General features: G+C 62.1%; 53 protein-coding genes and 1 riboswitch (1 of these 54 running past the window's edge). Of the genes, 26 read left to right on the top strand and 27 right to left on the bottom strand.

Features of this window, described 5'->3' with window-relative positions:
- The first annotated feature begins 210 nt into the window (after positions 1-210).
- Positions 211-813, top strand: coding sequence for an NAD(P)H:quinone oxidoreductase (gene wrbA / locus CTATCC11996_RS18440; protein WP_003079046.1), 603 nt, complete (start codon positions 211-213; stop codon positions 811-813).
- Positions 814-868: 55 nt separating this feature from the next.
- On the opposite strand, the gene tsaD is transcribed toward wrbA, so the two are convergent.
- The 7 genes from tsaD to CTATCC11996_RS18405 all read right to left on the bottom strand — a co-directional run bounded on the left by tsaD (position 869) and on the right by CTATCC11996_RS18405 (position 7444).
- On the bottom strand, positions 869-1909 hold the full coding sequence (tsaD, locus tag CTATCC11996_RS18435) for a tRNA (adenosine(37)-N6)-threonylcarbamoyltransferase complex transferase subunit TsaD (protein ID WP_003079042.1): 1041 nt from the start codon (positions 1907-1909) through the stop codon (positions 869-871).
- 86 nt (positions 1910-1995) lie between these two features.
- Positions 1996-2451: a CBS domain-containing protein gene (locus CTATCC11996_RS18430; protein ID WP_003079039.1), complete on the bottom strand. Its 456-nt coding sequence runs from the start codon at positions 2449-2451 to the stop codon at positions 1996-1998.
- 154 nt (positions 2452-2605) lie between these two features.
- Entirely contained in the window at positions 2606-3313 is a 708-nt protein-coding gene (locus CTATCC11996_RS18425; RefSeq protein ID WP_003079036.1) for a DUF937 domain-containing protein, read from the bottom strand.
- 166 nt (positions 3314-3479) lie between these two features.
- Complete coding sequence (locus tag CTATCC11996_RS18420; RefSeq protein WP_003079033.1) at positions 3480-4526, bottom strand: porin; 1047 nt, start codon at positions 4524-4526, stop codon at positions 3480-3482.
- A gap of 133 nt (positions 4527-4659) precedes the next feature.
- The gene (locus CTATCC11996_RS18415; protein WP_003079029.1) at positions 4660-5628 is read right to left on the bottom strand and encodes a Bug family tripartite tricarboxylate transporter substrate binding protein; all 969 of its coding nucleotides are present in this window, start codon (positions 5626-5628) and stop codon (positions 4660-4662) included.
- 50 nt (positions 5629-5678) lie between these two features.
- Positions 5679-6398 carry a hypothetical protein gene (locus tag CTATCC11996_RS18410; RefSeq protein WP_003079026.1) on the bottom strand — a complete coding sequence of 240 codons (720 nt, stop codon included), beginning with the start codon at positions 6396-6398 and terminating at the stop codon, positions 5679-5681.
- Positions 6395-7444 (bottom strand): zinc-dependent alcohol dehydrogenase, encoded by a 1050-nt coding sequence (locus CTATCC11996_RS18405; protein ID WP_236597800.1) that lies wholly within the window; start codon positions 7442-7444, stop codon positions 6395-6397. Before CTATCC11996_RS18405 ends, CTATCC11996_RS18410 begins: the two co-directional genes overlap by 4 nt.
- Positions 7445-7575: 131 nt before the next feature.
- Between CTATCC11996_RS18405 and CTATCC11996_RS18400 the strand changes: the two genes are divergently transcribed.
- The 3 genes from CTATCC11996_RS18400 to cobA are packed head-to-tail and all read left to right on the top strand — an operon-like array spanning position 7576 to position 10427.
- Positions 7576-8523, top strand: coding sequence for a LysR substrate-binding domain-containing protein (locus tag CTATCC11996_RS18400; protein ID WP_003079021.1), 948 nt, complete (start codon positions 7576-7578; stop codon positions 8521-8523).
- 58 nt (positions 8524-8581) lie between these two features.
- On the top strand, positions 8582-9616 hold the full coding sequence (ybiB, locus tag CTATCC11996_RS18395; RefSeq protein ID WP_003079016.1) for a DNA-binding protein YbiB: 1035 nt from the start codon (positions 8582-8584) through the stop codon (positions 9614-9616).
- Between the two features lie 10 nt (positions 9617-9626).
- On the top strand, positions 9627-10427 hold the full coding sequence (gene cobA, locus CTATCC11996_RS18390) for a uroporphyrinogen-III C-methyltransferase (RefSeq protein WP_003079013.1): 801 nt from the start codon (positions 9627-9629) through the stop codon (positions 10425-10427).
- Between the two features lie 50 nt (positions 10428-10477).
- Here cobA and CTATCC11996_RS18385 read toward each other — a convergent pair whose 3' ends face one another.
- On the bottom strand, positions 10478-10957 hold the full coding sequence (locus CTATCC11996_RS18385) for an acyl-CoA thioesterase (protein ID WP_003069412.1): 480 nt from the start codon (positions 10955-10957) through the stop codon (positions 10478-10480).
- A 125-nt stretch (positions 10958-11082) separates the two neighbouring features.
- Here CTATCC11996_RS18385 and CTATCC11996_RS18380 point away from each other — a divergent pair, with 125 nt between their 5' ends.
- Entirely contained in the window at positions 11083-11685 is a 603-nt protein-coding gene (locus tag CTATCC11996_RS18380) for an SMI1/KNR4 family protein (RefSeq protein ID WP_003079010.1), read from the top strand.
- 50 nt (positions 11686-11735) lie between these two features.
- A complete protein-coding gene (locus CTATCC11996_RS18375; RefSeq protein WP_034349579.1) occupies positions 11736-13010 on the top strand; it encodes a BaiN/RdsA family NAD(P)/FAD-dependent oxidoreductase in 1275 nt (424 codons plus the stop codon).
- Between the two features lie 86 nt (positions 13011-13096).
- Here the strand turns inward: CTATCC11996_RS18375 and CTATCC11996_RS18370 are convergent, their stop codons facing one another.
- Positions 13097-14146: a BMP family protein gene (locus tag CTATCC11996_RS18370; RefSeq protein WP_003079003.1), complete on the bottom strand. Its 1050-nt coding sequence runs from the start codon at positions 14144-14146 to the stop codon at positions 13097-13099.
- Positions 14147-14645: 499 nt separating this feature from the next.
- On the opposite strand from CTATCC11996_RS18370, the gene rpsU reads away from it, so the two are divergent.
- Both rpsU and CTATCC11996_RS18360 read left to right on the top strand, forming a co-directional pair.
- On the top strand, positions 14646-14858 hold the full coding sequence (gene rpsU / locus CTATCC11996_RS18365; RefSeq protein ID WP_003052999.1) for a 30S ribosomal protein S21: 213 nt from the start codon (positions 14646-14648) through the stop codon (positions 14856-14858).
- A gap of 182 nt (positions 14859-15040) precedes the next feature.
- Positions 15041-15487: a GatB/YqeY domain-containing protein gene (locus CTATCC11996_RS18360; RefSeq protein WP_003079000.1), complete on the top strand. Its 447-nt coding sequence runs from the start codon at positions 15041-15043 to the stop codon at positions 15485-15487.
- 107 nt (positions 15488-15594) lie between these two features.
- On the opposite strand, the gene CTATCC11996_RS18355 is transcribed toward CTATCC11996_RS18360, so the two are convergent.
- Entirely contained in the window at positions 15595-16530 is a 936-nt protein-coding gene (locus CTATCC11996_RS18355; protein ID WP_003078997.1) for a LysR substrate-binding domain-containing protein, read from the bottom strand.
- 129 nt (positions 16531-16659) lie between these two features.
- On the opposite strand from CTATCC11996_RS18355, the gene CTATCC11996_RS18350 reads away from it, so the two are divergent.
- Positions 16660-17748 carry a tartrate dehydrogenase gene (locus CTATCC11996_RS18350; protein ID WP_003078994.1) on the top strand — a complete coding sequence of 363 codons (1089 nt, stop codon included), beginning with the start codon at positions 16660-16662 and terminating at the stop codon, positions 17746-17748.
- Between the two features lie 117 nt (positions 17749-17865).
- Here the strand turns inward: CTATCC11996_RS18350 and CTATCC11996_RS18345 are convergent, their stop codons facing one another.
- On the bottom strand, positions 17866-18333 hold the full coding sequence (locus CTATCC11996_RS18345) for a DUF1801 domain-containing protein (protein ID WP_003078992.1): 468 nt from the start codon (positions 18331-18333) through the stop codon (positions 17866-17868).
- A gap of 149 nt (positions 18334-18482) precedes the next feature.
- Positions 18483-19418: a LysR substrate-binding domain-containing protein gene (locus CTATCC11996_RS18340; RefSeq protein WP_003078988.1), complete on the bottom strand. Its 936-nt coding sequence runs from the start codon at positions 19416-19418 to the stop codon at positions 18483-18485.
- 111 nt (positions 19419-19529) lie between these two features.
- Between CTATCC11996_RS18340 and CTATCC11996_RS18335 the strand changes: the two genes are divergently transcribed.
- From CTATCC11996_RS18335 to CTATCC11996_RS18320, 4 genes are all read left to right on the top strand, one after another.
- On the top strand, positions 19530-20513 hold the full coding sequence (locus CTATCC11996_RS18335; protein WP_003078984.1) for a Bug family tripartite tricarboxylate transporter substrate binding protein: 984 nt from the start codon (positions 19530-19532) through the stop codon (positions 20511-20513).
- 69 nt (positions 20514-20582) lie between these two features.
- Positions 20583-22112 carry a UxaA family hydrolase gene (locus CTATCC11996_RS18330; RefSeq protein ID WP_003078980.1) on the top strand — a complete coding sequence of 510 codons (1530 nt, stop codon included), beginning with the start codon at positions 20583-20585 and terminating at the stop codon, positions 22110-22112.
- A 62-nt stretch (positions 22113-22174) separates the two neighbouring features.
- A complete protein-coding gene (locus tag CTATCC11996_RS18325) occupies positions 22175-23656 on the top strand; it encodes an NAD-dependent succinate-semialdehyde dehydrogenase (protein WP_003078977.1) in 1482 nt (493 codons plus the stop codon).
- A gap of 201 nt (positions 23657-23857) precedes the next feature.
- On the top strand, positions 23858-24661 hold the full coding sequence (locus CTATCC11996_RS18320) for an aldolase/citrate lyase family protein (protein WP_003078975.1): 804 nt from the start codon (positions 23858-23860) through the stop codon (positions 24659-24661).
- A 170-nt stretch (positions 24662-24831) separates the two neighbouring features.
- On the opposite strand, the gene CTATCC11996_RS18315 is transcribed toward CTATCC11996_RS18320, so the two are convergent.
- From CTATCC11996_RS18315 to CTATCC11996_RS18305, 3 genes are all read right to left on the bottom strand, one after another.
- Positions 24832-27438, bottom strand: a complete 2607-nt coding sequence (locus CTATCC11996_RS18315; protein ID WP_003078971.1) for a sensor domain-containing protein — start codon at positions 27436-27438, stop codon at positions 24832-24834.
- A 259-nt stretch (positions 27439-27697) separates the two neighbouring features.
- Positions 27698-28582: an O-acetylserine/cysteine exporter gene (locus tag CTATCC11996_RS18310; RefSeq protein ID WP_003078968.1), complete on the bottom strand. Its 885-nt coding sequence runs from the start codon at positions 28580-28582 to the stop codon at positions 27698-27700.
- A gap of 142 nt (positions 28583-28724) precedes the next feature.
- On the bottom strand, positions 28725-29279 hold the full coding sequence (locus tag CTATCC11996_RS18305; RefSeq protein ID WP_003078965.1) for a hypothetical protein: 555 nt from the start codon (positions 29277-29279) through the stop codon (positions 28725-28727).
- Between the two features lie 94 nt (positions 29280-29373).
- Here CTATCC11996_RS18305 and CTATCC11996_RS18300 point away from each other — a divergent pair, with 94 nt between their 5' ends.
- Positions 29374-29727: a hypothetical protein gene (locus CTATCC11996_RS18300; protein WP_003078963.1), complete on the top strand. Its 354-nt coding sequence runs from the start codon at positions 29374-29376 to the stop codon at positions 29725-29727.
- A gap of 58 nt (positions 29728-29785) precedes the next feature.
- On the opposite strand, the gene pmbA is transcribed toward CTATCC11996_RS18300, so the two are convergent.
- On the bottom strand, positions 29786-31207 hold the full coding sequence (pmbA, locus tag CTATCC11996_RS18295) for a metalloprotease PmbA (protein ID WP_003078961.1): 1422 nt from the start codon (positions 31205-31207) through the stop codon (positions 29786-29788).
- A gap of 65 nt (positions 31208-31272) precedes the next feature.
- On the opposite strand from pmbA, the gene yjgA reads away from it, so the two are divergent.
- The 7 genes from yjgA to CTATCC11996_RS18260 all read left to right on the top strand — a co-directional run bounded on the left by yjgA (position 31273) and on the right by CTATCC11996_RS18260 (position 39522).
- Positions 31273-31956, top strand: coding sequence for a ribosome biogenesis factor YjgA (gene yjgA, locus CTATCC11996_RS18290; protein WP_003078958.1), 684 nt, complete (start codon positions 31273-31275; stop codon positions 31954-31956).
- Complete coding sequence (gene mog / locus CTATCC11996_RS18285) at positions 31949-32560, top strand: molybdopterin adenylyltransferase (RefSeq protein WP_003078954.1); 612 nt, start codon at positions 31949-31951, stop codon at positions 32558-32560. The genes yjgA and mog overlap by 8 nt, the downstream gene beginning before the upstream one ends.
- A gap of 362 nt (positions 32561-32922) precedes the next feature.
- Entirely contained in the window at positions 32923-34131 is a 1209-nt protein-coding gene (locus CTATCC11996_RS18280; RefSeq protein WP_003069356.1) for an ABC transporter substrate-binding protein, read from the top strand.
- A 549-nt stretch (positions 34132-34680) separates the two neighbouring features.
- The gene (locus tag CTATCC11996_RS18275; protein ID WP_003078950.1) at positions 34681-37509 is read left to right on the top strand and encodes an ImpA family metalloprotease; all 2829 of its coding nucleotides are present in this window, start codon (positions 34681-34683) and stop codon (positions 37507-37509) included.
- Positions 37510-37704: 195 nt separating this feature from the next.
- A complete protein-coding gene (locus tag CTATCC11996_RS18270) occupies positions 37705-38271 on the top strand; it encodes a hypothetical protein (protein WP_003078949.1) in 567 nt (188 codons plus the stop codon).
- Between the two features lie 15 nt (positions 38272-38286).
- Positions 38287-39000, top strand: a complete 714-nt coding sequence (locus CTATCC11996_RS18265; protein ID WP_003078947.1) for a DKNYY domain-containing protein — start codon at positions 38287-38289, stop codon at positions 38998-39000.
- A gap of 72 nt (positions 39001-39072) precedes the next feature.
- Complete coding sequence (locus tag CTATCC11996_RS18260; RefSeq protein WP_003078945.1) at positions 39073-39522, top strand: DUF7832 domain-containing protein; 450 nt, start codon at positions 39073-39075, stop codon at positions 39520-39522.
- Between the two features lie 121 nt (positions 39523-39643).
- Here CTATCC11996_RS18260 and thiC read toward each other — a convergent pair whose 3' ends face one another.
- Together thiC and CTATCC11996_RS18250 are read right to left on the bottom strand one after the other, a co-directional pair.
- The gene (gene thiC, locus CTATCC11996_RS18255; RefSeq protein ID WP_034349574.1) at positions 39644-41578 is read right to left on the bottom strand and encodes a phosphomethylpyrimidine synthase ThiC; all 1935 of its coding nucleotides are present in this window, start codon (positions 41576-41578) and stop codon (positions 39644-39646) included.
- 259 nt (positions 41579-41837) lie between these two features.
- Positions 41838-41955, bottom strand: a riboswitch (TPP riboswitch).
- A gap of 81 nt (positions 41956-42036) precedes the next feature.
- On the bottom strand, positions 42037-42696 hold the full coding sequence (locus CTATCC11996_RS18250; RefSeq protein ID WP_003078941.1) for a nitroreductase: 660 nt from the start codon (positions 42694-42696) through the stop codon (positions 42037-42039).
- Positions 42697-42880: 184 nt separating this feature from the next.
- Here CTATCC11996_RS18250 and CTATCC11996_RS18245 point away from each other — a divergent pair, with 184 nt between their 5' ends.
- Positions 42881-44101 carry an ABC transporter substrate-binding protein gene (locus tag CTATCC11996_RS18245; protein ID WP_034349605.1) on the top strand — a complete coding sequence of 407 codons (1221 nt, stop codon included), beginning with the start codon at positions 42881-42883 and terminating at the stop codon, positions 44099-44101.
- A 134-nt stretch (positions 44102-44235) separates the two neighbouring features.
- On the opposite strand, the gene CTATCC11996_RS18240 is transcribed toward CTATCC11996_RS18245, so the two are convergent.
- From CTATCC11996_RS18240 to CTATCC11996_RS18230, 3 genes are all read right to left on the bottom strand, one after another.
- Entirely contained in the window at positions 44236-44895 is a 660-nt protein-coding gene (locus CTATCC11996_RS18240) for a nitroreductase (RefSeq protein WP_003078938.1), read from the bottom strand.
- A gap of 165 nt (positions 44896-45060) precedes the next feature.
- A complete protein-coding gene (gene cysE, locus CTATCC11996_RS18235) occupies positions 45061-45897 on the bottom strand; it encodes a serine O-acetyltransferase (protein ID WP_003078936.1) in 837 nt (278 codons plus the stop codon).
- A gap of 36 nt (positions 45898-45933) precedes the next feature.
- Positions 45934-46734 carry an RNA methyltransferase gene (locus CTATCC11996_RS18230; RefSeq protein ID WP_003078934.1) on the bottom strand — a complete coding sequence of 267 codons (801 nt, stop codon included), beginning with the start codon at positions 46732-46734 and terminating at the stop codon, positions 45934-45936.
- A 257-nt stretch (positions 46735-46991) separates the two neighbouring features.
- On the opposite strand from CTATCC11996_RS18230, the gene CTATCC11996_RS18225 reads away from it, so the two are divergent.
- The 4 genes from CTATCC11996_RS18225 to CTATCC11996_RS18205 all read left to right on the top strand — a co-directional run bounded on the left by CTATCC11996_RS18225 (position 46992) and on the right by CTATCC11996_RS18205 (position 50347).
- Positions 46992-47912 (top strand): inositol monophosphatase family protein, encoded by a 921-nt coding sequence (locus CTATCC11996_RS18225; RefSeq protein ID WP_003078933.1) that lies wholly within the window; start codon positions 46992-46994, stop codon positions 47910-47912.
- A 206-nt stretch (positions 47913-48118) separates the two neighbouring features.
- Positions 48119-49192, top strand: coding sequence for a sterol desaturase family protein (locus CTATCC11996_RS18220; protein WP_003078930.1), 1074 nt, complete (start codon positions 48119-48121; stop codon positions 49190-49192).
- Between the two features lie 417 nt (positions 49193-49609).
- Positions 49610-49852 (top strand): hypothetical protein, encoded by a 243-nt coding sequence (locus CTATCC11996_RS18215; RefSeq protein WP_236597798.1) that lies wholly within the window; start codon positions 49610-49612, stop codon positions 49850-49852.
- 240 nt (positions 49853-50092) lie between these two features.
- Complete coding sequence (locus CTATCC11996_RS18205; RefSeq protein ID WP_003078927.1) at positions 50093-50347, top strand: hypothetical protein; 255 nt, start codon at positions 50093-50095, stop codon at positions 50345-50347.
- 70 nt (positions 50348-50417) lie between these two features.
- On the opposite strand, the gene CTATCC11996_RS18200 is transcribed toward CTATCC11996_RS18205, so the two are convergent.
- From CTATCC11996_RS18200 to CTATCC11996_RS18175, 6 genes are all read right to left on the bottom strand, one after another.
- The gene (locus CTATCC11996_RS18200; protein WP_003078925.1) at positions 50418-52406 is read right to left on the bottom strand and encodes an acyltransferase family protein; all 1989 of its coding nucleotides are present in this window, start codon (positions 52404-52406) and stop codon (positions 50418-50420) included.
- A 130-nt stretch (positions 52407-52536) separates the two neighbouring features.
- Positions 52537-52962: a hypothetical protein gene (locus CTATCC11996_RS18195; RefSeq protein WP_236597797.1), complete on the bottom strand. Its 426-nt coding sequence runs from the start codon at positions 52960-52962 to the stop codon at positions 52537-52539.
- Positions 52963-52982: 20 nt separating this feature from the next.
- Positions 52983-53453 carry a lysozyme gene (locus tag CTATCC11996_RS18190; protein WP_003078922.1) on the bottom strand — a complete coding sequence of 157 codons (471 nt, stop codon included), beginning with the start codon at positions 53451-53453 and terminating at the stop codon, positions 52983-52985.
- Positions 53453-53746 carry a hypothetical protein gene (locus tag CTATCC11996_RS18185; protein ID WP_003078919.1) on the bottom strand — a complete coding sequence of 98 codons (294 nt, stop codon included), beginning with the start codon at positions 53744-53746 and terminating at the stop codon, positions 53453-53455. Before CTATCC11996_RS18185 ends, CTATCC11996_RS18190 begins: the two co-directional genes overlap by 1 nt.
- Positions 53747-53811: 65 nt before the next feature.
- Positions 53812-55509, bottom strand: coding sequence for a glycosyl hydrolase family 28-related protein (locus CTATCC11996_RS18180; protein WP_003078917.1), 1698 nt, complete (start codon positions 55507-55509; stop codon positions 53812-53814).
- 82 nt (positions 55510-55591) lie between these two features.
- Positions 55592-56315 carry the final stretch of a host specificity factor TipJ family phage tail protein gene (locus tag CTATCC11996_RS18175; protein ID WP_080569896.1) on the bottom strand. Its footprint extends 1961 nt past the window's final position, so the window shows 724 of its 2685 coding nt (coding positions 1962-2685); its start codon lies beyond the right edge, outside the window; its stop codon occupies positions 55592-55594.

Genomic DNA, 56315 nt, shown 5'->3' with positions numbered 1-56315 from the left:
GCAGCTCCTCCTCAATCATCAGTACTGTTGACGAAAGGCTCTTGTTTAATGCACCTTTTTGGTGCATTCGGATCTACGGGTTTGATTGGCTTGTTGACCTACAGCCATGCGCTCCAAACTTGTGGCCGCAGACGCTGTGCTCTGCCCAACAATGCTCCGCATGCCGCTAGACGGCATTCCTCCCTGGTCCCATTTTCAAGGCTGCTCAAAATGGCAAAAGTGCTGGTTCTCTACTACTCCATGTACGGTCATATCGAAACCATGGCGCAGGCCGTGGCCGAAGGCGCCCGCAGCGTCAGCGGTGCCGAGGTCACCGTCAAGCGCGTGCCCGAAACCATGCCCGAGGATGTCTTCAAGAACGCCGGCGGCAAGGCCAATCAGACCGCCGAGGTCGCCAGCCCAGCCGAACTGGCCGACTACGATGCCATCCTGTTTGGCGTGCCCACGCGCTTTGGCAATATGCCGGGCCAGATGCGCAGCTTTCTCGACCAGACCGGCGGTCTCTGGGTCAAGGGGGCCCTGATCAACAAGATCGGCAGCGTCTTCACCTCGACCGGCACCGGCGGCGGCCAGGAAATGACGGCCACGACCACCTGGGCGACACTGGCTCATCACGGCATGATCATCGTGCCGCTGGGCTATCCGCTGCCAGAACAGACCAATCTGAGCGCGGTCAAGGGCGGCAACTCGCCTTATGGTGCTTCGACGATTGCGGGTGCCGATGGTTCGCGCCAGCCTCATCCCGACGAGCTGAGCATTGCCCGCTACCAGGGCCAGAACGTGGCGAAACTCGCCGTAAAGCTGGCCGGATAAGCGCAGACAGCCATGAAAAAAGCAGCCACCCGGGCTGCTTTTTTGCTGTACGAACTCACCTGAGCGAATCCAGCGGCCAGCGCGGCTTCACATCAAACGCATATTCATGCAGCGCCTGTTCGCGTCCCGCCTGTATGCGCATGGCGGCAGCCATGGCAATCATGGCGCCGTTGTCGGTGCACAGATGCAGCTCGGGGTAGTGCACGCGGATCTTGTGCTTGGCGCAGGCTTCATTGAGCTGCTCGCGCAGCTGCTTGTTGGCCCCCACACCTCCCGCCACCACCACGCGCTTCATGCCGGTCTGCTTGAGTGCGGCCATGGTTTTCTTGACCAGCACATCCACAATCGCGGCTTGGGTGCTGGCGGCCAGATCGGCCTTGCGCGCTTCGAGCTCGTCACCCAGCTTCTTGGCCTGGGTCAGCACAGCCGTCTTGAGGCCGGCAAACGAGAAGTCCAGATCGCCCGAATGCAGCAGGGGACGAGGCAGCTTGAAGGCCTGAGGATCGCCGCCCTCCGCCAGCTTCGAGAGCACGGGACCGCCCGGATAGGGCAAGCCCATGAGCTTGGCCGATTTGTCGAAAGCCTCGCCCGCCGCATCATCGATGGTTTCACCGAGGATTTCGTATTCGCCCACGCCGTCCACACGCATGAGCTGGGTGTGCCCCCCCGAGACCAGCAGGGCCACGAACGGGAACTCCGGCGGGTCGGCACTCAGGAAGGGCGAGAGCAGATGGCCTTCGAGGTGGTGCACACCCAGCACGGGCTTGTCCAGCGCGGCTGCCATGGCACAGGCTGCACCGGAGCCGACCAGCAAAGCCCCGGCAAGACCCGGTCCGCGCGTAAAGGCAATCACATCGACGTTTTCGAGCTGCTCCCCGGATTCGGCCAGCACCTTCTCGGTCAGCGGCAGCACACGGCGAATATGGTCACGGCTGGCCAGCTCGGGCACCACACCGCCATAGGCGCGGTGCATTTCAATCTGGCTGTGCAGCGCATGACTCAGCAAGGTGGGCACACCTTGGCCGTCCGGCGTGCGCACCAGGGCCACACCGGTTTCATCACAAGAGGATTCGATTCCCAAGATCAGCAAACTCATGGCCGCAAGTGTAGGACTTGCGCCCTCCAGATGCAGAAAAGGCGGACATTAGCCCTGCCCGCCTTCGCTATTCAATTCATAGCAACCTACGGCTGATTCACATTGGGTGTCCCGGAAATATAGTGCTCCAGCTGATGAATCGTGAACTGCTGGGCCGAGATGATTTCCTTGACGATGTCGCCAATCGAAATCAGCCCCTGCAGTTCGCGGGTCTCGCTGATCACGGGCAGATGGCGCATGCGATTGCTCGTCATCAGCGACATGCACTCCTCGCTGGTCTGGCGCGGCAGCACGCAATGCACCTTGCGCGTCATGACCTCGTCCACGCGCGTGCTGGCCGAGCTTCGGCCCTGCAGCGCGATCTTGCGCGCGTAGTCGCGCTCGGTCACGATACCGGCGATCTCGCCACCTTCGAGCACCAGCAGCGCGCCAATGCTCTTTTCCGCCATGAGCTGCAGCGCAGCCAGCATGGTGTCGGAGGGAGAAACGCTGTAGATAGTGCTGTTGCCCTTGGCGCGCAGAATTTCGGCGACGGTCGTCATCTGGTTCTCCTTTCTGGATCGGCCTGTCATGCAAAACGCATGACGACATGACCAGTGTGAGAATCCTGCTGCATTGCGGCAATCAGGCTATGCCCGTATACAAAAACAAAAAAGGCAGCCAAAGCTGCCTTGATACTGTCACCCAATCCCGGGCTCAGCGCCGACCGCCCAGCAGACCCGCGCCCAGCTTGAACAGATCTCCGGCATCAAGCTTGCCGTCGCCATTCTGATCGAGCAGGCTGCCGAGGATGCCGCCCGCCATGCCGCCTTGCGACTGGATCTGGCCGCGCTCCTGATCCAGAGCATTGCCCAGGTCGCCAGCCCCCATGCCCTGCGCCTGGACCCGATTGGCCAGGAAGGACATCACCAGCGGAGCCAGCAGGGCCAGCAACTGACCTGCATTGCCACCCAGGCCCGTGGCCTGACCCAGCCGGGACTCGGCCTGCTGCTGCTGACCGCCAAAGATATTGCCCAGGATGGCGCCCGCATCCAGCTGCGAGTTGCCGGCACCGGAGCCGCCTCCCAGCACCGAGCCCAGAATGCTGCCCAGCCCACCCAGGCCGCCAGCCGTACCGCCGCCGCCCGCTCCGCCGAGCAGGCCACCGAGCCCGCCCAGCAAACCGCCCATATCCATCGCGCCATTGGCACTGCTGTGATCGCGCTGCAGCGCACCGAACAGATCGGCAGCTCCCTGAGGCTGGGCCGTGTTCTGGCCCAGCGCACCAAACAGCATGGGCAGCGCCACGCCCACGGCCTGCTCGGCCTGCACGGAGTCAATGCCCAATTGCTGGGCCAGGCCCTGCATGGGAGCGCCCTGCAGCTGGCCCATGAGTTCGTCGGTCAAAGATGCGTTAGCGGTCATTTCAACACTCCTCAAAAAACAGCGCACATGGTACGCGCGCCCCGTGTCCCGAAATGTGATCAATGTTCATCCACTGCACAAGCCCCTCCCGGGCTATAGACCATTGAGGCGGCCTGCGCCCTGGACAGGGCCTCCTGCAGGCCGCAGCGTCCGGTGACGGCTTGGCTCAGAAAGAGTGCGAGATGCCGACCAGCAGCGAGCGCGGCTTGCTGCCCTTGGGAACCGAAGGCCCGGCATTGCTGGCGCTATTGATGGTGAAAGCTGCATCCGCCTCATTGCGGATCGCGGAGACGCCTGCATACAGCTTGGTGCGCCTGGACAGCGCATGGTCGTAGCGCACGCTCAAGGCGCGGGCATCGCTGTTTGCACGCGCACGCCCCTGGAACTGCCCATAGGACAGCAGGACCTGCCCTGCCGCGCTGACCGGTATGGTCATGCTGGCTTCAAAGAAACGCCCGCGCTTGCTGGCGGCATCCGGCAGATCATCTTCGCGGGTGGACAGCAGCAAGGCCGCTCGCGCCAGCTTGAAGTCATAGGAGCCGCCCAGCAAGCGATAGCGGTCGGTGTTCTGGGCTGTGGTGCGACGCTCCCACAGCGAGGCCCCCAGGCTCCAGGGGCCGCGCGTGTAATCCAGCGAGCCGCCGAACTGGCGCCCGACATTGGTGCCGGCGTTCTCCCCGAACGAGTACATGCCTCGCACCACCAGCCCCGCCATGGAGGCCGACTGAAAGCGCAGCGAGTTGTCAGCGCGCAGCACCGTGCCGTCACGGAAATAGTTGGCGGCATTGCCCCAGATCAGGCCCGTCAGGGCATAGGAAGCCAGCGAGGTATGAAACGTGGTGTAGTGGCGGCCCACCGTCAGCTGACCCCAGTCGCCGCCCATGCCGACAAAGATCTGTCGACCAAAGGCGAGCCCGCCCTGACCGCGCTCGCCGGTATCGGCATTCAGTCCGGCCTCCATCACGTACAGCGCACGCAGGCCGCCGCCCAGATCCTCGGAGCCTCGAACGCCCCAGCGCGAACCCGCCAGGACACCGCTTTCTGCGCGCAGGGTGCGGCCCGCGCCGGTGGACACCGACTCGGCGGCCATATCCACCACGCCGTACAGCGTGACCTGGGATGTGGCGGGCGCAGCGGTCTGGGCCAGGGCCAGCGAACATGTGGAGATGAAGGCAGCGGCCACGGCCAAGCCTCCCGATTGCAAGGATGTCATGAAGTCTCTCTTTTTAATAATGGATGGGGCTCGCAGCAGAGTCCTGCCGCTGTCGAGCCGCTTACAGCGGCATCCGCCGCAGTTGCGGGGATGCCGTGTGGGAGTCCGGCGCCTCAGATGGCGCCGGCCGCGCTCATTCGAGGCGGATGTTCTTTTGCGTGATCAGGCTGCCGTAGATGCGTGCATCGTTTTCGATGCGCCTGGCCAGCGAGGCGGCGCTGGTGTCGTCGATACGCCAGCCCTGGGCCAGCAGCTTGCTGCGGATATCGGGAACATGAAGAATCTTCTCAAGGGCCGCAGCCAGCTTGGCGCGATGCTCGGCGGGCATGGAAGCCGGTGCCATGACCGCATTCCAGACTTCGATGTCCACATTGCCAGCGCCGATCTCGGGCATGGCCGGGACGCCGGGCGCCAGCGGGCTGCGCTTGCTGGAACTCACGGCCAGGGCGGCCAGCTTGCCGGACTGGACCAGCGGCATGACGGTGGAGGCCGGCAGCAAGGCCATCTGCACCTGATCGCCCATCAAGGCGTTGACCACAGCCGGGCCGCCGTTATAGGGCACATGCTGCAGATTCAGGCCCATGGCTTCCTTGATCAGTTCCACGCCCAGATGGCCGCCGGACCCCGTGCCCACCGAGCCGTAGTTGCCCTGGGTCCCGGTCTTGAGCGCCTTGAAATAGGCGCCCGCATTCGCGGCCATGGACTTGGGAGCCACCAGCACCAGAGGGGCCGAACCGATCATGGCCAGCGGCGCCAGATCCTTGATCGGATCGTAGGGCAGCTTGCTGTAGAGAAACTTGGAGCTGGTCAGCGGGCCGTTGCCGATCACGCCTATGGTGTGGCCATCGCCGGCCTTGGCCACGGCGTCAGCACCGATATTGCCGCTGGCGCCCCCTTTGTTCTCCACCACCACGGGCTGCCCCAGGGCCTTGGTCAGGGGCTCGGCCAGCAATCGGGCCTGCACATCGGGCGAAGAGCCGCTGGCATAGCCGACGATCAGACGTATGGGGCGGGTGGGCCAGTCAGCCTTGCCCTGGGCCTGAGCCGCCAAGGGCAGGCAGGCAGCGGCGCACAGCAGCAGGGCAGCCCGGCGCACGGGCATCGATTTTCTTGTCATCTTTATGTCTCCAGAATCTCAGTCTCAGTCTCGGATCAACAATCGGCGTATCCAGCCATCAGTTCCATCAAGGGCGGCAGGCGTCCGCTGGCGGGCAGGGCCAGCTGCGAACGGCACACCCGGGTTTGCAGGCCAAAAGCCTGCTGTGCAGGCGTTTCGAGGTGATGCGCCTGCATTCGGTCGGCCCACCATTGGGTGCCTTGGGCGCATGCCGGTCCGTCCAGATGCTCGGCCAGCATGACCACCGTGACTTCCCCCTGGGCCTGCTCGGTAACGCGCTCCCCGCCAACGGGGTAGTGCAAGGAACGCACGACCGGCACCACACCCGCCGTGACCCTCAGCAGACGCCCCTCCTGCACCGCCCGCTCTGCCCAGCGGGCTGCCTGCGCGGCCCAGGCCTGCACATCGGTGGTGACCGCCTTGAGCGTCGTCAACGCCGCACCGCTGGATGCTCCTGCCTGCACCTGCAATATGCAGGGCCTTCGCATGAAGGCACTCAGGCGCGGCCTCATGCGTGCCGACCAGGGCGTGGGATTGGCGATCACATCCGCGTACTCGGCCGAGTCCAGGGCCGCCAAAGACTCCAGGCCGTAGAGCGTGAAGTATCCGCAGGCGCCGACATAGCGATGGCCGTAGACAAAACCCGGCAAACCCACGCGCTCGGGAACATGCTCGAGGGCATGCCAAGCCTCGTATTCTGCGCGAGCCTCGGGCCGGTCTATGTCGTTCCACAAGGCCAGAAAGGCGGTGCTCATGATGCAGAACCCGCGCCAGGCTGAATCAGCACCTTGCTCGCCAGCCGCGCCCGCGCCATGTCAAACCCCTGCCCGGCCTGCGCAAGCGGCACGCGATGGGTGATCATGAGGCGCAGTTGATCCTGATGGGTCTGCATGAATGCAACGACCTCCAGCCAGCAGTGCTCGGGCGCGCGATAAGAGCCGCGCAGCTGCTGGTGACGTCGCACCAGGGCCGTCAGGTCCAGTGGCACGGGCGCGGAATGAATGCCGGCAATCACCAGCACACCGTGGGTCTTGAGTGCACGCAGGGCTGGCGCCAGCACGGCCACCGCCCCGGTGGCTTCGATCACCACATCAAAGAGAGCCTCCTGCGTATACACGGCAAGGGCTTGGTCGATGTCCTGCCCCTCGAAGTCCAGCAAATCCTCGAACCCCATGGAGCGCAGGACCTCCAGCCGCGCGGCATCGCCATGGCCGGCAACCACCACCTGGGCCGCCCCTGCGGCACGCGCAAACAGCGCAATACCCTGGCCGATATTGCCGGGCCCCAGGATCAGCACGCGATCGCCGGGCTGGACATTGCCCGTGCGCACGGCTTCGAAGCTCACCGACAGCGGCTCGGCCAATGCGGCAACCTCGGGGTCCACGCCATGCGGAATCGCCACGCAATTGCGCAGGGGCACGGCCACATACTCGGCAAAGCCGCCATGGCGCATGACACCGATGCCGCGGCGGGTGGTGCAGGCATCGAAGTCGCCGGCACTGCAACAGGGGCATCTGCCGCAGGTGACCGAAGGCCGCACGGCCACCAACTGGCCCAGGGGCAGATGCTCGGCACCCTCGCCTCTGGCCACAATCTCGCCGCTGAACTCGTGACCCACGGTCACCGGCAGCGCGGCCTGCAAAAAGTGATAGCTCGCCGTCCAGGCATCGATATGCAGATCCGTGCCACAGACACCGGAGGAATGAACCCGCAGCAGCACCTCGCCTGCGGCAGGCGACGGCATGTCGACCTCGTTGAGCTTCAGTCCCTTGGCGGACTCGGTTTTTTGCAAGGCTTGCATGAGACAGGCAATGCATGCATGGACATGCATCTCAAAACGAACAGGATCGGCAGTGTTGCCGCCCTTCATTCATATGTCCAACACTGATTTAATATAAAAATCATACTTTTGAAATATGGATTGATTCAGGCATGGAACTGAGACATCTGCGCTACTTCGTGGCAGTTGCCGAGCAGGGCAACGTCAGCAGGGCCGCCCGCAAGCTATTCATCGCCCAGCCGCCGCTGTCACAGCAACTCAAGCAACTCGAGGATGAGGTCGGCACGCAGCTCTTTACCCGCCTGCCGCGCGGCATGCAGCTCACCGCTGCAGGCGAGTCGCTGCTGGAAGATGCGCGCGTCATATTGGCGCGTGCCGAGCAAGCCCCCTTGCGCGCGCGTGAACGCGAGCGCAGCAGCCAGACCGTGCTGCGCCTGGGGCTGGTGCCCTCGGCCATGCAGTCCCTGCTGCCCGGCTTGCTGCAGGCTTTGGCACAGGCCGGCTGTGACGTGCAGATCGAAGCCCGCGAAATGATCTCGTCCCAGCAACAGCGGGCCTTGCGCCAGGGCGAGCTGGAACTCGGCTTTGCCCGCCCCGGGCACAGGGAGGCCGACGAGCTTGAGCTGGCCAGCATCGATGACCCCTATTGCCTGGCAGTGCCGGCCTCCCACCCTCTGGCCGGAGGCAGTGGAATGCTGGATCTTCAGGCTGCCGTGCATCAGCCCTTTGTGGGCTTCACCCGCTATCAGGACACCGACTACTTCGACCGCACGGTCGCACTGTGCGCCGAGGCCGGCTTCACTCCGCTGATACGCCACGAGGCCGGTCAGCTGGTGAATGTGCTGGCGCTCGTGGCCTGCGGTCTGGGCGTGGCCATCGTGCCGGCATCCTTCGCGATGTTCCACCGCGAGCAGATTGTGTTCCGGCCGCTTCGGGCTTCGCGCCAGGCCAGTCGGCTCGCTGTCCTGGCGTCTGCCCAAGCGCTCAAGCGCAACCCCATGCTGGAGCTTGTCGCCCAGCTCGCGCAATCCCAGCTGCAGGCCCTGGCTGCACAGCTGACGCAACAGGGAGCGACGGTTTCCCGACCACGGCCGGTTTGATTTATATAACCAAATCGTCTGACAACTCATGGTTTTTATAGCGACAATTACGTTAATCATGAGCATCAGCCACTACATCAAGGAAATCGGTCGCGGCACCAAGGGCGCGCGCTCTCTTTCGCGGGCCCAGGCCTGCGATCTGATGGGGCAGGTGCTGGACGGCAAGGTCAGCGATCTGGAGCTGGGCGGCTTTTGCATTGCCATGCGCTTCAAGGGCGAAAGCGCCGAGGAACTGGCAGGCTTTCTCGACGCCACCCAGCAACGCCTGCCCGTGTGGCCGCAGGCCCACAAGGCCCTGCCCGTGGTCGTCATCCCCAGCTATAACGGCTCGCGCAAGCTGGCCAATCTCACGCCGCTGCTGGCAGGTCTGCTGGCACAACAAGGCCTGCCCGTGCTGGTGCACGGCAGCCATACCGAGGACAAGCGCCTGGGCACAGCCGAGGTGTGGCAGCAACTGGGCTGGACGGCCATCGAGCGCCCCGTCGCCCTGGAGCCTGGCGACAAGGTCTGGATGCAGACCCGTCACCTGCTGGCGCCGCTGGATCGTCTGCTGCAGATTCGCCGCCAGATGGGCCTGCGCAACCCCGCGCACAGCATCGTCAAACTGCTGGACCCTATCCATGGCAGCAGCACCGCACAATCCGGGCTGGTGCTGGCCAGCTATACCCACCCCGCCTATGCCCAGCCCATGATCCAGACACTGGCCATGCGCACGACCAGTGCGCTGCTGGTGCGCGGCACGGAAGGTGAGGCCGTGGCCGCCCCTCACCGCGAACCCGTGAGCACGGGCGTGATCGCCGGAGAAATCTGCTTTGAGCGCTCTTCCCTGCACAGCAGCCAGCTCGCATCCGGCGCTGAGAGCAGCGCCCCCGAACAAAATCTGAATACCGAGCAGACAGCCCGGCTGACGCTGGACATTCTGAACGGCCAGCTGCCTGTGCCGGCTCCGATCGCGCAACAATTGGAACAGATACAAGCCCTGCACCAGGCCATGCAGGTCACCGATGCCGACGCTGCCGCCAGCCGCGCCGCACTGCAAGCCTATAACCGCAGCCCCGACTGCCGCAGCCCCGACTGCCGCAGCCCCGACTGAGACCCCCACAATGACTGCCATTTCCCACAACCCCAATCAGCGCGGCTCCTGCACCCTGGTGGGTGCCGGCCCCGGCGACCCCGAGCTGCTGACCATCAAGGCCGCCAAGGCCATTGCCGCAGCCAGCGTGCTGTTTGTCGACGATCTGGTCAGCGATGGTGTAATGAGCCACGCCTCGCCCTCTGCCCGTGTGGTCTATGTAGGCAAGCGCGGCGGCTGCAAGAGCACCCCCCAGGCCTTTATCGAAAAGCTCATGATTGCCGCCGTGCAGGACGGCGAACGCGTGGTGCGCCTCAAGGGCGGCGACCCCTTCATCTTTGGTCGTGGCGGCGAAGAGGTCGAACATCTGCGTGAGGCTGGTATCGAGGTGGATGTCATCAACGGCATCACCTCCGGCCTCGCAGGGCTGACCAGCCTGGGCGCCCCGCTGACCCACCGCGACCGCGCGCACGGCGTGCTTTTCATGACCGGCCATGCCAAGCCTGGCGACAGCGGCCCCGACTGGCGTCAGATCTCCGCCACGGCCCATGCCGCCAAGCTGACGCTGGTGATCTATATGGGAGTGAGCAGCGTGGAGCGCATCAGCAGCGAGTTGCTCAGCGGCCTGCCCGGCAGCACGCCAGTGGCAGTGATCCAGCATGCCAGCCTGCCGCAGCAGCGCCATGCGCTGACTTTCCTGAAGGATTTGCCGCAGAGCATTGCCGACCATCAGCTGGGCAGCCCCAGCATCATCGTCGTCGGCGATGTGGTCCAGGGCATCGCCGCCTGGCAGAACCAGCCTCAGGCCTTGCAGCAATCAGCGGCGGCCTGAGCCAGTACCGTCCCGGGCTGTCCTGCAACCCGGGCTAGCGGCGACCCGACTCAGGGTGTACGAGTCTCGGCGAAGCGCTCGGCCAGCTCCTTGCGCAGTTCCTTGCGGATGATGGCGGCGTCCCAGCGGCGCTTTTCCTCGTCGGTTTCGAGCTGCAGCGGGGGCACGGGAGCAGGCTTTTTGTCATCGTCCACGGCCACCATGGTGAAGAAGCAGCTGTTCACATGGCGCACCACCTGGCTGCGAATCTCCTCGGCAATCACCTTGATGCCGATTTCCATGGACGACTTGCCGGTGTGGTTCACGCTGGCCAGAAAAGTCACCAGCTCACCTACGTGGATAGGCTGCAGAAACATCACCTGGTCCACGCTCAGCGTCACGACATAGCGGCCCGCATAGCGGCTGGCGCAGGCATAGGCGACCTGGTCCAGCAATTTCAAGATGGCGCCCCCGTGCACATTGCCGGAGAAGTTGGCCATGTCAGGCGACATGAGCACGGTCATGCTCAGCTGGTGGGATGGTGTATTCATGGGGCGCGATTCTAGAAGTGATCCAGGACGCACGCTGAGCCCTTGCGCATACCCCAATGGGACAACGGGCTGCAGGTATAAACAAGTATCGACTTACACCATGCTGTAAGCCTCAGGAGTGCGTCTTGCAAGTTCTGTTTCCCAACCCCTTCGGCCAGCCCGCTGCCAGCACACAGGAAGTAGCAGCGCTGCAGGCGCACATTGGCTTCTCAGATGCTTATGCGCAGTTTCTGATCACACAGAACGGCTTTTCCATGTATGCGCTGGAGCAGGCCTCAGACCACGCCAGCTATCTTCAGCACAGCACCGAGATTGCCAGCGAAAGCCACGCCAACTTTGCCGACCTCTTCAGCTTTGGCGCGCAACAGCATCAGGAAGACCTGAAAACCGTGCAGTCCGAATTTCTGCTGGCCCGCTGGTTCGTAGCCATTGGCCACGACCAGGGTGGCAACCCATTTGTGGAAGTTCTGCACGGCCGGCACAAAGGAAAGATCGGCAGTCTGGACCACGACCTTTTTCTGGGCGCCAGCGATCTGCAGGAGTTCTTCGGCGATATGGAGCTGGAGCATATTGCGGCACTCAGCCTCGCAGATCAGGCCGACGCACTGTGCGACTCCACGCTGGGCCTGATCTGGTTTCACGCCAGTGACCTGAATCACTTTACGGCCTGCTGCATTCACTGCGACGACGGTTTCTGGGGCTTTGTAGTGGATGAGCCCAAAATCTGAGGCATCTGGGACAATCGCGGCCTTGTTCTTGCTCCATCGCCCTGCCCGCCGTGTCCTCCTCTTCACAGGTCCCCTTCCAGATTTTTGACGCCATCATCATCGGCGCCGGTGCCGCCGGCCTGTTCTGCGCGGCCCAGGCCGGCCAGCAGGGCCTGAAAGTGCTGCTGATCGATCATGCGCCCAAGGTGGCCGAGAAGATCCGCATCTCGGGCGGCGGGCGCTGCAACTTCACCAACCGCGATCTGGACGTGCGTGCGCCGCACAAGCATTTTGTGGGGCAGAACCCTCAGTTCTGCCGCTCGGCCCTGTCGCGCTTCACGCCTGCCGACTTCATCACGCTGATGGACAGACACGGCATTGCCCACCACGAAAAGCACAAGGGCCAGCTGTTTGCCGACCATTCGGCCGAGGACATCATCGCCATGCTGCTGGCCGAGTGCACAGCGGGCGGCGTGCAGCGCTGGCAGCCTTGCCAGGTCAAGAAAGTCGTGCTTTCGCCGTCAAACTCAGACACAGAAAGCGATTGCAGCTATCAAATTGAAACCGATCGCGGCCTGGTGCAGGCCGCCAATCTGGTCATTGCCACCGGCGGTCTGAGCATTCCCAAGATTGGCGCCACCGACTTCGGCTACCGGCTGGCCCAGCAGTTCGATCTGCCGCTGATCGAGCGCACGCCCGGCCTGGTGCCCATGACCTTCGACGGCGAAGGCTGGCAGCCCTACGCGGGCCTGGCCGGTCTGGCCCTGCCCGTGGAAATCAGCACCGGCAGCAAAAAGGAGCGCATGAGCTTCCACGAGGATTTGCTGTTTACCCACCGCGGCCTCTCGGGTCCCGCCGTGTTGCAGATCTCCAGCTACTGGAAGCCCGGCACCCCGCTTCAGATCAATCTGCTGCCTGGCGTGGATCTGGCCGAGGTGCTGGCCCAGGCCAAGCTCCACTCGCGCAAGCTGGTGGCCAACGAGCTGGCCGCCCACCTGCCCGCGCGCCTGGCCGATGCCTGGGTCAGCCGCATGCCCGAGCTGCAGCGCCCCATCAACGAGGCCGGCGACAAGGCCCTGGCCAGACTGGCCGAACAGCTGTCGCGCTGGGAGATCACCCCCACGGGCACCGAAGGCTACAAAAAAGCCGAGGTCACCTTGGGCGGCGTGGACACCAAGGTGCTGTCCCAGCAAACCATGGAGTGCAAGAGCCGGCCGGGCCTGTACTTTATCGGCGAGGTGGTGGACATCACCGGCTGGCTGGGCGGCTACAACTTCCAGTGGGCCTGGGCCAGTGCCGCAGCCTGCGCCCAGGCCATGGCGGAAAAGCAACCCGTCATGGCTTGAACGACTGGGACCGAATCGGCAGCCGCCATGAAAAAAGGATGGTTCAACCATCCTTTTTTGCGGCTGCCCCCAGACTCATCATCCGATCAGGCGGAAAACTCCTTGCCTTCATAGTGTTCGGGGACCTTGAGCTGCCCCGAGGCGATGGCAGCCGACGCCTTGGCCACGCGCTCGCGCACAGCGGCGGCCACGCCCTGGCCCATGGTCAGACGTACGGCGGCCGGATCGCTCAGGCCGATCTTGCGAATGCCCGGGCCGGGCGCGCCGCGCTGCTGCATGTCCTTGACGGCCAAAAACGCGCCAATGCCCACATCGGCCCAGGCGGAAGCAACGAACACCTGCGGGTCCACCGTGGTCCAGTCGATCACATTGCCGATCTGGCGCGTGCCCGCCTCGCGACAGGCCTGGGTCACGCCATCGCGGCCGGAATTGAGCATGGTGAAGATCACATCGGCACCGGCAGCCATCTGGGCCCTGGCGATGCGGTGCGACAAGGCGTTGTCGTCCTGATCGCCCGAGAAATTCGTCAACAGCTTGACCCTGGGGTCGGTATCGCGCACGCCGGCCGCATAGGCTGCGCGCCCCTTGAGCCCCGGGGGCACGCGAATGCCCGACATATGGCCGACCACACCGGTTTTGGTGGTCAGGGCCGCCAGCACGCCGGCCAGATAGGCCGACTCCTCCTGCAGCACGTCATAGCTGCAGAGATTGCTCCCCTGCACCGCGCCCTGGGTCACGACAAACTGGGTCCTGGGAAAGCGCGCCGCGACTTCGGCTGCGGCCTGATTGTTCTGCCCGCCATGGGCAATCACCAGTTGCGCCCCCTGCTCCGCGAGCTGCGCGAGAGCCGGTACCAGCAGCTCCTTCCTGGGCGCCATGCCGTCGAGAAAACGGGTCTGCACACCCAGCTCCTGGCGCGCTTTTTCCAGACCGCGCCAGCCGGCCTCCATGAAACCCTTGTCGCTGCGCGAGCCCGCAAACAGACCGCCCACCACCAGGGAACCGCCGGACGCGGCAGGCCCGGAAACTCCGGCTCTGCCGGCACATGCCGTCAATACCAGCAAGCCCGGCACGGCGACGGCCGAAGCCATCCATTGACGACGCGAAATAAATGAGCGATGAGAAGCGCTGGACAAGATGGAAGCTCCTTGAACACAGAAAAACACGGCGCGCACAGGCACGAAACCCGCTTACTCCTTGACCTCGGTCACGAAATAAAGCCCCCAAACTGTATGCAATTTTCGTGCACACAATACTCCCAAGAAACCCCTGCACCGAGCTTGGCCGTCCTGGCGCCTGGCAAGCACCGTGCTCATGCATTGCGCATCCGGCCTTGCTCTGCAATACACGCGACTTGAACGCGCCGATAGGCCAAAAGGCACAATGGCGGTGCTTGGATCAGGTCTGCGACAACGCCCTGCCTGCAGCCGCAAAACCATGCACGCGCGGCTTACGCCGCATTGCCTCACGCCCCATTCGAGACGCAGCCCAAGTCTTGGTCTATAATGCTCGACTTTGCTGGCATTACCCCGTCGGCCATACTAGTTAAAAAGTGGCGGGGAAACCGCTGTACACGGCTCTCAGGCCCGATCTTCCCGAGAACCCTCTGTCAGCACAGATATATCTGGAAATTAAATGACTACCATCCGCGTCAAAGAAAACGAGCCCTATGAAGTTGCCCTGCGCCGCTTCAAGCGCACCATCGAAAAGCTGGGTCTGCTGACCGATCTGCGTGCTCGCGAGTTCTACGAAAAGCCCACAGCCGAGCGCAAGCGCAAGAAGGCCGCTGCCGTGAAGCGTCACTACAAGCGCGTTCGCAGCATGCAACTGCCTAAGAAGCTGTACTAATCGTTGATTAGGACCAGTCGGCCTTAAAACAGCCGCAAACCCGCGCTCGGGACGCCAGGCGCGGGTTTTTTGTTTTCTGGCCACTGCCAGGCCTGCCCGGCCACGCAGTGACCTCCCAGCGCATGGATAGTCAACGCCGTTCACACGGCGCACCACCATTCGCCCACCCCAAGGAGAAAGCCATGAGCCTGAAAGCCCAGATTACCGAAGACATGAAGACCGCCATGCGTGCCAAGGACAGTGCACGCCTGGGCACCATCCGCCTGCTGCAGGCCGCGATGAAGCAAAAGGAAGTGGACGAGCGCATCGAGCTCGACGACGCAGCCGTCATCGCCATCGTCGACAAGCTGATCAAGCAGCGCAAGGACTCCATCGCCGCCTTCGAAGCCGCCAATCGCAGCGATCTGGCCGATGTGGAAAAGGCCGAAATGGAAGTGCTCAAGGTCTATCTGCCCGAACGCATGGGCGAAGCCGAGATCACCGCTGCCGTGCAGGCCATCGTGGCCGAGCTGGGCGCCTCCGGCCCCGGCGACATGGGCAAGGTGATGGGCGCCGTCAAGACCCAGCTGGCCGGCAAGGCCGATATGGGCCTGGTGTCCGCTGCCGTGAAGGCCGCGCTGACAAAGTAATTGGCCACCGGCCTGAGCCGCCATGCGGCATCAGGCTCAAAAACAGAAGCTGCTTGCGCTTGCTGTGCATATCTTTCAGATTCAAAAGACTCTGAAATTCATGTACATCATTCGATAGCAGCTTCTTTTTTGATAGCATTTCGAAATCCCGTGGGAGCCTGTTTGCTGAAGAACTCCTGCAGGAACTCGACGCAGACCCGCACCTTGGCCGAGCGCTCCAGCCGCGTCGGATAGACGGCCCAGATATTCGCCTGCTGCTGCCACTCAGGCAGCAACTGCAGCAGACTGCCGGCCTGCAGATCGGCCGCCACATCCCAGAGCGAGCGCAGCACGATGCCATGGCCATCGCGCGCCCATTGCACGGCCATCTCGCCATGATTGGTGGACAGCGGCCCGGTCACTTTCACGCTGCGCTCCTGATTGCCCGAGCGCAGTTTCCAGACACCGAAGGGATGGTCGCGCTCCTTGATGACCAGGCAGTCATGCCCAGCCAGCTCGTCGAGCGTGCGCGGACTGCCACGCCGCTGCACATAGGCCGGGGCCGCGCACAGCACGCGGTGGTTGTCGGCCAGATGTCGCGCAATCAGGTGCGGCGCGATCTCGTCGCCCACGCGCACATCGAGATCGAAGCCCTCGGCCGCGACATCGACGATGCGGTCAAACACCTCCAGGCGCAGCTGCAGCGCCGGGTATTGCGCAATCAGCTGCGACAGCGCGGGCGCCACCACATTGCGGCCAAAGCCGAAGCTGGTGGACACCCGCAGCAGGCCGCGCGGCTGGCGACGCGTCACATCGACTTCCTGCAGCAGATGCTCGACCTCGTCCAGAATGCGCTGCGCCCAGTGGTAGACGCGCTCGCCCTGCTCGGTGACAGCGACCCGCCGTGTGGTGCGATGCAGCAGCTTCACGCCCAGCTCCTGCTCCAGCAGGCGGATGCGCTTGCTGACAAAGGCCGGCGAAGCATTGTGCGCGGCCGCAGCTTCGGCAAAGCTGGCTTTGCGCACCACGGTGGTGAAGACACGCAGGTCTTCGGGCGAAGGCATTTTATGCACGATCTGTAAACAATCAGGCCACGATCAGTCAATTGTATTCATTTATGCAAGGTGCAAAAATACCACCAGGCACAGGCTGAGCCGCTGCCTCGCCACCCAACACATTCACGAGAGAGCACCATGTCCACTCCCAAAAAGATTGCAGTCATCGCCGGCGACGGCATCGGCAAGGAAGTCATGCCCGAAGGCCTGCGCGCACTGGAAGCCGCAGCCAGGCGCTTCGACCTGCCGCTGGAGTTCCACCATTTCGACTGGGCCCACTGCGACTACTACGCCGAACACGGCCAGATGATGCCCGACGACTGGAAGGCCCAGCTCTCGGGCATGGATGCCATCTTCTTCGGCGCCGTGGGCTGGCCCGCCACCGTGCCCGACCATGTCTCGCTGTGGGGGTCTCTCCTCAAGTTCCGCCGCGAATTCGACCAGTACATCAATCTGCGCCCGGTGCGCCTGTTCGAAGGCGTGCCCTGCCCCCTGGCCGGCCGCAAGCCCGGTGACATCGACTACTACGTGGTGCGCGAGAACACCGAGGGCGAGTACACCGCCCTGGGCGGCATCATGTTTGAAGGTACGGACCGCGAGATCTGCATCCAGGAATCGGTCTATAGCAAGCATGGAGCCGACCGCCTGCTCAAGTACGCCTTCGATCTGGCCCAGAGCCGCGCCAGGAAGCACGTGACCCTGGCCACCAAGAGCAACGGCATCGCCATCAGCATGCCCTGGTGGGACAAGCGCGCCGACGATGTGGCCAAGGACTACCCCGAAGTCACGCTGGACAAGCAGCACATCGACATCCTGACCGCGCGCTTCGTGCTGCAGCCCGGCCGCTTCGACGTGGTGGCCGCCACCAATCTGTTTGGCGACATCCTGTCCGACCTGGGCCCTGCCACCACGGGCACCATCGGCCTGGCACCATCGGCCAACCTCAACCCCGACCGCAGCTTCCCCTCGCTGTTCGAGCCCGTGCACGGCTCGGCGCCCGACATCTACGGCAAGAACATCGCCAACCCCATCGCCATGGTCTGGTCGGGCGCGCTGATGCTGGACTTCCTGGGCCGCAGCGAAGGAGCCTGGCGCCAGGCCCACGACACCATCGTGGCCGCCATCGAGCACACGATCAAGGCCGGCCCGCTGACGCCCGATCTGGGCGGCAAGGCCGACACCACCGAGGTGGGCAAAGCCATCGCGGCGGCCATCGCCAACGCCTGATGGCTCCAGGCTGGCTACAGCCAGCCTGATTCAAGATGAGAAGCACCCCGTGCAGGCAGGACCCGCACTGGGGTGCTTTTACACGCCTGCACGCCCAGGGCCACCTGCTGCGGCGACCTAGGCTTCAGACCGCGGTCTGGCTTTGGCTTGCGAAGCCGGTTTTCTGGCCGCCCGGGCCTGGGCATTGCGCTGTGCGGCGGCCTGCACCAGCGCCTGAAACGCTGCGCCGTCGAGCGCATCGCCCACATGCAGGTCTATGGCCCGGCGCGTGGCGCCTTCAAGACTGGCATTGAAAAGGCCGGCCGGATCGGCCAGGGCCGCGCCATGCGCAAAGGTCAGCTTGACCACGGCCTTGTAGGTCTCGCCCGTGCACAGAATGCCGTCCTGCGACCAAACTGGCGTACCGCGCCATTTCAGCTCCTCCTCCACGGCAGGCAAAGCCTCGCGGATCAGCGCGCGCACGCGGGCCAGCGTGGCGCCGCGCCAGTCATCCAGGCTGGCAATCCTGGCATCGATCAGAGCCGAAGCCTCGGGGCCGCTGACAGGCTCGACCGGAGGTGCTGGCGTGGATGGCAAGGCAGTCATAGATGGGTCTCCATGGTTGGACCTGGAATCATGTCCGGCACAAAGCATAAGGTACAAGGCACAGGGCTCAAGACATGGGACAAGGATTGCACCACGGTAGCACGCCAGCACAGAGCGGCCCCAGAGGGCCGGCCCGCCCTATATCAGGCTCAGCCCAGCTCCCCCGCAACCTCGCGCAGGCATTGGAGCAGCAAGCCCGTGGTCGGCGTCAGCGGCTGGCCACGCAAGGTGATCAGCCCCACGGGCGGCAGATCGATGGGCACGGCGAGATCCAGCATGGCCAGCGTACCCAGGGCGGCATGACAGCGGGCCACACCACGCGCCATGAAGGCCACGGCGCCGCGCTGGTGCACAAAGGTCAGCTGCGAGAGAAAGGACGCAGTCTCCACGATGTCGACCGGCGGGTGCAGGCCGTGGGCATAGAACTGCTGCTCCAGCTTCACGCGCAGCGAGGCCCAGGGCGGCGGCAGGACGCAGGGCTGGCCCGCCAGGGCCTGCCAGCTGGCCGCGCCCGGCGCCAGCAGTGCATGACCGGGCCGCACCACGGCCACCATGGGATCGTCATACAGCGCCTCGGTCTCCAGATCGGGCGCGGCATAGCCGGGCTCCAGCCGTCCGACGAACAGATCCAGCTCGCCCAGGCGCAGCTTGGGCAGCAGGCGTGCCAGATCCCCCTCCTCCACCATCACCGTGGTCTGGTCCGAACGCGCTTTTAACCGCTCCACCGCGCGCGCCAGCAACACGGGCGTGGCCACCACCATGGCGCCCACGCTGGTGCGCCCACGGGCACCGCTGGCCTCGGCTGCCATCTCGTCGCGCGTGCGCTCGAAACCGGCCAGCACCGAGCGCGCAAACCGCACCATGCTGACACCGGCTGCCGTGGGCTCGGTCCCGCGCGTGGAGCGCTCGAACAGCGCCATGCCGAGCATGCGTTCGACCTCGGCCAGAGTCTTGGAGACAGCGGGCTGGGTCACTGCCAGAAACTCGGCCGCACGGCCCAGGTGACGGAACTGGTCCAGCGCCACCAGCAGCTGCAAATGGCGCAGCTTGAGGTTGGAGCGCAGCACACGATCGATCTTGCTCATGGGGCTTCATTACCTAATAGTTATGAAGAGAGTCTATCTTTTCATTGGATTGTCATGGAGCAGTTTTGAACAATCGGGGCTGGCAGTTCAAATAACGACAGGAGACAAGCGATGATCCCCCCACGCAGCAGCCGGCGCAGCTTTGTGCTCGGCGCCCTCGGCGCAGCCACGCTCGGAACTTCCACCCGCCTGCTGGCCCAGACCTGGCCCGAGCGCCCCATCACCTTCATCTGCCCCTGGCCTGCAGGCGGCACGGCCGACCAGTCGATGCGCGCGCTGTGCACCGTGGCCAGCCGCATCCTGGGCCAGGCGATTGCGGTGGAAAACCGCGCCGGAGCCTCCGGCATGATCGGCTCCAAGGCCCTGGCCTCGGCCAAGCCCGACGGCTACACCATCGGCCAGATCCCCATCTCGGTCACGCGCTTTTCCCAGCTGGGCACGCTGCAGGCCGATCCGCGCAAGGACTACACCTATATCGCGCGTACTTCGGGCCAGACCTTCGGTATTGCCGTGCCGGCCAACTCGCGCTTCAAGACCCTGCAGGACTTCGTCGCCGCCGCCAAGGCCAAGCCTGGCAGCATCACCTACGCCCACGCCGGCGTGGGCGGCGCCACGCATGTGGGCATGGAGGAATTTGCGGCCGCAGCGGGCATACAGCTCAGCCACATTCCCTACAAGGGCGGCGCCGAGGCACTGCAAGGCGTGCTGGGCGGCCATGTGGACGCACTGGCCGACTCCAGCTCCTGGGCTCCGCATGTGGAGGCCGGCAAGCTGCGCCTGCTGGCCACCTGGGGCGAGCAGCGCACGCCACGCTTCAAGGACGTGCCCACGCTCAAGGACCTGGGCTACAACGTGGTCGTCGATGCGCCCAACGGCATCGGCGCGCCCAAGGGCCTGCCGCCCGCCGTCGAAGCCAAGCTGCGCGATGCCTTCCGCCAGGCCGTGGCCAGCCCCGAGTTCAAGTCCGTGGCCGACCGGCTGGACGCGCCCTTGCTCTACCTGGACGGCCCTGACTACGCCAAATATGTGAACACGGTCTACCAGAAGGAAACCGTGCTCATCGACAAACTCAAACTGCGCGAGCTGATGCGCTGACGCGCCGCGTCCCAACCGCGTCCTCACCGCGACCCAACCGCCTCAGGCCCGCCATCCCCGGACTCCAAGATGCTCTCCTCCTCTTCTTCCCTGCTGCACCTGCACCCCAACGACAACGTGCTGGTGGCCAAGACCGCCCTGGCCCTGGGCCAGGACATTCCCGAGCTGGGAGTGCGCACGCGCGCCCAGGTGCCGGCCGGCCACAAGATCGCGGCGCGCCGCATCGCCGAAGGCGAGCAGGTCAAGAAGTACGACACGGTGATCGGCGTCGCCACCCGCGATCTGGAGCCAGGCGACTATGTGCACAGCCACAACCTCAAGCTGGTGGACTACTACCGCGACCCGTCGTTCGGTGCCGACGTACGGCCCGTGGACTACGTCCCCGAGGAAGAGCGCGCCACTTTCCAGGGGTTTGTGCGAGCGGGCGGCGGCGTGGGCACGCGCAACTTCATCGGCATCCTGTCCTCGGTCAACTGCTCGGCCACCGTGATCAAGCGCATCGCCGCGCACTTCACGCCCGAGCGGCTGGCAGCCTTTCCCAATGTGGATGGCGTGGCCGCCTTTGCCCAGAGCAGCGGCTGCGGCATGTCCTCACCCAGTGAGCACTTCGACGTGCTGCGCCGTACTCTGGCCGGCTATGCGCGCCACCCCAATCTGGCGGGCGTGCTCATCGTGGGTCTGGGCTGCGAGCGCAACCAGGTCGATGCATTGGTGGATTCGCAAGGCCTCAAGGAAGGTCAGTTGCTGCGCACCCTGGTGATGCAGGAAGTGGGTGGCACGCGCGCCACCATCGAAGCAGGTATTGCCGCCATCGAAGAAATGCTGCCCATCGCCAACCAGGCGCAGCGCAGCACCGTCAGCGCCGCCCACCTCAAGATCGGCCTGGAATGCGGCGGCTCGGATGGGTTTTCGGGCATCACGGCCAACCCCGGCCTGGGCGCGGCCATGGACATTCTGGTGCGCCACGGCGGCACGGCCATTCTGTCCGAGACGCCCGAGATCCACGGCGTGGAGTTCATGCTCACGCGCCGCGCCATCAGTCCCGAAGTCGGCCAGAAGCTTCTGGACCGCCTGGCCTGGTGGGAACGCTACGCAGCCGGCCAGAACGCCCAGTTCAACGGCGTGGTCGGCCATGGCAACCAGGCTGGCGGCCTGGCCAACATCTTTGAAAAATCCCTGGGCAGCGCCATGAAGGGTGGCACCACACCGCTGCGCGCCGTCTATGAATACGCCGAGCCCATCACCGAGCACGGCTTCGTCTTCATGGACTCGCCGGGCTACGACCCCGTGGCCTCTACGGGCCAGATCGCCAGCGGCGCCCAGCTCATCTGCTTCACTACGGGTCGCGGCTCCATGTTCGGCAGCAAGCCCGCACCCACCATCAAGCTGGCCAGCAACACGCCCATGTACCAGCGCCTGCAGGAAGACATGGACATCAACTGCGGCGTGGTCGTCGACGGAGAGCTGACCGTGCCCGAGCTGGGCCAGCAGATCTTCGAGCAGATCCTGCACCATGCCAGCGGCGAACCAACCAAGAGCGAAGCCCTGGGTCTGGGCGACCATGAATTCGTGCCTTGGCATCTAGGCATCGTTAGCTGAGGAAAACACATCCTCCAGAGCTTTGCGCCCTTATCCGATCTTCACTTTCTGCGATTTTCACCATGAACGCCACGCCACTCAGGCTGCAACGCACCGAACTGCAGCGCAGCGCCAACTTCATCGCCGGCGCCTGGACGCCCGCTGCCAGCGGCGCCAGCTTTGCCGTGACCGATCCGGCCACCGGCAACACCATCACCAGCGTTCCCGATTCAGGTGCGGCTGATGCGCGCGCCGCCGTGGACGCTGCCCAGGCGGCCCTGCCTGCCTGGCGCAAGCTGCCGGCCAAGCAGCGCGCCGCCATCATCAAGCGCTGGAACGACCTGGTGCTGGCCCATCAGGACGATCTGGGCACGCTGATCTCGCTGGAGCAGGGCAAGCCGCTGGCCGAAGGCAAGGGCGAAGTGGCCTATGCCGCCAGCTACATCGAATGGTTTGGCGAGGCCGCCACGCGCATGAACGGCGAAGTCATTCCCGCGCCCGTGGCGGGCCGGCGCATGTTCGCCCTGCGCGAGCCCGTGGGTGTGGTCGCCGCCATCACGCCCTGGAACTTCCCGGCCGCTATGATCGCGCGCAAGATCGCGCCCGCCCTGGCCGCGGGCTGCACCGTGGTCTGCAAGCCGGCCGAGGACACGCCGCTGACTTCACTGGCCCTGGTGCTGCTGGCGCACGAAGCCGGGGTGCCGGCCGGGGTGCTCAACATCGTCACGGCCTCGCGCGAGCGCACGCCCGAGGTGGTCGATCAATGGCTGGATGACAGCCGCGTGCGCAAGATCACCTTCACCGGCTCCACGCCCGTTGGCAAGCACCTGGCGCGCCGCAGCGCCGACACGCTCAAAAAGCTCTCGCTGGAGCTGGGCGGCAATGCGCCCTTCATCGTCTTCGAGGATGCCGATGTGGCAGCCGCCGTGGACGGCTTCATGGCCGCCAAGTTCCGCAACGGCGGCCAGACCTGCGTCTGCCCCAATCGCGTCTTTGTGCACCGCTCGGTGTACGAGGCCTTTGCCCAGCAGCTCAGCGCCCGCGTGGCAGCCTTGCACGTGGGTCCGGCCTGCGACCCGTCCTCACAGATCGGCCCCATGATCAATGACCGCGCGGTCGAGAAGATCGCCCGACATGTGGAGGACGCGGTGGCCAAGGGCGCCAAGGTGCTCACCGGCGGCAGGCGCCTGACGGATCTGGGCCCCACCTACTACGCCCCCACCGTGCTCTCGGGCGCCACGGCCTCCATGGCCTGCGCCTGCGAGGAAACCTTCGGCCCCGTGGCTCCGCTGACCATGTTCGACGACGAGGCCGAGGTCATCGCCGCCGCCAACGACACGCCGTTCGGTCTGGCCGCCTATTTCTACAGCCAGGACATACGCCGCATTTGGCGTGTCGCCGATGCGCTGGAGTCGGGCATCGTGGGCATCAACGAAGGCGCTCTGGCCGCCGAGGCCGCGCCCTTTGGCGGTGTCAAGGAGTCGGGCTACGGCCGCGAAGGCTCGACCCACGGGCTCGACGATTACCTGCACATCAAATACGTCTGCCAGGGTGGGTTGGACTGACAGCTCCCCCCTGAGCGGCTTTGCCGGGGCGGCCCCGCCGCTTCCCCCGTGGCACGGCGCCCTCTCTCGCTGCGCGGGAGGGGGACGACGCCCTCGCTGCGGGGCAGCGCGGCCAGCCCAGGCCCTTGCTTGGCGTCTCTGGCCTGGGCCGCGCCAGTTACAGGCGCCACGCCCTAACCCCCCTATGAAAGCGTACACCCCATGCCCGCACTGAATCCCTTCAAGACCGCCATCGCCGCACGCCTGCCCCAGATCGGGCTGTGGCTATCCATGGCCGATCCCTACCTGGCCGAAGCGGCCGCCACCACGGGCTATGACTGGCTGCTGATCGACGGCGAGCATGCGCCCAACGATCTGCGCAGCACCCTGGCAGCCCTGCAGGCCGTGGCCTCGCACCCGGCTCAGCCGGTGGTGCGAGTCGTGGAAGGCAGCACGGCCCTGATCAAGCAAATGCTGGACATAGGCGTCAAGACGCTGCTCGTGCCCATGGTGGACACGGCAGACCAGGCCCAGGCCATCGCGGCCGCCACGCAATACCCGCCCCTGGGCGTGCGCGGCGTCGGCAGTGCCGTGGGACGTGCCTCTCAGTGGAGCAGCCGCGCCGACTATCTGAATGTTGCCGACGACGAGGTCTGCCTGCTGGTGCAGGCCGAGACCACCACGGCCCTGAAAAATCTCGAAGCCATCTGCGCCGTGGACGGCGTGCACGGCGTCTTCATAGGCCCGGCCGACCTGGCGGCCTCCATGGGCCATCGCGGCAACCCCGGCCACCCCGAAGTGCAGGCCGCCATCGAGGCAGCGATGCGAACCATCGTTGCCAGTGGCAAGGCGGCAGGTACGCTGACCTCGGACCCCGCGCTGGCACAGCGCTACCTGCAACTCGGCTGCAGCTTTGTGGCCGTGGGGGTGGATGTGCTGATGTTCGTGAATGCCGCGCGCAAGCTGCGCAGCCAGTTTGCCGGCTCCACGGTGGCGGCCCCGGCACTGCCAGGAGCCGCCTACTGAAGTCTTGAGGCACAACGTTGAAGCTGCAACCATGCCCGCATAGCCTGATGGCCATGCCGCAATGCCGCCAAAGCCTCGGCCGCGCCACAATACGCGCGGCCTCTCAGCCACGTCTGCGCATCACGTCATTGCTGCCGGAGCGATCTGCGCCGAACCTCGGCACCGCAAGTTCATGCGGCGACGGCGCCTTGCACGGTCGGCACCGGGGAAGCCGGGTTGGCAGCCAGCCAGTGCTCAAACTCTTTTGGAGCCAGCGGCCGGGCGAACAGAAAGCCTTGTGCCACCGGGTAGCCCTGCTCGCAAAGCATCACGCTCTGCGTTGGCGTCTCCACTCCTTCCGCCACCACGGTCAGGTGCAGACTCTTGCCAATGCCCAAAATGGCACTGCTCAACGCCCGAGCCGCCTCGTCGTGCTCAAGATCGGCCACGAAGCTGCGATCGAGCTTGAGCTCACTGACCGGCAGGCGGCGCAGATAACTGAGGCTGGAGTAGCCGGTGCCGAAATCATCCATGGACAGGCGCACGCCATGTGCATGCACCTCGTTGATGGTCTTCATGGTGCTGGGGTTGGTGTCCAGCAAAATGCTTTCCGTCAGCTCCAGGGTCAGGTCCTGCGGCGCCAGGTCGTTGCGGTCCAGCGTATCGGCGATCATCCGTGGCAAATCCAGATTGTGAAAGCTCGATGGCGACAGATTGACCGACACTGCGGGGACTTCCATTCCCTTGGCCCGCCACTGCGACAGCTGGCGACAGGCCTCTTCCAGTGCCCAGTTTCCAAGATCGGCGATCAGCCCGCACTCTTCGGCCAGCGGGATAAAGCGGGCGGGCGAAATCTCGCCAAGCTCTGCATGGGTCCAGCGCGCCAGGGCCTCCACGCCATACAGACGGCCGGTGGCCATTTCGATCTGAGGCTGATAGTGCAGGCGCAGGCCACCGCTTTTGAGCGCCTTGCGCAGGGCAGTCTCCAGTGCCAGACGCTCCTGGGCCAAGCGGTTCATTTCGCTGCTGAAGAAACAGAAACGGCCGCGCCCCTTGCTCTTGGCCTGGTACATGGCCATGTCGGCACGGTGCACCAGGGTCTCCATATCCCTGCCGTCCATGGGAAACATTGCAATGCCCACGCTGGCGGATATGGACAGCGAGGTGTCGGCAATATTCAGGGGCTCTGCCAGCAGCTCCTGCAGGCGTTCGATGGTATTGGCAACATGCTCCGCATCGCATTGCGGCAGCACGGCAACAAACTCGTCGCCCGACAAACGCCCGGCAATATCGCAGCTGCGCAGCACGCACTGCAATCGCGTCGCGACATTGCGCAGCAATTCATCCCCCACAGGATGACCCAGAGAGTCATTGACCTGCTTGAACCGGTCCAGGTCGATGAACAGCACCGCCAGCTGTTCGTCATTGCCGGCAGCTGACGCAATCGCCTGATCGGCCTTGGCCTGCAGCAGACTTCGATTGGGCAATCCGGTCAGGCCGTCGTAGAAGGCCAGCTGACGAATGCGCGCACGCGACAGCTCGCGCTCCAGCGCCAGGGCGCACAGATGGATGCAGGCATCCACCAGTTGCTGGTGAAAAGTCGAGGCACCCCCGCTCAGCCGCTCCCGGTAATAGAACGCGAAAGTGCCGATCGGCTTGCCGCCGCTGTTGCAAATGGGAGTGGACCAGCAGGCTCTGAACCCCAGCGGCAGGATCAGGTGCTTGAAATCCGTCCACAGCGGATCATCTGCAATATCGTCCACCAGCACCGGCGCGTTGCGCCAGGCCGCCGTTCCGCAGGAGCCCACATTCGGCCCTATGGCCACCCCGTCCAGCAGCGCTGAATAAGAATGCGGCAGGCTTGGTCCGGCCAGCGGATGGAGCAGCCCCTGGGCATCCACCTCGAGAATCGATGCCGTCACCTCCGGAGCAATCCTCTCGACCTCCAGACACACCATCTCCAGCACTTCCACCAGCGGCCGCTCGCGCGCCATGGCCTCCAGCACGCGGTGCTGCAAGGCCTCATGCATCTTGGAACGCGTGATATCGGTCAGCATCGACACCGTGTATTGCCAGCGCCCGTCCGCGTCGAGAATGGGGTTGCTGATGACCTTGGCCCAGTAGCGCTGCCCATGTTTGCCGACCACGATCTCCTCACGCCCCACAGGCTGGCCGGCGCGCAATTCCGAGCGATATTGGTCCACAAAGGCCTCGGACGCCTGAGGAGCCAGCAAGGTAATCGGCATGTGCCCCGCGACCTCCTCGGTGCGCCAGCCGAACATGCGCGTAAAGCCGCCGTTGACATGCACGATGCGCGAGCTTCCATCACTGATGACCACTGCCGTGTCGGAGGCATCGGCCACCAGGGACAAGCGATGCAGGTGCTCCTGCTGCGCCTGCTCCCGGGCTCGCCGCTGCGTGACGTCGGTAGCGATCTTCAGGATATGCATCACCCGCCCCTGGGCATCCATCACCGGTGAATAGGTAGCTTCCAGCCAGCAACTGCTGCCATCGCTGCGTAGTCGCTCCACCACGCCGGAGTAGGCATTGCCTGCACACAGATGCGTCCAGATTTCCCGATACCTGGCACTGTCGGCCAGACGCGCAGAGCAAAAGCTGCGATGCGGGCGCCCCAGAGACTGCTCACGCGTAAACCCCATGAGCTGCAGATAGTTGTCATTGGCACGGTGCAACGACCCATCCAGGCCAAATTCAGCCATGGCCATGACCCTGTCCAAGGCCTGCAGCTGGGCCAGCTGCAGCTCAGGAGGCATCGCGCCAATATCTCCCTCACGCATCATTATTCCTTTGCATATTCGCATCCCAGGCCGGCTCGAATCCGGAATAGGAAAGTCATGCTTTTATATGGATGATGGCAATAATAATGACGAAAACGGGGTTCAATATTCGTGATTCAGGCCGAGTGATCAAAAAAACTTTGATCGACAACAGCTATGACTTGCGAGCCTGAGCTGCAGTGGCAAAGCGCTCTGACGGGCAGTCACAGGCCGCCGCAGCAGTGCAGCGGATGTGCCCTGCTATCAGCCAGCCAGTGTCTCAGCGCCGCCATTTGCCGCCAAACTGGTTGACCACCATGCCCAGCAGAACACCCAGCGTACCCAGCCATTGCAGGCCGTTGGGGGCTTCCCCCAGCAGCAGCATGGCCGACAGCAGACCGATCACCGGCACCAGCAGCGACAAAGGGGCCACGGTGCTGGCCGCATAGCGCTGCAGCAACCGCGTCCACAGGCCATAGCCCAGCAAGGTGGACAAAAAGGCCAGATAGGCAATCACTCCAAGCTCGCTCCAGCCTATGGACTGCAGCTGCGAAGTCACCGAATCCACGCCATCCACCCACAGGGACAGCAACAGCAGGGGCAGCATGGGGAAGACGCTGGTCCAGACGATGAAGGACACCGGCTCATACGAGCCTTGCCTGGCCGCCATCCGCGTCAGCAGGTTCGAGCCGGCCCACATGGCTGCGGCGCCCACGGTCAGCACAAAACCGATCAGCGTCATATCCGATGTCCCCTCACCATGGGCTGCACCGATCAGCAGCAGCCCTGCAAGAGCGATGAGCAAGCCCATCCATTGCCAGCGCTGCGGTTTCTCGTGCAAAAACGCAGCCGCCAGCAGCATGGTAATGAAGGCCTGGGTCTGAAGCACCACGGATGCCATGCCGGCAGGCATGCCCAGCTTCATGCCGGTGAACAGCAGGCCGAATTGCCCAACCCCCTGCACCAGCCCGTAGGCGGCCAGCAAGCCCCAGGAAAGATTTTTGGGCGGGCGCACGAACAGCAGAAACGGCAGCGATGCCGCGGCAAAGCGCAGCGCGCACAGCAGCAGGGGCGAGAGCTTGGCCAGCCCCCACTTCATGACCACGAAATTAAGACCCCAGACCACGATGACGATGATGGCGCTGAGCCAGTCCGGACGACTCATGCCGGAGGTGGGTGAGGATGCAGAACTCATGACACTGACAACTGATATTGGATTTTCTAGATCAAGCCCCCTAGTATGACTTGCCATCAGTCATGGCTGGCGGCGAAAGCGGTCAAATCGAACGCCGGGACGGAAAACGGTCTTACTTGAGCAGGTACCGGTCCGTTTTGATCGGCAGCATAAGCAAGGCCTTGAATACATACAGGACGATCAAAGTGCCGCTGAAATCGCCCAGAATCATCACCAGAAGCTGGTCCAGCTGAAAGCCTTCCCCTCTGACGACGGACCAGGCCTGGTGCAGCAAGGCATTGCTCAGTCCGTAAATGACACTGAGCCACAGCAGGCGACGCGGCGTGAGATCACTGAGAGATCGCCCGAGCCCCATCCATTTGCGAGCTGCGCAATAAGTGCCATAGGGGGCAAGCGTGGCCATGATGCCGCCCGCAAATGCCCGCAACCAGTCATCCGGGAAAAAGTAAAAGTTGCAGACCAGCCATGACACGACGAAAAGCCCGACCACGCCCGCCTCCGCAAAAAGGAGGGTACAAAGCAGACGAGCACCGGCAGGCAGGTAAATCCAGTTGACGCCTCTGACAAATTCCAGTTCGGAGAAAATCCACTGATTCAGAGCCAGCATTGCCAGGAACAGCAAAGCCGTGATAACCGCCACCGAAAATTGCGTCCAAATGTTCTTCATGCGCTACCGCCGAGCTTGTTCACTGTCTGCGCAGTATTATGAGTGCCGTTTATTCGCTCTTCGTTAGCGGCACGTCGTCTGTTTTTGCCTTCTCATGCCTAAGTCCCTGTCTGCCGATATCTATCTACGCTTTCTGCACCTGGCAGCGACCATCCGCAATCTGCCCATGCTGCCCGCGCTGGATCCACTGGAGGAGCGCCTGCTGGAGCAAATTGCCAATGCCGGCACGCGTCAGGAGCGTCTTTGCGTCAGAGACCTGATGGCCCAGCGTGAACTGGGGTCTCCGGCCACGATTCACACCCGTCTGAAGTCCATGCGCCAAAAAGGCTGGATTCTGCTGGCCGATACCGAGGATGCCAGACGCAAGCAGATCGAACTCAGTGCCGATGCCCACAAGCATTTCGAGAAACTCTCGCACTGCATAGTTCAGGCCGCAGCCGAGAGCTGATGCAGAAATGAAAAAAGCAGCCGCCTGGCTGCTTTTTTCATGGAGCGACCGACAGCGATCAGCTGCCCGCCACCTTCATGCGATTGACAAGAATGGAGCCCACGGTCTTGGCACCGTAGTTATAGGCATCGGCTCCGATGGCCTCGATGCCCTTGAACATGTCCTTCATATTGCCGGCAATCGTGATTTCGTCCACGGGGAAGGCGATCTCGCCGTTTTCCACCCAGAAACCGCTGGCGCCGCGCGAATAGTCGCCGGTCACATAGTTCACGCCCTGGCCCATCAGCTCGACCACGAACAGCCCCGTGCCCAGCTTCTTGAGCATGGCGTCCAGATCGTCGCCCGCCTTGGTGCGGCGCGAAGTCATGACCAGATTGTGCGAACCGCCGGCATTGCCCGTGGTCTTCATGCCCAGCTTGCGCGCCGAGTAGCTGGACAGGAAATAGCCTTCCACGCGGCCGGCATCGACCACCTTGCGGGCCTGCACGCGCACGCCTTCCTCATCGAAGGGCGAGCTGCCCTTGCCGCCCAGAATGAAGGGGTCTTCCTCGATATCGATGTGCTTGGGAAAGATGGGCTTGCCCATGGAGTCCAGCAAGAACGTGCTTTTGCGATAGAGGGCGCTGCCGCTGACAGCCTGCACAAAGCTGCCCAGCAGGCCGGCGGCCAGGGGCGACTCGAACAGCACCGGGCATTCGGTGGTCGGGATCTTGCGGCTGCCCAGACGGCTCAGCGTGCGCTCTGCGGCGTAGCGGCCCACGGCCTCTGGCGAGGCCAGATCGGCAGCATTGCGCATGGAGCTGTACCAGTAGTCGCGCTGCATCTCGCCATTCTTGCCGGGCAGCTTCGCGATGGGCGCCACCGACATGCTGTGGCGCGAGCTGGCGTAGCCGCCACGAAAACCGTTGGTATGGGCCGTGAAGAAATGGCTTTGCTGGGCCGAGACACCCGCACCTTCGCTGTTGCTCACACGGCGGTGGGTCTTGAAGGCGGCCTCCTCGCAGCGCAGCGCCATCTCGGCGGCCTGCTCGCTGGTGATATCCCATGGATGGAACAGGTCCAGATCGCGGTGCGTGCCGGGCAGCGCGATATCGGCGCTGTCGGGCAGGCGGGCAAACGGGTCTTCGGCCGTGAAGCGGGCAATGTCGAAGGCGGCCTGCACGGTCTGCTTGATGGCGGCCTCGGAGAAGTCCGAGGTGCTGGCATTGCCCCGGCGCTGGCCCAGATAGACGGTCACGCCAAGCGACTTGTCGCGGTTGCGCTCCACGGTCTCCAGCTGACCCTTGCGCACGCTGACCGACAGGCCGCAGCCTTCGGAAGCCTCGGAGCCTGCATCCGTCGCACCCAGCTTCTTGGCGTGGCTCAGAGCCTGGTCCACCAGGCCTTCAAAAAAGGCTTGGCTGAAGCTGAAACCGGCTTGCGGTGCGGATTGGGCCTGTGCACTGGAAGTGCTTGTATTGCTGGAGCGAGGTTTTTTCATAGCGGCGGATATGATAGCCGCCACTGCGGCGCCCTCTGCGCTGCCACCGATATTGCCCCCTTACCATGTCACGCAAACCCACCAAAGGCTATTTTGTTCGCGGAAAGTTCGTTGCCGAAGGCAGCGAACTGGACCTTGAACTGAAGGCCGAACTCAAAGGCACCTACGACTCCACCAAGACCGACCTCAAGCGCGAAAGTGATGCGCTGCAGGATCTGGGCAAGGAGCTGATGACGCTGCGCAGCGACCTCTTCAAGCGCCTGCAGCTATCCGATCAACTGATCGACGCGCTGGCCGAGGCCAAGCGCATCACCAACTTCGAAGGCAAGCGCCGCCAGATGCAATATGTCGGCAAGCTCATGCGCAAGCTGACGCCTGAACAGGTCGCGGCCGTGAAGCAGGCTCTGGACGAGCAGCGCAATGGCTCGGCCAGCGAAAAAATGTCGCTGCAGGTGGCCGAGCAATGGCGCGACCGCCTCATCGTCGAGGAAGCGGCCCTGTCCATCTGGCTGGAGCATTTCCCCGGCTCCGACGTGCAACAGCTGCGCTCGCTGATTCGCCAGTCGCGCAAGGACATCGAGAAAGCCAAGGAACAAGCCGCCGCAGCGGCTGCTGCCGCCGGCCCCGATGCCGAGCCCAAGGAAGTCAGCAAGGGCCGCGCCTACCGCGACCTGTTCCAACTGGTGCGCGAGCAGCTGGCCAACGCCGGCAAGGCCGATGCGGCTGCCCAGGACGACGGCGATGAGTGATGCGCCCGTATATCTTCACGATGCCGTGAAGATCGGCATTGTCTCCATCAGCGACCGCGCCAGCAGCGGTGTCTATGAAGACAAGGGCCTGCCCGCGCTGCAGGAATGGCTGAGCCGCGCGCTCAAGAACCCCATCCAGTTCGAGCCTCGCCTGATTCCCGACGAGCAGGCCGGCATCAGCGCGGCGCTGATCGAGCTGGTCGATGCGGGCTGCAGCCTGGTGCTGACCACCGGCGGCACCGGCCCCGCGCTGCGCGATGTGACGCCCGAGGCCACTTTGGCCGTGGCCCACAAGGAGATGCCGGGCTTTGGCGAGCAGATGCGCCAGATCAGCCTGGCCTTTGTGCCCACGGCCATCCTCTCGCGCCAGGTAGCGGTGATACGCGGCAGCAGCCTGATCATCAATCTGCCGGGCCAGCCCAAGGCGATTGCCGAGACGCTGGAGGGCCTCAAGGACGCGGACGGCAGGCAAAAGGTCAACGGCATTTTTGCCGCCGTGCCCTATTGCATCGACCTGATCGGCGGCCCCTATCTCGAGACCCATGACGAGATCTGCAAAGCCTTCCGCCCCAAGACCGCGATTCGCGCGCCTCGCACGGCATAGCCTGCAGCGCCAGGTGCAATCCCTGCCAAAACATCTACCAAAGCAGCCTGCGGGCTGCTTTTTTCATGGCGCTGGCGCGGTATGGCTAGTAAGGGTATTTCGCTGCAGCCGCTATCAAAATAAAAGCATATTGCTCCTTTTATCCATTGGTTTCAGCAATAAAACGATCTGAAATCGATTAAATACAAGCGATAGAAGCTATCAAAGTAGATGGATCCCTTGGGATTTCCCGCAAGTGCTTGCCCCGATGCCAGACGCAATAGCCGCCCCTAGCATGTTTGCTGCGATGCAGCGACGGTGGCCACCCGCCGACCGGACACTGCACGCTCTCTCCACATTTCTCATAATTTTCAGGAGACTCCATGCATCGCTTGTCCCAGTCTGCGCCCACTGCTTCCCTGCTGGCTCTCGCCCTGACGGCGGCCTTCGCGGCTCCCGCCATGGCACAGGAGAAAGTCAAGATCGGCTTCATCACCGACATGTCCAGCCTTTATGCCGATGTGGAAGGCAAGAACGGTGCCGTTGCCATACAGATGGCAATTGACGACTTTGGCGGCAAGGTACTGGGCAAGCCCATTGAGCTGCTGACGGCCGACCACCAAAACAAGGCCGATATCGCGGCCAGCAAGGCCCGCGAGTGGATAGACACGCAAGGCATCAGCCTGGTGTTCGGCGGCACCAACTCCGCCACGGCCCTGGCCATGGCCAAGGTCGCCCAGGAGAAAAAGCGCGTCTTCATCGACAACGGTGCGGGCAGCTCGGCGCTGACCAATGAACAATGCAGTCCCTATACCGTGCATTACGCCTTCGATACCGTGGCCCTGGCCAAGGGCACGGGCGGCGCGGTGGTGGATACGGGCGGCAAGAGCTGGTTCTTTGTGACGGCCGACTATGCCTTCGGCCATGCCCTGGAAGCGGACACCAGCAAGATCATCGAAGCGCGTGGCGGCAAGGTGCTGGGCTCGGTCAAGACGCCGCTCAACGCCAGCGACTTCTCCAGCTTCATGCTGCAGGCACAGAACAGCAAGGCGCAGATTCTGGGCCTGGCCAATGCGGGCGGCGACACCATCAACTCCATCAAGGCGGCCAAGGAGTTCGGCGTCACCAAGAACATGAAGCTGGCCGGCCTGCTGGTCTTCTTCAGCGACATCCACAGCCTGGGCCTGAAGAACACCGAAGGCATGCAGTTCACCGCCCCCTGGTACTGGGACATGAACGACGGCTCGCGCAAGTTTGCCGACGCCTTCATGGCCAAGACCCAGCGCCGCCCCAGCGAGATCCAGGCGGCCGACTACTCGGCCACCATGAACTACCTCAAGGCCGTGGAAAAAGCCGGCACGCTCGATGCCGACAAGGTCATGGCCACCTTGAAAAGCACCAAGATCGACGACTTCTTCGGCCAGGGCTACATCCGTGAAGACGGCCGCTATGTGCACGATATGTACCTGATGCAGGTCAAGTCGCCGGCAGAGTCCAAGGGCACCTGGGACTATTACAAGATCATCAAGAAGCTGCCTGCCGAACAGATCTGGACCACCAAGGCGGAAAGCAAATGCCAGTACTGGCGATAAAGCGTATTGGCACGGACAGATAAAACATGGGAGCTCAGGCTCCCATTTTCTTTACTGCCTTGAGCAGTGCGAATAGCAAGCCAGGGCTGCGCCGCCTGAAAACTCCGCCGCTGAAATCAATTCGCCCAAAATACCAAATCAATGAATAAGTCACATATTTAAAACATAAATTACAAAATTAAACACTCGAATTTTTCATTGAATTATTTTGCTATTTATTTAGAAGCATCAATTCTTTATCAGCAGTACATTTCAATCAATTTTTGAACAAATTGTCCTGAGTCACTCAGGACTTATCAGTTATTAACAAAACACCTGGATGCAGCCTATTTCGCGATTGGCATTTGTGCTGAGTCAATAACTGGTTGCCACGCCATGTTTCGGATTGGGCCGTCTCGTTGGGCCATGCTCAATAGAGCTCACGGACAGGGCTACACTGCGCCGCGCTTTATCGGCTTTACGCCCGTTTCACTACCTAAAAATAGGTAGTTTCTTTGACCGCAGCGACGCAGCATGACTGTCTGTTGCGGCGTCCTGACTTCCAAACCCATGTTTCCACGCTGGACTCTGACTCTCCTGGCAAGCCTTGCCCTGACCGCCTGCGGCGGCGGTGGCTCCGGTGACACCTCCCCTGCCACGCCTCCTGGCACCGAAACCCCTGCGCAGCCCGGCACTCCCGGCGTCCCGCCTCCCGATGTTGCGCCTCCCGAAGTCGATCCGCCTGCGGTGCTCCCGCCGGTCACCGAGCCGCCGACCAGCAGCCGCATTGAACAGGCCCTGCGCGCCGGCGACAGCCGCCTGCTGCTGGCCGAGGACCAGACCGAGTTGCTGCAATCGGCAACGCAGCTGATCCAGCAAACCCGGCTGCAGCAGCAAAGACTGCTCGCCCAGTTGCTGGACGACAGCACGGCTGCGGCCCTGGACTTCGGCAACAACAGCCAGCGCATCAGCCCCCTGCTGTCGACCAGCGCCAGCCCACTGCTGGTGGCCAACAACGGCAACGTGCTGGCCAGCATAGCAACGGCCCAGAATGGCCGTGCGCTGGCTTATGGCAAAGATCTGATGGGGCAGCTCGCCACGGCCTCGGGCGCCAATCAGACGCAGCTGCCTCTGTTCAGACGCAGCTTCACCTGGCTGGCCACCGGCCAGGCACAGGGCCCGCTGCCAGCCACACTGCGCATGGCGACGCAGAACTACAGCCAGGCCTCGGTCACTAACCTGGTCGCCCGCCTGGGCAGCAAGGCCGAGATGGTGAGCTGCGCCATCACCGACCCCGCCAACAGTTGCTGGGAAAGCATCGATGTCTTTGTCTTCGGCCAGGACACGCCGTTCTCGGCGTCGCTGAGCAACCAGGTCAGCCGTTACCTGCAGGCCGGCAAGGGCGTGATCTATCTGCACAGCAACTGGGGCGACTCGGCCGGCGGCCGGCAGGTGCTTCAGGCCATGGGCATGGAGCTGGGCGGCTACGCCGGCAATTACTGGGCACCCGCCGATGGCTACCAGATCGGAGGCAGGACCGCTGCCCAGCAGCGCCAGGCGGCCGATAGACTGGGAGCGCATGAGTCCGCGCTCGCAGCCCTGAAAAACGGCAGCAGTGCCGACTTCTCTGCGGACACCAGCCTGATCGGCGCTCTCGACGGCATCCGCAACGATCTGCTCGGCCAGGAAGGCCAGGGCATCAATCTGTTTGCCGACAACTACTATCTCAAACCCTATATGGCGGCGCATCGCCGCCTCGTGCTCTGGGCCGACCTGGCACGCCAGCAGGTGGACTACGCGCAGGTTAGACGCTCGGATGCCAATACTTTTCTGCGCACCATGGCGGCCGATACGCTGAGCTATGCCGTGCGCGAGCATGAAAGCACGCCGCTGAATTTTGCCGACTGGATGCCCAAGGCCTCGACCAGCCTGGCCACCAGCGACAGCTGGGAAACCATCGAGGTCACCATTGCCCAGACCGATGGCCGCACAGCCATAGGCCGCGGCGCCGTGCCGGGCAAGACCGTGCAGGTGCAGATCGAGGATGCCGCGGATGCGGCACTGGCGCTGCGGGTCGGCAATATCCGCACGCGTGGCAATCCCCTGGCGCAGGAAAACTACACCCGACCGCGCTTTCCCGATGGCCACCAGGCCCGCCTGAGCCCGGGCCAGACGCTGAGCTACAGCACCGCCTGGGGCGGCCCGCTGTTTCTCAACTACTCTGGGGCCAAGGCCGGCAGCGTGGTCAAGCTGCGCGTTCGTGGCAGCGTCAAGTACGCGCATTTCGACTTCACGCGCAATCCCGGCGCACAGGAGATCGACGAGGCCGTGCAGGCGCTGCAACGCGGCGACTTTGGCTGGCAGACCTCCAAGATGGTGGGGGGCGAGGTACAGCAGACCATTGGCTACGCCCAAAGCGCCATCGGCAGCCACCATCCGCGCGCCTATGTCGTGGAGCGACTCAAGGGCATGATCTTCGACAGCAACCATCTGGCCAACGGCTACAACAATATGAGTGCCAGTGCCAATGTGAACAATGTCTGCGCGACGCTGGGCTGGGACTGCAGCGGCAGCATCCAGCGCGCACCGGGCGTGCAGCATTTTGTCGGCTGGCTCGCGGCATGCGGTTTTCTATGCTCGGGCAATCCCTCAGATGGTGCCGCAGGCCTTGCCCCCGGTTGGGGCTGGTGGCATGAGCTGGGTCACAACACGGTGATGCGCCATATGACGCTGCTGACCGACGACGGCGGTGGCTGCCCCGTGGAATGCGACAACAACATCCTGGCCAATGCCAGTGCCCTGCGCCAGTACGCCATCACCAACGGCGCCGAGAACAATAGCGGCGAGCGCATAGACCACAAAAAGCTCTATCTGGACATCCAGGCGGCACGCGCCACGGGCAAGACCGGCGATGCTCTGCAGGCCGATATGTTCCAGCGCTTCTGGACCAAGGCCAACAAGTCCGACAACGCCATGCGCGCCGTGCATTTCCAGCTGGCCTTCATCTACACCCGGGAGCGCCTGGGCCAGGCCCAGCCGCAGCCTGCCGATGTAATCGACTTCCTGGGCCTGCTGGGTCGCGGCGAGCGCCTGATCTACAACGACGCCTACTGGAGTGCCAACAAGAACGCGCTGGGCATGAAAGACTATGCCAGCCGGAACATCAGCAACCATGAGCTGCTCTATGTGTTGTCCAGCCGCATCATCGGCCGCGACATGCGCCAGGTCTTTGCCCATTACGGCATTCCTCTGAGCCCTATCGCCCTGAGCTCGATTGCCGCGCACGGCATGGCCCAACTCGGCCCCGAGTTCTACGCCATGGTGCCGGGCAAGGGCAACCAGCTGGAGCTGGGCCGCTGGGTGGATCTGACGGGGGGCGTTCCCAGCTACCCTTTCTAAGCCGAACGCTGCATACTCTGCTCCATTACGGAGCAAAAAGGCAGGCCCTGCGGCTTGCCTTTTTCATTTCGACAACCAGTTGGCGCAGACTGGTGCCCATCGCCGGACAATCAGCGCTTCTGAGCCCGAAAGAGGATCGCGTGCCTGCTGCGGTGCGCCTTGTGCGCTGGACTCGATAAATTCGCCTGACCCAAGATGCAACTGATCGATCAATACCTTCCCGCCTTCCAGTTCCAGGAACGCCATACCCTCATCTCGGACCTGCCTCCCAAAATATTGCTGGATGCGGTCATGCACCCTGGCACAACGGAAGACCCGTGGGCCAAGGGCTTTATCCGGCTGCGCGAGCTGCCCGACCGTCTGCTTGGCAGGCTGGGGGCAGCAAGCGAGCTGAGCCAGCGCCCGGCTTTCAGCCTCGACGACTTCATGCCCCTGGGTCGCGACGCGGACCGAGAGCTGGCCTTCGGTCTCCTGGGACGGTTCTGGCAGCGCGACTACGGTCTGGTCCGGCTGCAGGAACCTAGAGCGCAGTTTGCCCGCTATACCGAGGCCAACCTGGCCAAGCTGGTGCTCAACTTCAGCACGGAACCGACGCCCGAAGGCCGGACGAAGCTGGTGACGCAAACCCGGGTGCATTGCACCGATGGCAGCGCCCTGCGCAGCTTCACCCCCTACTGGTGGTTGATCCGACCTGTCAGCGGTTTGATCCGGCGGCGCCTGCTCACCCGAATCCACAAGGTCGCGGGATCTCTCCATGAATAAGCACAGGCCGCAACAATGAGCTGGAAAAAACTGGCCGATCTGCCCGGGCAGAAAGTGATTGGCACTTACGGCAGCGAGCTCTGGACCTTGCGGGATGCCAAGGTCTGGCATCAGGGACGCAAGCTGGCGACCGCCGACGCGGCGAGCTTCGAGATTTTTGAAAATCAGCCATTCATTGCCAGAGATGCCTGCAGCATCTTCCACGCCTGGAGCCGGCTGCCGAATATCGACCGGAACAGCTTTCGCCAGCTGGGCATATATTGGCAGGATCGCAGCAGTATCTATTTCGAATACGAAACCTCGCTCAAGCCGCTTGCGGGCAGCGACCCTATGACTTTTCGCGACCTGGGCGGCGGCTACGGCTCCGATGCCCAGGCAGCGTGGTACTGGGGCAGAAGAATGAAAAACTGTACCCGCAGCCGCCATCTGCAGGTGGTGCCGGACAATGATCTCTATGCCAGCGACGGCGAACAAATCTATTGCGACGGCAAACCTCTGCGTGGTGCCAACCCTTTGCGCTGGCGGATTCTGAACTCCGGATTCTCCGGCGACGACCAGGCCATCTACTACCTGGAGCGCAAGCTGCCGCGTGCGGACCCGCCCTCATGGCAACATATTCATGGCGCATGGTCCAGAGACAGAAAACATGTCTTCCATATGCATCTGATCGAGAAGAATGCCGTGCCGGAGTGCCCGGACCAGCCCTGCGCACCAAGCTGCGGCCGATAAGATCCCGTCCAGCGCAAGAAGCAATGACCCTGATGCGGGACGCTGCCTTGCAGCCATATACAAGGAGAGATGATGAAGTACGACGACGCGTCCTGGCACTACGGCGGGGATTTTCCGGCCGATCTTCCGCAGGCCGCGGGCGCCACGCATATCGGCATGTTTCTGGCCTGGCTGATCCGCAACGACTACGCCAGCCAGGAGCTGATCGAAGAAGCCGAAGAGGAAATCGAGCTGCTGAAGAGCGAGAAGCTGAGCGGCGCCCAGTTTCTGCTGCGCGTGCTCGACGAGAAGTTCACGAACCAGGAGCTGAATGAAGAGGGCAATGCCTTCGCCGTGGCCTATTACCGAGGCGAGGACCACGACAGCAGGTTTGTGGATGACTATTTCGAGGAGTTCGGTGTCGACGAACAGACCATGTATGGCGTGAGCGACGACTGGGAGCAGTTCCACCGCATTGCGCCGAAGATCAATGCCCGATATCAGGCCTGGGTTGCAGCCGGTCGCCCCGAATACGTGATCTGACCTTCGGGCTCAGCCAAGCCTCACTCGCCCCCCAAAAAAACGCGCAGCCAGGGGCTGCGCTTTTCATTGAATAGCTGCCAGCGCTTGATGACCAGGCGCTGCAGCCTCACACCATCTCAGATCAACGTGCCGTGGTGTCCGATGCGATGGGAATATAGAAATCCCCACCCGCCTTGTTGAACTCCTGGGCCTTGGCCTGCATGCCCACGGCAATGCTGTTTTCGGCGCTCACGCCTTGCTGCTTGGCAAAGTCGCGCACTTCCTGGGTGATCTTCATGGAGCAGAACTTGGGTCCGCACATGGAGCAGAAATGCGCCACCTTGGCGCTGTCCTTGGGCAGGGTTTCGTCGTGGTAGGCCTGGGCCGTGTCGGGGTCCAGGCCCAGGTTGAACTGGTCCTGCCAGCGGAAGTCGAAGCGCGCCTGGGAGAGAGCATCGTCACGCGAGCGCGCGCCCGGGTGGCCCTTGGCGACGTCGGCGGCATGGGCAGCAATCTTGTACGCAATGATGCCCTGCTTGACGTCGTCGCGGTCGGGCAGACCCAGATGCTCCTTGGGCGTGACATAGCACAGCATGGCTGTGCCGAACCAGCCGATCATGGCCGCACCGATGGCCGAAGCGATATGGTCGTAGCCGGGGGCGATGTCTATGGTCAGCGGGCCCAGGGTGTAGAACGGAGCCTCGTGGCAGTGCTTGAGCTGCTCGGTCATGTTCTGCTGGATCATGTGCATGGGCACATGGCCGGGACCTTCGATCATGGTCTGCACATCATGCTTCCAGGCGATCTGCGTCAGCTCGCCCAGCGTAGCCAGCTCGGCAAACTGGGCATCGTCGTTGGCGTCGCTGGCGCAGCCGGGACGCAGGCCGTCGCCCAGCGAGAAGCTCACGTCGTACTGCTTCATGATGTCGCAGATGTCTTCGAAATGCTCGTAGAGGAAGCTCTCGCGGTGGTGAGCCATGCACCACTTGGCCATGATGGAGCCGCCGCGCGAGACGATGCCGGTTCGGCGCTGGGCCGTGAGGTGGATGTAGGCCAGACGCACGCCCGCGTGGATGGTGAAGTAGTCCACGCCCTGCTCGGCTTGCTCGATCAACGTGTCGCGGAAGATGGGCCAGGTCAGGTCTTCGGCAATGCCGCCGACCTTCTCCAGCGCCTGATAGATAGGCACGGTGCCGATGGGCACGGGCGAGTTGCGCACAATCCAGTCGCGTGTGGTGTGGATGTTTTTGCCGGTGGACAGGTCCATGACATTGTCCGCACCCCAGCGAATGGCCCAGACCAGCTTTTCCACCTCTTCCTCGATGCTGGAAGTCACGGCCGAGTTGCCGATGTTGGCGTTGATCTTGACCTTGAAATTGCGGCCGATGGCCATGGGCTCGATTTCAGGGTGGTTGATATTGGCCGGAATGATGGCGCGGCCGCGCGCCACTTCGTCGCGCACGAATTCGGGCGTGATGATTTTGGGAATGGCCGCGCCCATGCTGTTGCCGGCCAGGCGCAGCTCGCGCGCCGCGTCCTGCTGGTACTGCGCCATCCATTCACGGCGGCCGTTTTCACGCAGGGCCACATATTCCATCTCGGGCGTGATGATGCCGCGCTTGGCATAGTGCATCTGGGTCACGTTCTGGCCAGATTTGGCACGGCGCGGCTGGCGCTGCAGCGCAGCCGCCTCGGCGCGCAGCTGGGCCACGCGTGCATCTTCCTCGCCGCGCTTGCCGCCGTCGTCCAGCGCCACGCGCTGGCGACCCACATAGTATTCGCTGTCGCCGCGCGCTTCGATCCAGGCTCCGCGCACACTTGGCAGGCCCTGGCGCACGTCGATCTGCACGGCGGGGTCGGTATAGGGGCCCGAGGTGTCGTAGACGCTGACCTGCTCTCCATTGGTGAGCGCAATATCGCGCACCGGCACACGCAGCTGGGGGTGCAGCGCGCCACTCAGATAGCTCTTGGTCGATGCCGGAAACGGCTGGCGCGACTGGGCCAGCAGCTCGGCAAAACGGGCGGCATCGGGGGCATGGCCTGCAGCAGGCGTGAAAATGGAATCAGGGGCGTTCATCGCAGTCTCCTCAAAGCGGTTGAAATGCATCAAACGCTCCGTGGAGTGCGGCCCTGCTCTGATCTTGCCCTGCACTGGCCCGGCCCACTATGGGGTATCCGGTCTGTGCCGCCGAAATTCTGCAATTTCGGCCTGGCTCTTCACGCACCGGCTGTCCAGAAAAGACAAAACCCCAGTGCGCGAGGCGCCTGGGGTTTGCTGTGCCTATGGCTTTCAGGCTTGGCACTCGTGCCAGTTGTCCTGTCAATCCACCGGCCCTGCGTCAGGGTCCCGCTCTTCTTCCGCCGGTATGAACCGGATCAAGTTCGTCGGGTTCGCCTGCACTGTTTTCACAGTGTCTGGCATCTCAGCGCTTTCGCACACCCCGGAGCTGCACGCAGTATAGGCTGGTTTTGCCACAATTTGCGCACCATTGAAGCTGTTTAACTATCCTGACCCTCAAGCGTCTAATCCGCCGTTCAATCCAGCCCCTGCAGCACCAGCCATTCGTTGCTGGCAGCACGGCTTGCGCGCCACTGGTTGATGGGCGCGCTGACATCTTCGTAGCCCAGGGCAATGCCAAAGGCAATCTGGTAGCCATCCGGCAATGCCAGCTGTTCGATCAGCATGTCGTTGTACATGCGCCAGAAGCCCTGGGCGCAGGTGGCCAGACCTTTTTCCACGGCCAGCAGCATGAAGGACTGCAGATAGATGCCCAGATCCACCCATTGCGCATAGCCCATGCGCTCCTCCACGGCCACGAAAATGCCCACGGGCGCACCGAACATCTGGCCGTTCCTGGCCAGTTGGGCCAGACGTGCGGCCTTGTCCTCGCGGCCGATATTGATTGCGCGGTACAGATCTTCGCCGTTTTCAAAGCGGCGACTGCGGTAGGGCTCCCACAAACCAGGTGGATAGGACAGGCCGGGGCGCTGCACGGCCTCGGTCTGTCTGGCCTTGGCGCACAAATCCTTGAGCGCCTGTCCGCCCACGGCGGTCACACGCCAGGGCTGCATATTGCCGCCGGACGGCGCCTGAGCTGCTGTCTCCAGCAAGTCCCGCACCGTGGCTGCAGCCACGGCCTGCGGCAGAAAGGCGCGCACCGAACGACGCTGCTGCAATGCTTGACGAATATCCATCTCTTCTTCTTTCCTGAATCGCTGGTGTGCAGTGTAGAAGCTTGCGGCATTTTCCCGAGTCGCCGTGGATACCTTGTCACAGCCGCCCCGGTGCTTGCCCTGATGGCGCGCCCTGCTCTAGCTGCGACCATGCTGGCTGCCCGTCGCAGTGACTGGGCACTCACCACCTCAGGAGATGACTCTGATGAAGCCTCGCTCTGTTTGCTCCGCTACCGTTTTTTCCCCAAGAACATTGACACTGGCACTGGGATGCCTGCTGACCGCTGCGGGCGCTCAGGCGCAGGACAAGATTCGCATCGGCTTCATCACCGACATGTCGGGCCTCTATGCCGATGTGGACGGCAAGGGCGGAGCCCTGGCCGTGCAGATGGCCGTGGACGACTTTGGCGGCAAGCTGCTGGGCAAGCCCGTCGAGGTACTGACGGCCGACCACCAGAACAAGGCCGATATCGCAGCCAGCAAGGCGCGCGAGTGGTTCGACACCCAGGGCATGAACATGCTGATCGGCGGCACCACCTCCAGTGCCGGTCTGGCCATGGGCAAGGTGGCCGATGAGAAGAAAAAGGTCTACATCATCAACGGCGCGGGCACTTCGGCCCTGACCAACGATCAGTGCAGCCCCTATTTTGTGCACTATGCCTATGACACCGTGGCGCTGGCCAAGGGCACGGGCAAGGCAGTGGTGGAGCTGGGTGGCAAGAGCTGGTTCTTTCTGACGGCCGACTACGCCTTTGGCCAGGCGCTGGAGGCCGACACCACCCGCGTGGTCAATGCCTCTGGCGGCAAGGTGCTGGGCAACGTCAGACACCCGCTGAACACAGCCGACTTCTCTTCCTTCCTGCTTCAGGCCCAGAACTCCAAGGCCCAGATTCTGGGCCTGGCCAATGCAGGTGGCGACACCATCAATGCCATCAAGTCGGCACGCGAGTTCGGCCTGACCAAGACCATGAAGCTGGCCGGCCTGCTGCTGTTCAGCTCCGACATCCACAGCCTGGGCCTCAAAGCCACGGAAGGCCTGATGTTCACCGACAGCTGGCATTGGGATCTGAATCCCGAGAGCCGCAAGTTCTCGGATCGTTTCTTTGCCAAGTTCAAGAAGATGCCCACCTCGCTGCAGGCAGCCAACTACTCGGCCGCCATGCAGTATCTGAAGCTGGCCGAGAAGCTGGGCACGACGGATGCCGACAAGATCATGGCCGGCTTCAAGGCCACGCCGCTATCGGACTTCTATGCCAAGGGCATGATCCGCCCCGACGGCCGCTACGCTCACGATATGTATCTGCTGCAGGTCAAGACGCCGGCCGAATCAAAGAAGGCATGGGATTACTTCAAGGTGCTCAAGACCCTGCCCGGCGACCAGGTCTTCACTACCAAGGAGGAGAGCAAGTGCGCTCTGTGGAAGTAGGCGGCCGGCATTGAGAAAAAGGAAGCCGGGCTGCCGCATTGGAGCCCGGCTTCGCCCCTGCACTCCGGCATCTTTCCCGCTACTGCATGAAGAGAAGCATCCAGCACTGACTCATCCTGGATTGAAGTCAGTTTTCATTCAAAACCCCGCATCTCGCACCAGTCCCCAAGCTCGGCTCGGGTGGAGCGCCACTGGTTGATGGGTGCCCCGCTGTCCTCATAGCCCAGTGCCATGCCAAAAGCGATCCGGTAGCCCTGCGGCAGCGCCAGATGCTGGCTCACAAAATCGCTGTAATTGCGCCAGAAACCCTGGGCGCAGGTGGCCAGCCCCTTTCCGGTCGCCAGCAGCATCAGCGATTGCAGATAGATTCCCAGATCCACCCACTGCGCATGCAGCATGCGGCTCTCAACCGCGACGAACACGCCCACAGGCGCCCCAAACATATGAGTGTTCCGGGCTAGCTGCAGCAGCCGCCCATTCCTGTCCTCACGCCCTATGCCCAAGGAGCGATAGAGATCCTCGCCATTGTCAAAGCGGCGGCTGCGATAGGGCTCCCACAGCTGGGGTGGATAGACCAGGGGCGGGTCGGAGTTGGGGGTCGCCGCAGGCATGGCCTGGCGCAAGCCTTGAAGACTGTCCCCCGTCAGCGCTATCACACGCCAGGGCTGGAGGTTGCCGCCTGAAGCCGCCTGTCCGGCCTGCGCCAGCAAATCCCTGACCAGCGCCGCATCCACCGTCCTTGGCAAAAAAGCACGCACCGAATGGCGCTGCTGCATGGCCTGTTCCACATTCATCATTGCTTGCCTCGGGTTTGAGTTGACAAGCAGTCTCGGCCGGATGGGCAAGGCTTTCGCCCCTCAAATCGACTACGGGCAAGCACCATGAAAAAAGCCAACGACAGGCGTTGGCTTTCACTGGCAGGGCACAAGCATCAGCGATTCATGGACAAGCACTTGTGTTTACTTACCCAGGATCTGATCGATCTTGTCCTTCTGGAAGGCCTCGGGTCGTTCGGACTCGCAAGGCACACAGTCCTTGACATGGCCTTGAATCGAAAGCTTCTCGATAGCGGCCCACAGCAGTGCAATCTGCTTTTCATGGCCGGCAGCGCCTTCGGACAGAGAGCGCATGGCCTGGGCCACGGGGTCGACTTCGGCCGTCACGCCATAGGCGGTGAAGCCGCTCTTGCCGCAATCCTCGTCAATCACGGCGGCCGTTTGCGCCTTGGCATCGACCTTGGGAGCCAGCTCATGCTCGGTCACATCGGCACTGTGCCCGGTCTTGCTGGGAATGATGCGCGCCGGAATGCCCACGGCCGTGGCACCTGCAGGCACTGGCTTGATGACCACGGCATTGCTGCCTATCTTGGCACCATCGCCTACCTCAAAGCCGCCCAGCACCTTGGCGCCGGCACTGACCACCACGTTCTTGCCCAGCGTAGGGTGGCGCTTGGCGCCCTTGTACAGCGAGGTACCGCCCAAGGTGACGCCGTGATAGATGGTGCAGCCATCGCCCACAACGGCGGTTTCACCGATCACGACACCCATGCCGTGATCGATGAAGACCTCGCGACCAATGACGGCACCGGGATGGATTTCAATGCCGGTGAACCAGCGCCCCATATGCGAGATGAAGCGGCCCAGCCATTTGAAGCCATGCGTCCAGCACCAGTGCGCAGGGCGCTGCAGCCAGATGGCGTGCAGCCCCGGATAACAGGTGATGACCTCCCAGGTGCTGCGGGCCGCAGGGTCGCGGTCAAGAATGCACTGGATGTCGGAGCGCAGGCGATCAAGCATCAAATAACAACGTGAGGAATGTTTAGCTTGTGAAGTCTAGCGGGTTGGTGGCTGGCTCTGCAGCATGGCTTTGGCAACACCGCGAAGAATATGGATTTCTTCCTGGGTCAGCTGCGCGCGGTTGAAAAGCTGGTTAAGCCGGGGCATGAGCTTCTTGGGCGCAGCCGGGTCCAGAAAGCCGATATGGGCCAGAGCCTGCTCCCAGTGGCCCAGCATGCCCTTCACCTGGGCCATGTCGGCGCGATGCGCCTCGGGCGTGTGCTCCACCACTGGAAAGCCACCCAGTGCCACCCGCCAGTCATAGGCAACGACCTGAATGGCCGAGCCCAGATTGAGCGAGCCGAACTGCGGATTGGACGGAATCGACAGCGCCACATCGCAGCGGTAGACATCGTCGTTGCTCATGCCAAAGCGCTCACAGCCGAACAAGAAGGCCACGCCCTTCTGGTTGCAGACTGCGCCCGGCGTGGCGGCGCTATCCGTCAAATCGCCATCCACTGCAGGCACAGAGCGCACATCCAGCTCACCTTTGAGGAGCAAATCGAAATGCTCGCGCGGAGTGCGTGTAGGCGGGCCGAAGTCGCGTGGCGTCATGGCCGTCGCGCACATATGGCTGATGCCGTCCAGGGCTTCCTCCAGGGTGTCGACCACGCGAGCCTTGTCCAGCACATCCAGTGCGCCACTGGCACGCTGAATGGTTTCTTCCTTGCGCAGCACGTTCTTGTAGCGCGGGCGCACCAGCACCAGGTCGTCGAAGCCCATGGTCTTGAGCGCTCGGGCAGCTGCGCCCACATTGCCGGCATGGCTGGTTTCAATCAGTACGAATCGGGTTTTCATCAACGCAGAACAATGCAAAAGGCCCCACTTGTGGCCTTGATAAGACAGCAGACTACGCCACCTGTTCTCTCTCGCATCCGCAAGCGCCGCAGAGAAGACCCTCGGGTCGCCGGGACGAACAAGCAAAAAAAGCGCAGGCTGGGTAGAATTGCGCCCATTGTCGCCGCCCCGCATCGCCGGTCGCGGCTTTTACGTTCTTACCCGCGTAGTTCAGCCCAGTTTTGCTCCGGGCTGCATCGCCAACGCACTCACAATTTATGTCGAACTCCCTGCACCCCATGCTCAACGTGGCCATCAAGGCTGCTCGCGCCGCTGGCGCCCTCATCAACCGTGCCGCACTGGATGTGGAATCGGTGCGCGTTGCGCAAAAGCAGGTGAACGACTTTGTGACCGAGGTAGACCAGGCGGCCGAGCGCATCATCATCGAGACGCTGCTCAACGCCTACCCCCAGCATTCCATCCTGGCCGAAGAATCGGGCAGCGAGCACGGTGCCAAGAACTCCGACCATGTCTGGATCATCGATCCCCTGGACGGCACCACCAACTTCATCCACGGCTTCCCCGTGTACTGCGTGAGCATTGCCCTGGCCTACAAGGGCAAGATCGAGCACGCCGTGATCTATGACCCCAGCCGCAACGACCTGTTCACGGCCACCAAGGGCCGTGGTGCCTATCTGAACGAGCGCCGCATCCGCGTCTCCAAGCGCACCCAGCTGCGTGATTGCCTGATCTCCACAGGCTTCCCCTTCCGCCGTGGCGACAACTTCAAGCAATACATGCTGATGCTGGGCGAAGTCATGCAGCGCACGGCCGGCGTTCGTCGCCCCGGCTCCGCCGCCCTGGATCTGGCCTATGTGGCTGCCGGCTTTGCCGACGGCTTCTTTGAATCCGGCCTGTCCATCTGGGACGTGGCTGCCGGCTCTCTGCTGGTCAGCGAAGCCGGTGGTCTGGTGGGGAACTTCACAGGCGAAGCCGACTTCCTGGAACAACGCGAAATCCTGGCCGCCAACCCACGTATCTATGGCTCGCTGATTCCCGTGCTGGGCAAGTTCAGCAAGTTCGCCACCGCTGGTGAAAAAGCGGCTGTGCGTCAGGCTGTCAAGACTGGCGAATTCGAAGCCCCCGCCGAAGAAGACACCGAAGCGGTGGCCGAAGAAGGCCAGAAGAGCGCAGAATAAAAAAGGCGGTCGCCCCACGACTGCGGAAAGGGCCTGGTCCGGTGGACCGGGCCCTTTTTTTATGCCGCCAGGCCGCCCCCAGGCAATAAACACTGCTTGGGGGCCGCGCCCACAATCAGTGGACAAGTGCTGGAGGTGTACGTCTCTCCACAGAATCCACAAACTCCCGGTCCAGAATCTGCCCGACGATAAACGGGCACAACAATATGATGGACTTCTTCAGCCAGCACTGGGCGCTGGCCATTGACTGGGTATCCGTGCATGCGGTGACTCCCGTGGTCAACGCACTCCATATTGCCGAGGCAGCGGGCGATCCGCGCGAGATAGCCGCCGGCATCCTGATCGCGCTGCTGCAGCTGTTTCTGATCGGCTGTGTGATGCGGCCGCTGGAGAGCCTGCTTCCCGCCGAACGCTGGGCCGACCGCCGCCACACCACGGTGGATCGCAACTACACCCTGCTCATGCTGCTGGGCCTGTTTCCGCTGTTCAGCTTTTTGATCCTCATGCCGGTCGCCCATATGCTGGGCGGGGGCCCGTCCACCTCGGAAGCCAGCGGCCTCAAGGCCTGGCTGCCCTGGTTTGAAGACCACCCCTATGTCTTGTTTGCCGTGTATTACGTGGTCTACGACCTCACGTATTACTGGATGCACCGCGCACAGCACGTCATTCCCTGGTGGTGGGCCATGCACAGCATGCACCACAGTCAGCGCCAGATGAGCTGCTGGAGCAACGACCGCAGCAACTATCTGGACGGCATGCTGCAAAGCTTTGTGCTGGCCAGCGTAGGTCTGGCCATGGGTGTGGAGCCATCCGAGTTCGCCATGCTGGGTCTGCTCAGCGAGCTGGTGCAGAACTTCTCCCATGCCAATGTAGCGCTGCGTCTGGGCTGGCTGGGCAAAATGGGCGAGCGCCTGCTGGTCGGCCCACGCTTTCACCGCAACCACCATATGCTGCGCGATGCAGAGCGGCCCGAGCGCCACAATTGCAACTTCGGCCAGGTTCTTCCCTGGTGGGATCAGTTGTTCGGCACCGCCCTCTATCACGACGAGGAACTACGCCCCACGGGCGTGAGTGACCCGGAAGTGGATGCCGACAACGAGCGCGGCCTGATCGCCATGCAGTGGTACACCCTGAAGCGCTTCTGGGGCGCGGTGAGCTGCCGCGCAGGCTGGCGGCTGGGCGATGTGTCCTTCGGCCCGGGCTACCGCCCCATTCATGACGACGATCAAGGCTCCAGCTCTCAATCCGAGCAAGGCGTGCAGACCGCCTCTGCCAAATAGCCAAAAAACAGCCATGCCCCCTGCTATTGGGCATCACGGATAATGCAGCATTCGGCGCCCGCCCAGCACCGGCGCGGCGCCCCCTGTTTTGCATACCGCTGAAGCGATGACCCAGAAAAGCACAGAATCCCCGTCGCTGCCCTACTCCCCAGACATGACTGACCTCTCGGCGCATACGCCGATGATGCATTGGTTCGCACACCTCTGAGATTTGCTCAGATCGACGAAAAGCTACGCCAAATCCTACGCCGAAAATCCCTAGCCCCGACTCAGTAAGCAGCTCTAAAAAACAAGAAAACTTTTTCACATACTGTATAAATGCACAGTATGTGGTGCACTATTTATCAACTGTACTTAGACGGCTCGCGGCTGGCGCCAGAGGTCGCAAAGGCCAATGGCGTGTATGGCTGGTTGTATATGCACTCAAAGCTGCCAGTGGTCGGCATGCCTCTATGCAAGGCCTATCTGCTGCCCGGACCGGATGCACCCACTGTGCCAGAGCTGATCAAGCCGCTTGAGCACTGCCACCTCATGCTGATCAATGGCGGCGGCCTGCGGCTGAGCGGGCAGGAGTGGAATGTCAACCATCGACACATAAGACAAAGCTGGTGGTGCGTGCCCGGGCCTGAACTGGGGCACACGCACGATGCACAACCCTAGCCACCCGACCCTGTTGCACACAGCGGGCAGATATGGCTTCCCCAATGAGCGTATCCTGCCTGGCAGCACCAGCGACTACATCACAGAAGCAGTCCACCCCGGATGGGTGCTTGTCGTCACCATCGAGGATGGCTTGGTGTATTTCGGGCCGGGCCCGGCAAGCGTGGTGAGGTCGCCCGCCCCGTTCTAACGCCCTGGTACACAAATCAGTCGGCGCGACGAATCGGTAACAATCCCGTCATGACCGATGTATCCCCGATCCACACAGTCCACAAGCGCGTTTGCCACACTTTCCTCCGGCACTGGAAGGCACACAACAACGCCTATCCCAAGCTGATCAAGATGCCGCCGGAAGAGCTGCGGCAGTTCAACATCGTCAACTCCTTCGGCAAGCCCAATGAGCTGTGGGGCGTCCCAATAGAAATCGACCCCAACACCACGGGCGTGATGATTGCGATCGATGGAACTGAGTTGCCTCTAATTGAGGGGTACTGAGTCCCTCTTGCATCCACCACCGAAGTACTAGGGGAGGCTTTCACTTTATGAGTCGCTTAGAGTAGCCGCCTCAGGTCCCAGCGGCTTTGCCCACCATCGACATGATGTACGGGAGCACGATTTCTGCACCCTTCACAGAAAGATGCCACCCATCAGAGTACAGAGGCATGCCATCCTTTATCGCCATGCAGGTGTCGTTATCACAGAGCACGTCGTTTGGATCGATGAAATACACGTTGCCTCCTGGCTTCGCCAACGCCTTCAGGGCGACATTTGTCGGATCATCATTCCTGGCAATTCGCTCTTTGCAATTGCGCGGGATGAGGGTGCTAGAGCCTAAGCATGTGATAGCGCTATAGGATGGATTTGGGCTGCCGATGATGAAATAGCGGCGCTGATCTCCTCCATCCAACTTTAGCTGGAGAATCTTGTCCTTCAAGAACTGTGCATAGTCTTCGCGCGGCTTAGTCTCCCCAGCTTCAAGAATGGCCCCTCTATATCCACTCCAACTTGAAGCAAAGATAACATCATGAGCTGGGTTATCAGTCATGGCAGCCTTTATTTTTGGATATTCAGCTGTACATGATTGATCTTCTGTGCCATTTACTAATGTCACGGCCCCCGGTGCTATTAGGCAACCGTGATCAAATAATGCATTGAAACCAACTTGATTATCCTTGGAAAATTCATCCATCGCCTTGGTGTATTGCATACCATAGCTATCACCAAAGAATATGAACTTTTTCTGTGAATCGACACCAACTTTTATAAATTCATTGGAGGTGTAGCCAATACCTCCCCAGAATTTAGTGTGATATTCCTCTCCAGAATATGCATACTTCTCGTCAACACGCCACTTCCAGCCGTCGAATTTCCAGATACTGCTACCTACAACAAAAAAGATCGCAGCGCTTGCAAAAATAGTCAAGGCAAAGACTGCATCGCCTGCACTGACCATCCCGGAAACCGGTTTTGTCTTCGAGTGCCTCAGAGGTGTCTCAACAAAGGAGTACATCAACCAGCCGACGACTATGGACGCTGCACATAGGCCAAAACGGACACCTTGGCTTGGAGGATCAATCAGCCAGTATTCTGTAAAGACAATGATTGGCCAGTGGACGAGATACACCGAATAGCTTATTTTCCCAATGCCAACTGCAGCGGGATTCCCTACTAAGCGTCCGACCAAACTATCACGGCCAGAATAGATCATCAGGGCCGTTCCAAAGCATGGAAGAATCGCATTAAACCATGGGAACAGCGTGTGCTCGTCATAGGCAAAAATTGCATAGCCGACCATAGCAAGGCCTGCGAGCATCAGCACATCCAGAAGAATTTTCCTCTTCGGCTGGAACATCTCAAGCCACACGATGATGGCTCCAAAGCCGAATTCAAAAACCCGAAACGGCAGCAAAAAGTAGATCGCAGCCTTGCCTCCTGGAAGGTCGGTGGATGCGAAAAAATTCCCTAAGCTGGTGTTGCTGAAGTCCTTTAGATACAGCGACTGTGAACCGACCGCGGCATCGTTCATCAGCAGGCTTACCGCACTGATTGTCACCAGAAGCACCGGAGCTAGCCACTTGCCACGAACCTTTAGAGCAAGAACGAGCATCAGCGGCCACAGCAGATAGAACTGCTCTTCGATCGCAAGCGACCATGTATGCAACAGCGGCTTCAACCGTGCAGCCGCATCAAAATAATCCGACTCCAGCCAGAAATAGAAGTTCGAGATGCTTGCCATTGCATGGATCAGCTCTCCCCCGAAGCGCTCGAGGTATGGTGGAGCAAATAGCAAAATAGCCGTGACTGCAGTCAGCAAGAATGTGACCATCATCGCAGGGAGCAATCTGCGAGCACGCCGAAGATAGAAATCCCCGAACGAGAAAGAGCCGGCCTCAACCTGATCCTTTATCAGCTTTGTAATCAGATACCCACTGATCACAAAAAAAACATCAACCCCAACGTATCCCCCACTGAATGATGTGAAACCTGCATGGAACAGTAGAACGCTTAAGACTGCTATAGCACGTAGCCCATCAATGTCTGCCCGGTACTTCATATCTCTTCATTTTTTTATGAACATTCTTTCATTCTAGTTAGGGGGAGCTCAGGGAACATTACGGGAGCCGGCAGCGTCGTCCGGCTTTCCGAAGAAAACATGCCAAATTGCAGTAGCGATCTGGTGGCGCCTAAGGCCATGCATCGTGGATCATTCGCGCATCAGATGCGTGTCCATCAGCTTGTCTTGCCATCCATTGATATTCCGCTGTGCACGAACTGAGTAGCTCTCCTGCGGTTGCGGCGTACTCATCAACGGCGGCGCGGGAAGCGGCTGCGATACGGGAAGGCACTCCGGCGAGTTGCTTGCGCAGGCCGTCAGCAGCAGCGGCAGCACGACCAGCATCAGCCAGCAGGATCTCGGACCGAGCCTTGGCAGACTTGATTGCGTCATCCTTGGTTTTCTCCATGCGCAAATAGGAAGTCAGGGCCGATGCGCTAGCTCGCATCTTCTGCTCTGCATGCTCTTTTTTCAGGAGTGATATGCGGGCCTCTGCGCGCTGGGCATTGACCCACCAGCCAGCGGAAAAGGCCATGGCCAGCAGCACGACCAGCACCAGGACCTTGGCTCGGCCAGTCATGCCAACCCCTGCTCGCAAAGTTGTCGCTCAGCAGCACGGCGCCGAACCAGGCCCGGCAGCTGCTTTCCGCTGGCATAGGTCCAGCGGCTGAGCTCTGCGCAGGCGCCATTGATGTCGCCCGCATTGGCCTTGCGCACCAGGGTGCTACGGCAGAAGGCGTCATCCCCCACATTAAAGGCGAAGCTCAGAAAGGCCGCGCGCTGGCCGTCCGTCAGTGGGGTACGCACGCAGCTCAGGGCGTTTGCGTGCTTGGCCAAATCCTTGTAGAGCATCTCCTCGCACTGCTCACGCGTGTAGGTCTGCCCCATCTTGAGCTCGGGCCCTGTGTGACCAGTGCACGCCGTGACGATGCCTACCGGGTCGCGATAGGTGCTGAACACGGTGCCCTCATAGTGCTGAACGAGGGGAACAGCTAGGGCGGCTGCGCCGGCTCCAACGATAGCGATGAATTTCGATTTCCAGCTCATCAGCCACCTCGCGCACGGACCGCAGTCCAGAATCCAAGCAACGCCGTGCCCAGCATGACCACATACGCCACTGGCTTTGCCAGCTTCCCCAACCAGTTCAGAACCTTGAAGGCTCCGCGCATAGCCGTGAAGAATTCCAGCAGGTCGGAAAGCTGCTGCTTAAGTTCGTGAAGTTCCTGCCGGGTCTTGCCCAGCTCTCTCTCTATGGCTGCCATACGCTCGCTTCCTTTATCAAACCGGTCGTTGATCTGCAGCCTTGTCAATGCAGGCAGCTCGTTTCCGTAATCGTCCATTCGCCCTCCCTGGCACGAAAAAGCCACCCGAAGGTGGCCGATAAAAACCGCAGGTAAATATTGATTTAAATATTTCCTGATGCAGTAACAGCCCAAAAGCTGCCATTAAATATCAAATCACACCATGTGTTATAGACCATGGTTTTTCCAGTACTTCCTACTTCAAGTGTCCATGGCCCTCCAACATTTGCAGCAGACCGTGTTATCCGTAATTTCTGCCCATATGCAACATTTAAAGTAGGAAGAGAAATACTCCTATTGGCACTAAAGGCTGTGTCGAATATTAAGTGAGTTGGTGATGCCGTTGGATTAAATGTGTAATCTGTATCTCCAACGCTATTTACGCCAGCAACTTCTATTGATCCTGGCATGTTAGCGATTAACGATGCTTTTGCAAGGAATGTTGATCCATCCGGCGCGCTGTGATAGACAAGTCCAGAGAATGCAAGATTCTCAAAATATGGCGCAGACCCACCGTCCTGCCTATTTCCTACAAAAACGCCGTCCCATCCAGGCATAAGGCGCACAGACTGCGCAAATGAGCATCCGGTGACAAAGGTGTTTCCATAAATATCGACTCGGACCCCTGCATTTCCCCAGCGAACTCCTTGGATGAATAGGTGGCCGCAGTCATTGGATGTGTCGACCTTAGTGACCTGACCAGACGTGATGAACACGTTGTCGCAACCAGCGGCAAGATCGATGGAGCCTGCATAGTTCGGGTTGGTGATCCTGCGAACGCTGTAGCCCGTGTCCTTGCCCAAAAGCTTCAGGCCAACAATTGCTCCCTGACCAGAGCCAGCTAGGGCCGTATGGTTGTTCACTCCTGCTCCAAAGCCGGCGCTTGCCTCAAAGGCGATGTGCTCGCCAGAGAATCCCTTTGTCGTGAAGTTCTCATAGCGTGGGTAATGGGAGTTTGCTTTTACCAGTGCGGCACGGCCTGTGTAAGTGCCGTATTGTCCGTCCAAGGTCATCTCGCTGACGCTGTGGTATGGGCAGGCATCGAGCTCGAACAAGTCACCATTGAACTGCTTCGTGATGATCGTTGTTCTTTCGCCATCGCCCACAAATCGCAAGCCGATGTTCGCCGATGTAAGGGTCTTCTTGCTGGTGAAAACGTAGTTGCCAGCTGGAAATCGGATAAGACCGGGACCATTGGCTGCAGCTATCGCAGCTGCCAACGCGGCATCGGCTATCTGTCCGTTTCCAACGTCGCCATAGTCCTTGATGTTGATTTCATCGAGCAACTTGTCTTTGACTGTGCGGCCATCGAGAAACGCAACGATCATCGCCCCCATTGCAGGGTCGATAAGATCAAGTCTCAACTGATCTAGATTGACTGCAAAATCCAGCCCTGATACACGGTTGAAGTACCTCGTGCGCGCGCCATTCTTGGTTTCATCCCGTGCGATTTCGACCAAACCATCAAGGGGTATGTTGGCTCTGTCCGCCTCAGCTTGGGCATAGGTGACGTAGAACTTGAGTGGGCCGCTGGCCGCTGCTGCAGCAATTGCATCATCGCGAGCCACTTGTGCCTGATCACGGTAGCTTCCTGCCTCGACGGTTGCTTCTGATACCGCCTGCGCAATATCGAGCTTAGCCGTTTTCTCGATGCCATGCCAGGTCTTACGCGGCTTCCCGAGGCGGTCGATCCATTCTTCCGCAGTCTGAGAGTTCACCGCGCGGTCCATGTTCTGCGCGTTATCGAACAGGTCGCGTGGGTCTTGGCTACCCAGAGGATTGTGGGTGTTGTAAGTGGTCATGCGCCCTCACAGAAACAAAAAGCCCGCTGGGCGAACCAAGCGGGCGGGTGTTGAAGATCTCTACGGCCAGGCGGCCTGCTACTCAAATTGGCGGTGGCGCGTTGTTGTCGTCATCGAACAGGCGGGCGTCGTAGTTCACGCACTGCATGCTGGCTCCATCGGTACCGCTGGGGCTGACCTTCTTGACGATGGCCGGGAAGCTCCAGCGGGTGACCGGCCCGAAATACACATGGGGAGGCTCCGGCAGCTTGATCTGCGGCCACTCCCCAGCCGGGATCGGGGCCAGCACTTCATAGGCGCTTGCCCCTTGAGCTGCTGGCCATGGCCCGGCCAGCGTGCCGTCAGGCCTGCGAAACGCCACGACATACGAATCTGCGCTATCCCAGCGCAGCGGCTCGGTCACCTCCAGCCGGGCCTGGCCGCTGGCATTGCTGATGCCAGTGAGCAGGGCCGACTGGCCGAAGCCGGGGATGTCATCGACTAGGCTGACAAAGTCGCCGTAGCTGTTGTTCAGCGCGTCCAGCTCCGTGGTAAAGCTGTAAGTCCAGCGCTCATACCGCTGCTGCCGGGCGCGGCGCATGCCGATGCGCCAGGCGCGCGTGCGGTCTGTCACCCCCAGTACTTTGAGCTTTTCCAGCTTGATGCCCAGCGAGCCAGGCAGCACACAGTTCACCGTCTTGGTGTTCCAGTTGTCGCCGGCGTCGCTGAACTCCACCTCCACGCCATCGTTGTCGTCAGGCCGAATGCCGGTGAATGACCGCGCAATGCCCTCCATGGTGTTCTGCGCGCTGTAGGCATGGCCGTCT

The organism is Comamonas testosteroni ATCC 11996 (assembly GCF_000241525.1).
In the GTDB taxonomy this organism is placed as follows: Bacteria; Pseudomonadota; Gammaproteobacteria; order Burkholderiales; family Burkholderiaceae_C; genus Comamonas; species Comamonas testosteroni.
The sequence above is the reverse complement of the archived record's forward strand: the minus strand, read 5'-3'. Positions and strand labels throughout refer to the sequence as shown.

Bases quoted from the DNA above. Each gene is read 5' to 3' on its own strand.
- wrbA (WP_003079046.1), top strand. From the start codon at position 211: ATGGCAAAAGTGCTGGTTCTCTACTACTCCATGTACGGTCATATCGAA.
- tsaD (WP_003079042.1), bottom strand. From the start codon at position 1,909: ATGAGTTTGCTGATCTTGGGAATCGAATCCTCTTGTGATGAAACCGGT.
- CTATCC11996_RS18430 (WP_003079039.1), bottom strand. From the start codon at position 2,451: ATGACGACCGTCGCCGAAATTCTGCGCGCCAAGGGCAACAGCACTATC.
- CTATCC11996_RS18425 (WP_003079036.1), bottom strand. From the start codon at position 3,313: ATGACCGCTAACGCATCTTTGACCGACGAACTCATGGGCCAGCTGCAG.
- CTATCC11996_RS18420 (WP_003079033.1), bottom strand. From the start codon at position 4,526: ATGACATCCTTGCAATCGGGAGGCTTGGCCGTGGCCGCTGCCTTCATC.
- CTATCC11996_RS18415 (WP_003079029.1), bottom strand. From the start codon at position 5,628: ATGCCCGTGCGCCGGGCTGCCCTGCTGCTGTGCGCCGCTGCCTGCCTG.
- CTATCC11996_RS18410 (WP_003079026.1), bottom strand. From the start codon at position 6,398: ATGAGCACCGCCTTTCTGGCCTTGTGGAACGACATAGACCGGCCCGAG.
- CTATCC11996_RS18405 (WP_236597800.1), bottom strand. From the start codon at position 7,444: ATGCAAGCCTTGCAAAAAACCGAGTCCGCCAAGGGACTGAAGCTCAAC.
- CTATCC11996_RS18400 (WP_003079021.1), top strand. From the start codon at position 7,576: ATGGAACTGAGACATCTGCGCTACTTCGTGGCAGTTGCCGAGCAGGGC.
- ybiB (WP_003079016.1), top strand. From the start codon at position 8,582: ATGAGCATCAGCCACTACATCAAGGAAATCGGTCGCGGCACCAAGGGC.
- cobA (WP_003079013.1), top strand. From the start codon at position 9,627: ATGACTGCCATTTCCCACAACCCCAATCAGCGCGGCTCCTGCACCCTG.
- CTATCC11996_RS18385 (WP_003069412.1), bottom strand. From the start codon at position 10,957: ATGAATACACCATCCCACCAGCTGAGCATGACCGTGCTCATGTCGCCT.
- rpsU (WP_003052999.1), top strand. From the start codon at position 14,646: ATGACTACCATCCGCGTCAAAGAAAACGAGCCCTATGAAGTTGCCCTG.
- CTATCC11996_RS18360 (WP_003079000.1), top strand. From the start codon at position 15,041: ATGAGCCTGAAAGCCCAGATTACCGAAGACATGAAGACCGCCATGCGT.
- CTATCC11996_RS18355 (WP_003078997.1), bottom strand. From the start codon at position 16,530: ATGCCTTCGCCCGAAGACCTGCGTGTCTTCACCACCGTGGTGCGCAAA.
- CTATCC11996_RS18350 (WP_003078994.1), top strand. From the start codon at position 16,660: ATGTCCACTCCCAAAAAGATTGCAGTCATCGCCGGCGACGGCATCGGC.
- CTATCC11996_RS18345 (WP_003078992.1), bottom strand. From the start codon at position 18,333: ATGACTGCCTTGCCATCCACGCCAGCACCTCCGGTCGAGCCTGTCAGC.
- CTATCC11996_RS18340 (WP_003078988.1), bottom strand. From the start codon at position 19,418: ATGAGCAAGATCGATCGTGTGCTGCGCTCCAACCTCAAGCTGCGCCAT.
- CTATCC11996_RS18335 (WP_003078984.1), top strand. From the start codon at position 19,530: ATGATCCCCCCACGCAGCAGCCGGCGCAGCTTTGTGCTCGGCGCCCTC.
- CTATCC11996_RS18330 (WP_003078980.1), top strand. From the start codon at position 20,583: ATGCTCTCCTCCTCTTCTTCCCTGCTGCACCTGCACCCCAACGACAAC.
- CTATCC11996_RS18325 (WP_003078977.1), top strand. From the start codon at position 22,175: ATGAACGCCACGCCACTCAGGCTGCAACGCACCGAACTGCAGCGCAGC.
- CTATCC11996_RS18320 (WP_003078975.1), top strand. From the start codon at position 23,858: ATGCCCGCACTGAATCCCTTCAAGACCGCCATCGCCGCACGCCTGCCC.
- CTATCC11996_RS18315 (WP_003078971.1), bottom strand. From the start codon at position 27,438: ATGCGTGAGGGAGATATTGGCGCGATGCCTCCTGAGCTGCAGCTGGCC.
- CTATCC11996_RS18310 (WP_003078968.1), bottom strand. From the start codon at position 28,582: ATGAGTCGTCCGGACTGGCTCAGCGCCATCATCGTCATCGTGGTCTGG.
- CTATCC11996_RS18305 (WP_003078965.1), bottom strand. From the start codon at position 29,279: ATGAAGAACATTTGGACGCAATTTTCGGTGGCGGTTATCACGGCTTTG.
- CTATCC11996_RS18300 (WP_003078963.1), top strand. From the start codon at position 29,374: ATGCCTAAGTCCCTGTCTGCCGATATCTATCTACGCTTTCTGCACCTG.
- pmbA (WP_003078961.1), bottom strand. From the start codon at position 31,207: ATGAAAAAACCTCGCTCCAGCAATACAAGCACTTCCAGTGCACAGGCC.
- yjgA (WP_003078958.1), top strand. From the start codon at position 31,273: ATGTCACGCAAACCCACCAAAGGCTATTTTGTTCGCGGAAAGTTCGTT.
- mog (WP_003078954.1), top strand. From the start codon at position 31,949: ATGAGTGATGCGCCCGTATATCTTCACGATGCCGTGAAGATCGGCATT.
- CTATCC11996_RS18280 (WP_003069356.1), top strand. From the start codon at position 32,923: ATGCATCGCTTGTCCCAGTCTGCGCCCACTGCTTCCCTGCTGGCTCTC.
- CTATCC11996_RS18275 (WP_003078950.1), top strand. From the start codon at position 34,681: ATGTTTCCACGCTGGACTCTGACTCTCCTGGCAAGCCTTGCCCTGACC.
- CTATCC11996_RS18270 (WP_003078949.1), top strand. From the start codon at position 37,705: ATGCAACTGATCGATCAATACCTTCCCGCCTTCCAGTTCCAGGAACGC.
- CTATCC11996_RS18265 (WP_003078947.1), top strand. From the start codon at position 38,287: ATGAGCTGGAAAAAACTGGCCGATCTGCCCGGGCAGAAAGTGATTGGC.
- CTATCC11996_RS18260 (WP_003078945.1), top strand. From the start codon at position 39,073: ATGAAGTACGACGACGCGTCCTGGCACTACGGCGGGGATTTTCCGGCC.
- thiC (WP_034349574.1), bottom strand. From the start codon at position 41,578: ATGAACGCCCCTGATTCCATTTTCACGCCTGCTGCAGGCCATGCCCCC.
- CTATCC11996_RS18250 (WP_003078941.1), bottom strand. From the start codon at position 42,696: ATGGATATTCGTCAAGCATTGCAGCAGCGTCGTTCGGTGCGCGCCTTT.
- CTATCC11996_RS18245 (WP_034349605.1), top strand. From the start codon at position 42,881: ATGAAGCCTCGCTCTGTTTGCTCCGCTACCGTTTTTTCCCCAAGAACA.
- CTATCC11996_RS18240 (WP_003078938.1), bottom strand. From the start codon at position 44,895: ATGAATGTGGAACAGGCCATGCAGCAGCGCCATTCGGTGCGTGCTTTT.
- cysE (WP_003078936.1), bottom strand. From the start codon at position 45,897: ATGCTTGATCGCCTGCGCTCCGACATCCAGTGCATTCTTGACCGCGAC.
- CTATCC11996_RS18230 (WP_003078934.1), bottom strand. From the start codon at position 46,734: ATGAAAACCCGATTCGTACTGATTGAAACCAGCCATGCCGGCAATGTG.
- CTATCC11996_RS18225 (WP_003078933.1), top strand. From the start codon at position 46,992: ATGTCGAACTCCCTGCACCCCATGCTCAACGTGGCCATCAAGGCTGCT.
- CTATCC11996_RS18220 (WP_003078930.1), top strand. From the start codon at position 48,119: ATGATGGACTTCTTCAGCCAGCACTGGGCGCTGGCCATTGACTGGGTA.
- CTATCC11996_RS18215 (WP_236597798.1), top strand. From the start codon at position 49,610: ATGCACTCAAAGCTGCCAGTGGTCGGCATGCCTCTATGCAAGGCCTAT.
- CTATCC11996_RS18205 (WP_003078927.1), top strand. From the start codon at position 50,093: ATGACCGATGTATCCCCGATCCACACAGTCCACAAGCGCGTTTGCCAC.
- CTATCC11996_RS18200 (WP_003078925.1), bottom strand. From the start codon at position 52,406: ATGAAGTACCGGGCAGACATTGATGGGCTACGTGCTATAGCAGTCTTA.
- CTATCC11996_RS18190 (WP_003078922.1), bottom strand. From the start codon at position 53,453: ATGAGCTGGAAATCGAAATTCATCGCTATCGTTGGAGCCGGCGCAGCC.
- CTATCC11996_RS18185 (WP_003078919.1), bottom strand. From the start codon at position 53,746: ATGGACGATTACGGAAACGAGCTGCCTGCATTGACAAGGCTGCAGATC.
- CTATCC11996_RS18180 (WP_003078917.1), bottom strand. From the start codon at position 55,509: ATGACCACTTACAACACCCACAATCCTCTGGGTAGCCAAGACCCACGC.